We start from the raw sequence: 54,213 nt of genomic DNA, 5'->3' as shown, positions 1-54,213 counted from the left end.
TTGTTTGTGCGCCGTGCGTTCTCTTCTTCTTTCTTCTTTTCTTTTTTTTTTTTTTTCCCCCCTCCCCCCCCGCCCCTCCCCCCCCCCCCCCCCCCCCAAGTCCGCGTTCGGCCAGGGCCACAATGGCCACGCCGATCAGCGTCAGCGCAGCGCCCGTCAGGATCTGCGGGGTCAGGACGTCATCCATGAGGCCCCAGCCCACCAGCATTGAGACTACCGGCGTCGCCAGCAGATAGGGCGTCACCCGCCCGGCCTCTCGCCGCTGGACAAGCCAGAACACCAGCCCTGTGGCGACGACCGTGGACATCAGGGCGCTGAACGCCACCGCGCCCCAGGCCAGCGGGGGCGCTTCCTGCATGGCCGCCACCTGCCCGGTCTCGAACGTCAGGGAGCCCAGCAGCAGGACCGGGAAGGTGACCATGGCCAGCAAACCCTGCATCTTCATCGGCGAAACGGCCCGCGTCCGGCGCGCGATGACGGTTGTCAGGGCCCACGCCACGCTGGCCCCGACCCCGATCATGATGGCCGGAAGGTCCACGAAGGCATGGGCGTCCAGAACCATCCAGGCGATGCCGAAAAAGGCGATCAGCATGCCCAGCACCGCCGGCACGCTGATGCGTTCCCCCAGCAGCAGGAAGGCGAACAGCGCGGTCATGGGAATCCATAGTTGCAGGCTGACCGACAGGGGCGTGACGTCGTGGGCCATGGAGAAGCCCAGATAGATGAGGGCGAAATGGATCGGCCCGCCCAGCAAAACCAGCAGCGCCAGACTCTTTCCGTTCGGAAAAGGCGGACGCACGAACCAGGCCAGACACAGGGCCGCCAGGCCAAACCGCAGCGCCCCGGTCAGCAGCGGCGGCAAGCTCTCGGTTGAGATCTTCACAGCGGCGTTGTTGACGCCCCAGATCACCACAATGGCGACGATGGCCGCAATCTCGGCGGGAGCAAGGGCGGAACGGGACTGGGTCACGGGCTGCTCTTGCCACGAGGTCGCCAGTCGCGCGCCTCACAAATTATTTTCTTCCGCTACCGCCTGAGGTCGTCACGTCCTCACGCGCGTCCCCGGGTCCGGCTGAACCGCCCCGGGGACGAGCCGTGATGTCCTAGAAGGGGATGTCGTCGTTCAGGTCATAGCTTTCCTTGGGACCGGACGGCTTGTTGGCGCCGCCGGTGGAGAAGCCCGAGGAATAGCCGTCGTCGTCGCGCGGACCGGACCCGCCGCCCTCGCTGCGACCGCCCAGCATGGTCAGTTCGCCGCGGAATTTCTGCAGGACCACCTCGGTGGAGTATTTCTCCACGCCCTGCTGGTCGGTCCATTTGCGCGTCTGGAGCGAGCCTTCCACATAGATGGTGGAGCCCTTCTTGAGATAGTTCTCGACGACCCGCACGATATTCTCGTTGAAGATCACCACCCGGTGCCACTCGGTCTTTTCCTTGCGCTCTCCGGAGGCCTTGTCCCGCCATTGTTCGGATGTGGCCAGAGACAGGTTCGCGACCTTCTCGCCCGAGTTCAGGGTGCGGATTTCGGGATCACGTCCCAGATTGCCCACCAGAATGACCTTGTTGACGCTGCCCGCCATCACGCTTTTCCTTGTTCATTAAGGCCTCCCCGACCAGGCCGAAGCGCCCGGCCGGAAGCCATGTTCACATATTGTTCACGCCGTATGCGTGACGTCAATCCGCTGTTTCCGGCGCCGGCGTGCGCTGGATGGCGCCCGGTATGGCGAGGCGTCCGTCGCCCGTGCGCGCGAGGGCGAAAAAGCGTCCGCCCTCCAGCGTCTGGCCGAAATAGACCCCGGCCCGCTCGATGAAGATGAACTGTCCCTGATAGGCGCCGGCGATCTCCCGCGTCGATCCGCCCATCCGCAGGAAGTTCAGACGCATCTCTTCCAGACGCGCCGCGCAGAACTCGATGGATTCCACATCCTCGGCCAGCACATTGAAACGCACCTCCTCGCCGTCACGCACCACGTGATAGCAGACGCCCGGCCCTTGCGGCGCGCGAGTGCTGCTGGAGCAGGCCGCCAGACCGGCCACCGCCATGCAGACGACTGAAACGATCAGGCCTCTCATCAGCGAAGCCCCGGAAACTGACAGTTGCGGTCCTGTTCGGCCAGGGTCCGGAAGCGGCTGTTGTCCTGGGACTGCTCCACCCGGCGCGGCACCAGACGAAGGGTCAGGTCGCCCCAGCGGCCGTACTGGGCGTCGCCGGGCCGCACGCAGGTTCCTGCAAACAACGCCTGCACACAGGCGCCCTGACTCATGCCGGCCGACAGTTGGCGCCACTCGCCGCCCACGTGGCGCAGACAGGCGGCTCCCGTCTGCTGAACCGGCGGCGGTCCGGGGGTCGGGCTCACGGGGGTCGCTTCCGGCGGATTGACGCCCGCAAGCTCCGTCAGATCCAGCGGCGGCTCGTCCGGCGGCGGCGCGAACACCGCGGTCGGCGCGGCGGCCAGGGCGCCCGTCTCGTCCAGTCCCACATCCAGCGCCTCGGTGGCCACGCCGTTCTGGCGGGCGCAGTCGGCCAAAGTCGCCATGCCCACGAACTGTCCGTTGACGAAACAGCGCAACTCGCGCGTGGGCTCCAGATCCGGGGCCTCGGTCACATCCAGTTGCAGGCCCGCCCGGTCCTCGGGGGTCGTGGGGCCGTCATCGCCGCCGCGGCTGGTGAAGATCAGGGCGATGACCACGGCCGCAACCACGGCCAGCACGGCGCCAAGGGCCAGAATGATGCGGTTGTCGTTGGGCAACGCCATGAGCCTCTCGCGCGAGTAATCGGGGCAATAACCCCCGGCGCGGGCGCGACGTCAACCGCCAAGCGAAGGGGAAGGAGGGTTTTCCCCTATCGCCCCATCAGACGGTCCAGGGCGGCCTGATAATTGGCGATGCGGGCCGTCATATAGGCGGGCGCCTGCCCGACCGGCTTCTTGACGGCGTTCTGGGGCGACAGGTCCCGATAGGCGTCGCGTACGACCTTCATCGCGGCCAGCAGGGCCTCGCCGGCCTTGTTGGCCGCCTCTACGCCCGACAGGTTCAGATTGCCAGGCAGCTGGATGCCATAGGTCTTTCGGGTGTCGGCCCCGCTTGTCTTGCCCACGAAGCCAGGGCTCAGACCCAAGCCGGCCAGGGCGTCGCGCCCCGACTCGCCGGCCCTCAGAACGGCGCCCTCGCGCCCGTCGCGGGCCTGGATCGACAGGCGCTGGAAGCCGCCCATGGTCAGGGTCGTCTCCCCATCCTTGCCGCTCACCTCGCCGCCTTCGGAAGCAACCGTGACCCTCAGCTGCATATTGGACGCCTGCTCGATCTTCCGCGCCAGGGTCTGCAGCGTGTCCCGGGCCTCGATGGTGACGGCGCGGGATCGTCCATTGGAGTCCACCACATAGAAACGATCGCCGACCCGCAATGAGGTGGCGGCTGTCAGTTGCTTGGAGTCCCCCTGCGCGATCACGCCGGTAGGCAGCCCCAGTCGATCCAGAACGCTCGCTCCGCCTGAGGCCACGGCGATTGTGCCGGTCACGGCCTGGTCGCCCGCCCCTTTCCAGGTGCGGCTCCATTCCACCGCTCCGGTGTCCGGATCGATGCGCGACAGATAGGCCATCCGGGGGTCATCGGGCAGGCCGCCCAGCGGCCGGTCCGCCACGCCGGTGATCCAGACCTTGCCGTCATGGACCTTCACGTCCGCCACCGTATCGTCTCCGGCCCCGCCATGGAACGTCAGCCGGTCGCCCGCAGCGGCCAGGTCGCCGTCCATGGACAGGACAAAGGCGTCCGTGCCCCCGGAGTGTCCCGTATTCACCGCCGCCCCTGCGGCGAGCGCGTCGTTGCGCGTCGTACCCGCCACGATCACCCGCCCGTTCGACACCGCAATTCCGGCGATCTCGCCGGACATGGCGCCCAGATCACGCATGCCGAGCAGGGTCGGCTGGCCTGAGCCGTTCAACTCGTAGTGCCGGACCACCGCCCGGCCGTTCTCCACGCCGGCGGTATAAAGATTGTTCCCGTCCACGGCGATGGAAGCGACGGAGTCCTCGCCCGCCGTCCCGAACTGGGTGGTGAACTGCAGACCACCGGTGATCGGCGCGGTGGGATAGGCCTGGTGCTGGCTGAAGGCCTGAAGATAGCCGTCCCACCCGCCTTGAGCCGATGCCCCGATCATGGCCGACTGGGCTCGCCCGGCCACATAGACTGTGCCGTCCTGGCCGAAGGTGACCGCCGTGGCCTCGTCCGCAGCACTTGCGCCGCGGCGCTGGGTCCACTGCTCCTCGCCCTTGAGGTTGAAGACCGTGACGAAGCTGTCCGACAGGCCGCGGTTCGCGCCGGCGGCGCCGTTGTCCAGCGCCCCGGTCACCGATCCCGCCACCGCCACGCGGCCGTCCCCGGAAATCGCCAGGGCGTAGCCCGACGCCTGATCGGCGGCGCCCAGCGCCCGGCTGAACACCAGACGCCCCGCGGAATCGAACTTCATCAGGGCGACGTCGCTGGTTCCCTTGATGGGCTGGTTGCCCAGCCCCTCGGACAGGTCCGCCACCATCCAGACGTTTCCATCCGCGTCGGTTGCGGAGGCGCGAATGGCGCTGATGCCAGACGGCAGCCCGTCCTGGGCGAGACGACCGTCCACCCAGTGCGTTTCGCCGATCCCCGCGCCGCTGGGCACGGCGCCGTCGGTGAATTTCAACAGCTGGTTCCCGCTGCCCGTGCCCTGGGTCACATAGACCGCGTCAGCCGTATCAGGAGCCGAAAACTGCAACGTTTCCACCGAGGAACCGCGCACCAGCAGGGCCCATCGGTCGGGACCATTGGGCAGCGCCACGGTCTTGTCGCCGACCTTGATCGAGCGTTCCTCGGCGGGAATCATCTCCCGACCAATGCGGGCCTGAACCCCCGCGTCTTCCAGCTTGCCGTTGATGAAGCCGAGGACGTTGGTCAGGCTGCGGGTCTGCGCGCCCATCTCGTCCAGATCGATGTCGACCTGAACCGTCTGCTCCAGCTTCCCCACGGTGATCCGGAACTGCACCGCGCCCTGGAACGCCGCCACCGGGTCGGTCACGGCGCCCTCATGGATCACGCCGGTCAGGGACTTCGAGGTGTCCCGCGCCACCGCGGCCGTGCTCTTGGACAAGGACGAGGAGGTGCCCTGCACAAGGTTGAAGGCGTCAAAACCGGCCTGCGACAGCCACCCTGAAACCTCGTTCAACCCTGCCTCGAACCGCTTGTTCAGCAGGGACAGTTCCGTGCTCGCAACCCCCTTGGTCCCGGCCCGGTCCGCCATGGCGGCCAGCGACGCCAAGCCCTGATAGAGCGAGAAGAGCTTGCCGTAATCCGCCGAAGCGCCGGGCAGATCCAGTCGCGCGGCCTGACCGTCGATCAGGCTTCGGCCCGCCAGGGCGGCACGGAGAAGGTCGCTTTGCGCGGGCTGGCGCGTGGAATCCCAGGGCGGTGTCGGCTGGGTCTTGACCCGCGGCGCGCGTACGGCGCTCCCGCCGCCCAATGTGGTCGACTGTCCGAACAGACCTAGCAGATAGCTGTTGTCGATCATGGGACGCTCCGCCCCTATTTTTGCAGCAGCAGGGGTAAGAAATCCCTAAGCGGTCGGGATAATCGTCCTTAACCGCCGCGGAACAGGGACAGGATCACCTGCGGCGCCTGGTTGGCGATGGACAGGGCCTGCACGCCCAGCTGCTGCTGAACCTGCAAGGCCGTCAGCCGCGCGCTTTCCTTGGCCAGGTCAGCGTCCACCAGATTGCCGATGCCCGATTCCAGCGTATCCATAAGACGGGAGACGAAACCGTTGTGCGCCTCGATCTGCTTGGCCTGGGACCCCAGCGCGCCCAGGGCGGAGTTCACCTGGGAGATGGATGCGTTCAGGTCCGTCAGGGCGGCGGCCGCATCCGACATGGTCAGCAGGTTGGAGCTGAGGGTGAGGTCGATGACGCCTCCGCCCAGCGACAGGTTGCGCGTGCTCAGGGTCACGAAGGCGTCGGCCTCGGCGTTGGCCAGGAAGCGCACGCCGGCGCTCAGGGATCCGTCCAGCAGGTTGGCGCCGTCGAACTCGGCGTTCTGCACCGCCTGGCTGATGGACCGCAGCAGCGCCTGGAAGTCGTCGTTCAGAAGTTCCCGGGACTGCGTCTTGAGCGATTCGTCATTGGCGGCGACGACCTTCTCTTTCAACTGGTTCAGCAGGTCCGAAATGGTCTCGCCTGCCGAGAGCGCCACATCGGCCACGGAGGTGGCCCGGTCCAGGCTCATCTGAACAGCGCTCAGCGCGCCCATGTCGGCTCGCTGCCCCTGGGCGATCGCCCATACGGAGGCGTTGTCCTTTGCGCCCTGAACCTTGAGGCCGGTGTTCACCCTGCCCTGCACGGCTTCGAGCCGCTGGTTCGTCAGGTTCAGGTTCTGAAGCGCAATCAGAGCCGAGGTGTTGGTATGAACGCTGCTGGTCATTGGGTCTTCGTCCCCCGAGGATTTCTAGGGGGAAGCTATCGACCGAGTCGTGAGCGTATGGTTAACGCCCGCTAACCACATTCGCCGCCTCGACCTGGGGTCGGGCGGTTCCACTCTCCGGGACGCCGTGGGCCGATCAGGCCGTGGTGTCTATGACCGCGCCTGCGGTGTAGCTGGATCGGGCGCCCAGTTTCGCCACTTCCTCGCGGGGAAGCTGGCGGACGACCTCTCCGGTTTCGCGGTCCAGGATCTTGTAAATGAACGCCCCCTTGGCGGCGCCCTCCTCGATCACCAGCCGATACCGTGCAATGCGTTCGGCCTCCTGCGACTGGCTGGAATCCGAAAAATCTCCGCCTGCGGAAGACGACAGGGCGGCGACAGCGGGCAGCGCAACGCGGGTCACTTTGGCATTCGCATCCATCCCTCATTTCGCCGGTCGTCAGGCCGGCGCCTCCCGATTGGCGGGAAGACGGAGGGAGCGTCCGTGGACGCTCCCTCCCCGTTCCTGGATTAGCGGAACAGTCCCAGCAGCATGGAAGTGGAGGAGTTGGCGATCGACAGCGCCTGCACACCCAGCTGTTGCTTGGTCTGCAGAGCGGTGAGTCGGGCGCTCTCCTTGGCCAGGTCGGCGTCCACCAGATTGCCGACACCGGCTTCGAGGCTGTCCTGCAGCTTGCCCACGAAAGTCAGGTGGGTGCCCAGGGCCTTGGAGCTGGTGCCCATGCGGGCCAGGGCGGCCGACACGTTGGCGATGGAGGCGTCGACGGCGGCCAGGGCGTCAGTGGCGTCAGAGACGCTGCCGATGCCGTCGCCGGCGCCGAGGGTGACGATCGAGCCGCTGAGGCTCATGTCTTCACCGTCCACGTCGATGGTCGAGGTGCCATCGGCCGAGGCCAGGGCCTTGTAGCCGCCGGTCAGCGAACCATCCAGCAGGTTGGCGCCGTTGAACTTGGCGTTATCGATCACCGAGGTGATCTGGTCGCGGATCGATTCGAAATCCTCGTTCAGGGCGTCACGCGACGCGGTGGTCAGGGTTTCATCGGTGGCGGCCAGGGCCTTCTCCTTCATCTGCAGCAGAAGATCGGAGATGGATTCGCCGGCGGCCATGGCCACATCGACGGTCGACTGACCGCGTTGCAGGCTGTCCTTGACGGCATTCAGGGCGCCCATTTCGGCGCGCTGGTTCTGGGCGATGGCCCAGATGGCTCCATTGTCCTTGGCCGAATTGACCTTCATACCGGTGTTGATCCGGTTCTGGACGGTGTTCAGTTCGGAATTGGTTTTGGAGAGGTTCTGCAGGGCGATCATTGCGCCCACGTTCGTGTTAACGCTGTTCAGCGCCATGGCACGGTGTCCTTCTTTCAAGGTGTCCGACGTCATTTTGACAGCCGGGAGCATTTTGCTCAGACCAGTTGAAGCAAGGCGCGGGCCAGTTTGACCGTTTGATGAAACCGTCTAACTCAATGAAATAATGGCGTTATAGGTTGATTTACCACGCGGCGGGCCCGGCAGATTATGCCGCTTCCGGGTCCGGCCCTGCAGATATTGCCGCCGTCCCGGCAGAAATTGCCGATCGCCCGGGCGCCGCCGCGTCCTTCACCTCATCTCTTCCAGCGTCTCCACGAGCAGCCGCCTGACCAGGTCGCATTCGACCAGTTGGCGTCCCCTCGCAATGTAGGCGGCCTCCAGATCCGACCAGGTCGGCGATTCACCCAGGGTCGCGATCGGGCAAGGCTTCAACGCGAACGCCGGAGGGGGCGGCGGCTTCATCGGCGCAGGCGCCGGGCGCCAGGTCGCACAGGCGGCGGTCATGCTCACGCAGACGATCAGCGCGAGCGGAATCAAGCGGTATGGACGCATCAGGGGCGCTCCGGGCTTCAAGAAGGACAGGATCGGTAAGGTCTCGCAGGTCGATCACCTGCCGGTGGACGGTTTCGACGCGCCGCGCCTGTCGGGTCAGGAGCTCGATGTGAGCCCGCATGGCGTCCGCCTCGGCGGCCAGCCGATCGCGCTGATCGATCACCCGCTCCAGCCGGCGCGCGTCCGACCACGGCAGCCATGACCACAGCCGGTCCCACTGATGGGCGACGACGGACATCAGAACCAGGGCCGCCAGGACGGCCCCCGCCGCCTTGATCCAGCCGGTAGCCGACCTCGGGCCGGGAAACGTCCGGATCATGGCGTGACCTCCAGCATGCGGATCTCACTTGCGCTGATCATCTCCCGCCAGGTCCGGGGCAGGACGATGCAGCCGGAGGAGGCGTCCCCCGCCGCGTTATCGCCATGGATCTGGAAGGCGCTGCGGCCATGGGCGTCATGGCCGACGGGCGTCAGGTCCATGACGTGCGGTCCGGTCCTGGCGCTGCTGCGCGGCGGGCCGATGCGCCAGCGGCCGGCCGGAATGGGCCCGACGCCGCGCACAGCTTCCCTGGCGGGGTTGTTGCGCCCCTCCCCGCGCCCCGAATAGCCCCGGGCCATCCACCGGCCGTCCAGATAGAGCGCGCCCTCTGACTGGTCCCACGACCATCCCATGGGGCGGTGCGGCTTTGGAACGGGGTGACGGCTGCGGTACGCCTCGACCAGCGCGTCGAACGCGGCCTGCGACAGCGGTCCCCAGACCCCGTCCAGATCGCCGGAGTACAGGCCCAGGCTGCGCAGGATCCCCTGCAGCGCGCGCGTGTCCGGGGCCTTCATGACCGGCCTCGCCAGGCGGACAGTCCCGCCACGATGGCCTGCGCCGACGGCGCCACGATGTAGAGCGTCTCCCGCCAGGCGTCGCGCACGATCAGCGCCGTCGCCACCCACATCAGCTCGCGCGGCGCCTCCAGCCGCCAGACCAGAACCGCCAGCAACGCCAGCCCCGCGGTCGTCGTGGCGTAAGTGTAGAGGCGCCGCCAGCGCCAGTCGCCCTCGGGGGCCGGATGGATCGGATGCTCCTGCTCCATGTCAGCCCGCCCCGTTCAGGCAGGACGCGAGGGCGTCATGCAGCGCCGACATCTGGTGGGGCTCCAGGCCCTGCCCCAGCCAGGCCGCGGCCACCGTGCCGGCATGATAGCTGTTGAAGCGGCGCAGCAGCCCGGTATGCCCGTCGCCATATCCTGTGAACGCGCTGACCTGCGTGCTGAGCGGCAGTCCGTTATGGAAGCCGGTCACATGCGAGGCGTCGGTGCGACTGACGGCGAAATGGCCCCTCGCCGTCGGCGCGGCGCCGAAATTGGCCAGCGTCGTGGTCCCGACCCGCGCGCTGAAACCGCCCGTTGACGGATTGAGGGCCAGCGACAACGTCTCGGCCCCGGCCACAGGACCCAGCAGAAACTGGCCGGAACCGGGAGACGGGTTGGCGGCCAGCCACACGCCCGCCGCCAGCCAGGGGCCGCCGTCCGCCGCCGCCGCCGCGCTCAGCCCCGTGTCGAGCCAGGCCGAGGCGCCGTTGCCGACGTAGCCGGTCTTCGTCACGAAGGTCGAACCGTTCATGGGGACCAGGCCGTTCGACCCGGGCGCCTTCAGATTTATGCGCGCCGCCTGTTCATCGTGGCCCGCGGTCAGATAGAGCGCGCCCAGCCGCGCCCAGACCCCGGCGGCCTCCAGCGCGCTGATCAGGTCATCGATCCGGAACGTCCGCGCGCGAGCGGGCGGTGTTTCGAAGGTCGTCAGCACCTCCTGGGTCGCCGGCCGCAGCAGCGCGTCCATGACCGGAAAGGCCAGCCGGCCGGTCTGACGATCCACTCGCAAAGCCTCCCGCCAGGCTTCCCCGTCCGGCGACATCTTCAGCACCAGATCGTCGTCGCCGACCAGCCCGATCTCGGCCCGCCCCGACCAGCCCGACTGGAACAGCAGCGACAGCACCTTCGCGCCGCCCTCTTTGTTCAGCACATAGCGCAGATCGCCGGTGCCGCCCTCGCCTTCGGACCGCGCGGTCCAAAGGGCGCTGTCCAGCCTGGCGGCGAAGGCGTTGGTTTCATCCGAGGCCGTGCCGACGCCCAGCCCCTGCAGATTATCCAGTCGGTCAGGCGCGGCGCCCACATCCGTCCAGCCGTCGTCCCCGAGCACCAGAAGCCGCTGCTCATCGACTACAAAGGCGCGCAGACCGGGCGGCGGCGCGATCACCGTCCAGCCGCCCGCCTCGAACCGCGCCAGCCCGCCCGGCGCCATGGCCGACCAGACCGCGCCGGTCGCGCCCTTCGGCACTATATAAAGCGCGCCGTCGTCGGGCGCCGCCGGCTGAGCGGCCACGGACCGGCTGACCACCGCGCACTGGACCAGGGCGTCCAGCCGGGTCAGGGCCTCGTTCAGGGTCACATGTTTCTGCATCTGCCCGGCCTGCAGATAGGGCAGGTCCAGCCTCGCGCTGGACTGGGATTCGGCTGGGATCACGCTCGCGCCTCCTTGATGGGTCGTGAGTGTCAGTGTGCGGGCGCCGCGAACGCGTGCGGCGAAATCGGGCTCTCGCGAGCGCCCAACCCTTGTGCGTCAATGAAGTGGCCTCGAAAAATGCGGGATTATCACGCGCTGTTTCCGCCCGGCTTGACGGGCCGGGCGCCCACGGCCCATCACTCGCGCCGTGAAAAGCCTCAGCCCAGATTTCCCCGTCCCGTCCCTCGCCGACTGGCGCGCCCTCGCTGAAAAGGGCCTGAAAGGCGCGCCCTTCGAAACCCTGATCGGCCGCACCGCCGACGGTCTGGCGATCCAGCCGCTCTACGCCGCCGACCCGGAGCGCGCGGTCCTGCACGCCCGCCCGGGCCTGTCCGGCGACCGCGACCGCCCCTGGGATCTGCGCACTCTCGTCGACCATCCCGAGCCCGCCCGCGCCAACGCCCTGGCCCACGACGCCCTGACCAACGGCGCGGCCTCGCTGCTGCTGCGCCTCGATCCGTCGGGCGACACCGGCGTGGCCGTGGGCTCGCAGGACGATCTGGCCCGCGCCCTCGACGGGGTCCTGCTGGATCTGGCCCCCGTGGCGCTGGACGCAGGATTCATGGGCGCCGAGGCCGCCAACTGGCTGGCCGTGCTCGCCAAGGGCGCGCCCGAGGCGCCCCTCGCCTTCCATCTTGATCCGGTGTCCGCCTTCGCCCTTGAAGGCGCCAGCGCCGGTCCCGTCGCCGCCCATGTCAACGCCGCCGCCCAGGCCGGCGCCCGCCACGCCGGCGCCTATCCCCGGGCCACCCTGTTCCTCGCCTCAGGCCGCTTCGTGCACGAAGCGGGCGGGACCGAGGCCCAGGAGCTGGGCGTCATGGCCGCCGCCGTGGTGGCCTATCTGCGCGCGCTGGAGGCCGCCGGCGTCACCCCCACCGAGGGCTTGAAGCGCATCGTGCTGGGCCTGTCCGCCGACGCCCGCTATCCGGTGCAGATCGCCAAGCTGCGCGCCGCCCGCGCCCTCTGGGCCCGCATCGCCGGGGCCTGCGGTTCGGACGCACCCGCCGTGATCGAGCTCCGCTCCTCGGCCCGCATGCTGGCGGACCGGGGCGTGCACAACAATCTGCTGCGCCTGACCGCCGCCGCCTTCGCCGGGGCCGTGGGCGGCGCCCAGGCCGTCGTGCTCGACCCCTTCACCGCGCCTCTGGGCGGCGACAATGCCCTGGCCCGTCGTCAGGCCCGCAACACCCAGCTCATCCTCATGGAGGAAAGCCACCTGGGCCGCGTCGCCGACCCGGCGGGCGGCGCCTTCTTCTTCGAGCAGATGACCGACGATCTGGCCCGCGCGGGCTGGGCCCGCTTCCAGGCCATCGAAGCCGAAGGCGGCCTCGCCGCCGCCCTCATGTCCGGAGCCCTGTCCGACGAGGTGGCCACGGCCCGCGAGGCCCTGATCGCCGCAACCCGCGACGGCTCCGCCCCCATCCTCGGGGTCAGCCTCTATCCCGCTGACGAGGATCCCGTGGCCATCGACCCGCGCCCGTCCCATGCGGTCGCCGCGCCCGATGTGCGTCAGGCCGGCCCCGACGACGCCTGCACGCCCATCGCCCCCATCCGCCTGTCCGACCATGTGGAGGCGGCCCGATGAGCCTGCCCGACTTCACCACCCTGGCCTTCCACCAGACCGGAACGTCCGCCCCCGTCGACGGCGCCGGATGGCCCACGCCCGAAAAGATCACCGTCGATCCGGCTTATGGCCCCGACGCCCTCGAAGGGCTCGATTTCGTTCAGGGCCTGCCGGGCGTCGCGCCCTATCTGCGCGGCCCCTACCCGTCCATGTACGCCACCAACCCGTGGACCATCCGCCAGTACGCGGGCTTCTCCACGGCCGAGGCGTCCAACGCCTTCTACCGCCGCAATCTGGCGGCCGGTCAGAAGGGCCTGTCCATCGCCTTCGATCTGGCCACCCACCGGGGCTATGATTCCGATCATCCGCGGGTGGCGGGCGATGTGGGCATGGCGGGCGTCGCCATCGACTCCATCCTCGACATGCAGACCCTGTTCGACGGCATTCCGCTGGATCAGATGTCGGTGTCCATGACCATGAACGGCGCCGTCCTGCCGATCATGGCGCTCTACATCATCGCCGCCGAGGAACAGGGCGTCAGCCGGGACAAGCTGACCGGGACCATCCAGAACGACATCCTCAAGGAGTTCATGGTCCGCAACACCTACGTCTATCCGCCGGCCCCCTCCATGCGGATCATCTCGGACATCTTCGCCTACACCGCGCGCGAGATGCCGAAGTTCAACTCCATCTCCATTTCCGGCTATCACATGCAGGAAGCCGGAGCGACGGCGGACCTGGAGCTGGCCTACACCTTGGCCGATGGGGTCGAATACGCCCGCGCGGTCGTGGCCGCGGGCATGGATATCGACGCCTTCGCCCCGCGCCTCAGCTTCTTCTGGGCCATCGGCATGAACCACTTCATGGAGGTGGCCAAGATGCGCGCCGGGCGCCTGCTGTGGGCCTCGCTGATCCAGCGCGAGTTCGCGCCGAAATCGGCCAAGTCCCTGGCCCTGCGCGCCCACTGCCAGACCTCGGGCTGGAGCCTCGCGGCCCAGGACGTGTTCAACAATGTGGCCCGCACGGCGGTCGAGGCCATGGCCGCCGCCCACGGCGGAACCCAGAGCCTGCACACCAACAGCCTGGACGAAGCCCTGGCCCTGCCCACCGACTTCTCGGCCCGCATCGCCCGCAACACCCAGATCTTCCTGCAGCGCGAAACCGGCATGACCGACAGCGCCGACCTGTGGGGCGGCTCATACTATGTGGAGCGCCTGACCTACGACCTGGCCGCCCGCGCCCTGGCCCACATCGAGGAAGTGGAGACGCTCGGCGGCATGGCCAAGGCCATCGAGGCCGGCATCCCCAAGCTGCGCATCGAGGAAGCCGCCGCCCGCACCCAGGCCCGCATCGACACGGGCCAGCAGACCGTCGTCGGCGTGAACAAATACCTCTCCGACCTGGCCGACGACATTCCGGTGCTGAAGGTGGACAACGCCGACGTCCGCGCCCGCCAGATTGACAAGCTGAAACGCCTGCGCGCCGAGCGGGACGAGGCCGGCTGTCAGGCCGCGCTGGACGCCCTGAAGTCCGGCGCCGCCGGAAACGCCAACCTGCTGGAGCTGTGCGTCGACGCCGCCCGCGCCCGCGCCACCGTGGGCGAGATGTCCGACGCCATGGAGGCCGCCTTCGGCCGCCACGTGGCCGAGGTGAAGACGGTCAGGGGCGTCTACGCCGCCGAGGCCGGGGCCGATGCGAAACTGGCCCGCGCCCGCGGCATGGTCGCCGCCTTCGTGGAGAACGACGGCGGCCCGCCGCGCATTCTGGTGGCCAAGCTGGGTCAGGACGGCCACGACCGGGGCCAGAAGGTCATCGCCTCGGCCTATGGCGACATCGGCTTCGACGTGGACGCCGGGCCCCTGTTCCAGACCCCCGCCGAGGCCGCGAAACAGGCCGTCGACAACAATGTCCATGTGGTCGGCGCCTCATCGCTGGCGGCCGGACACCTGACCCTGGTGCCGGAGCTGAAGGCGGAACTGGAAAAGCTGGGCCGTCCCGACATCATGATCGTGGTCGGTGGCGTCATCCCGCCCGGCGACATCCCCGCCCTGATCGAAAGCGGCGCCGCGGCGGTCTATCCCCCCGGCACGGTGATCGCCGACTGCGCCATTGATCTGCTGGACAAACTCAACGCCCGCCTCGGCTACGCCCAGCCCCCCGCCGGGAAGCGCTGAACCCGCTTCACCCTCGTCATCGCCGGGCTTGTCCCGGCGATCCATACGCACGGTCGGGGCCGCCGAGCCACGCAACGCGCCGCCGCATTCCCGGCGCTCGATCCGTTAATTTTCAAGGGATTCCGTGCGCCCTGGCGCCTGTTTGCGCCCACCCCGCCAAGCCGCCGATATACTCCTGTCCAGCGAGAGGAATCAGCGCTGGACTGTGAGACTTCATTGCACTGTTTTTTCGATTCAGAGTCTCACCTGCCCAGCGGCACTCCCGAAACCGGATTTCGGACAATTCAGACACTGTTTTTCGAGTCTTGCACTCCAGTTGCACTGTTTTTCGCGTCGCGAGTCTCATGCGGGCGGCCAGGAAAAAACCTGGCCGCCCGATCAGAAAAGCAGCAAGTTCCGTGACTTACTGCGGCATCACCACCGTATCGATCACATGGATCACGCCGTTCGAGGCGTCCAGATCCGTGGCCGTCACCGTCGCCGTGCCGCCCGCGGCGTCGGTCAGGATGACGGAGCCGCCTTGCAGCGACGCGGTCAGTTCGGCGCCCTGCACGGTGGTCAGGACGGCGCTGCCGCCCCCCGCCTCGATGGCCGCCAGAACGTCGGCCGCTTTCAGCTCGCCGGCGACCACATGATAGGTCAGCACGGCGGTCAGGGTGGCGCGGTTGGCCGGCTGGACCAGGGTCTCCACGGTCCCGGCAGGCAGCTTGGCGAAGGCGTCATTGGTGGGCGCGAAAACGGTGAAGGGACCGTCGCCCGACAGGGTCTCGCCGAGGCCGGCGGCCTGGACGGCGGCGACCAGGGTGGTGTGATCCGGCGAGCCCACGGCCACATCGACGATGGTCTGGCTGGTCTGCGTCTGGGCGTGACCGCCGCCGTGATGGTCGAGAGCGACCGCAGGCGCAGCGGCGCCGGCGAGAATGGCGGCTGCGGCGACCTTGGTGATCAGATTTTTCATGATTTCGTCTCCTGAGTGCGACCGACTTGCTGTCAATCACATTCAGTTACGAAGCTCAGCCCCTCCAGGATGCTCGATCACTCTCAAACACGGCAATGATTATATTTATCATCGACATAAGATTATCTTGAAAAGTAGCGCGGGGAGACCGGCGGAAGGGCAGGTAAGGTCTCCCCGCGCATCGACGGGCCAGAGATTGGAGCAACGGAGACGAACCAGCCTCCGACGCCGCCGATAACCTCAGTTACGACGGCGCCGGGACCTTGGATGCAGGTATCAGAGCTGGCTGATTTCGCCCTGGGCCACCACCGGTCCATCCGGCTGGGCGGACGGGGTGTGGCCCGGCTCTTCCATGGACACGGCGACCGAGATCGCCTGCCCGGCCACCGAGGCCAGGGTCGGGTCCAGATTGTGCGTAGCGGGCTGGGTGGGGTGGAACGCGCCCACCAGTTGAACGCCGCCGTCCGGCTTGACCAGCCACAGGTGGGGCACCCGCGGATCGCCTTCCATCACGTCGGTGGGGGCCAGGAACAGATGCCCGGTGGCCGCGTCATAGGCCAGGGTCACCGCCGCCGCGCCGTTCTCCAGCGTCAGGGTCGCCACCCGGGTCACGCCGCCCTGGGGCGCGACCGGTGCGGGAACGGGGGCGGGCTGCGCCACCATCACCGCCAACGCGGCCACGCTAGCCGCCAGCAGCCCGGTGGAGCCGATGGCCCACCGCCGCCAGAACGCCACCCGGCCGTTGTCGTTCGCCGCCACGACGCCGAAGGCGCCCGCCGCAATGCGCACCCACAGGGCGTCGGACGGCCGCACAGGCGCGATCTCGTCCGCCAGTCGGGCCAGGTCCTCGTTCCAGCGCGTCACGCGCCGGGCGAACTCGGGATCACGCTGTTCCCGGTCGCGCGCGGTCGCTTCCTCCGCCTCGGGCAGGATCCGCAGGGCCAGTTCCCCGGCCAGCACGTCGTCGGCGTCCTTGTCGATGGTGTCGGTCATTGTTCCAGACACGCCCTCAGCTTGAGAAGCCCTCGCCGTATCCAGCTCTTCATGGTGCCCAGCGGCACGTCCTGACGCCGGGACAATTCGTCATAGGTCACGCCTTCAAAGAAAGCGGTCCGGATGGCGCCGCCAACCTTGTCGTCCAGCTCCTCCAGGCAGCCGTTCAGCCGCCGCGCCTCATCCGCGCTCTCGATCTGTTCCGACGCCAGGGGCGTGGCGTCCTCCACCTCGAAGGCGTCGTCCACCGGGCGGGTCTGCACCCGGGCGCCGGCCGCGCGCAGGCGGTCGATCGCGCGGTTGCGCGCGATGGTCACCAGCCATGTGATGGGGCTGGCGCGGGTGGCGTCAAAGGTTTCGGCCCTGCGCCAGACTGTCAGATAGGTGTCCTGCAAAACATCCTCGGCGAGCCCCCTGTCGCCCAAGATACGCAGGCATACCCCCAATAGTTTCGAGGAGGTCGCCTCATACACCCTCTGGAACGCGGCGCGGTCGCCCTGCCCCGTCTTGCCAAGCTCGATGGCCAGAGCCTCGCGCGTCATCACCGCTTCCATGCGTGTCCTCAGTGTTTCGTGGATTGTGACCGCGGGCTACGTCCGGTCAAGATCAGTCATGCAGATAGACGACCCTGCGTCGTCCCGCCGCGCGCATGTCGGCCAGATGTCGCACATGATCGCCGCTGGCCTTCGCCTCGCGCCCGTTGGCCTCCACCCAGTGGGTGGCCTCGATCTCCTTCTGGAGAGTGCGCCCTGCGAACTGGTGGCCGATGAAAAAGAAGTCCACCAGCGACCCCGCCAGAGGAATCTCCGTTACGGCCACGTCGAACACCAGATAGGCCGCCATCTTGGCCAGGGTCCGGGGCGAGGCTTTGGCCTGAAGGCCGCTTGTGAACAGCAGGATCGCGGCGCCGAGACTGTAGGCGCCGCCCACCAGGGGAATCCAGGTCAGCAGGCCATCCATGCCCACACCCCACGGCCCGATCTTGATCACCCTGTCGGAAAGCTTGCGTACCCCCTCGACACGGGACCAGACCTTCTCGATATCGTGGATGGTCCGTTTCGCCATGGGTCGCCCCTCCCTCGCCTGCGCGGCTCTTCGACCGCCTCTCACAAGCCACGCTTGAATGTTCATCAAACATCTTCAGTTGCAAAGCTCGATGAATTTGCTGGTGCAGGCGATCCTGGCGCTCGCCGCGCTCGGCCCTCTGGCCATCGCCCTGGCCGCCCTGTCGGGCATCGGCCACCGATGGGTGGACATTCTGGCCCAGTTTCCCGCGCCTGTTCTGCCGCTCACCCTGGCGGCGACTCTTGTCGTCCTGCTGCTGCGCCTGTGGGTTCCAGCCATGGCCGGCGCGGCGGCTTGCCTGCTTCTCGCGCTGGCGATCTGGCCGCAGGTCGCGCCCGGTGGTCCAGGTCCCGCCGCCGACAGCCCGGTGGTCCGCCTTTACGCCGCCAATCTCTACGCGATGAACGAGGATGTGGCCGCCATGCGCGCCTCCATCGAGGCCGCAGACGCCGACATTATTGTCCTTGTGGAGTTCGGCGAAGCCCCCAACGCGGCCATCGAGATGCTGCTCGCCGGCTACCCCCACCGCGAGGTCACCGAGCGCGTCGTCCGCAGCGAGGACGCCGTGCGCTCGGTCATCGCCTCCCGCTACCCCCTGTCGCGCCGGTCCACCGAAGGCAATGAGCGCCAGATGATCTCGGCGGTGGCGGACACCCCGCTGGGCACGATCCGCGTGGTCGGCGTCCACCTGACCCGCCCGTGGCCGTTTCAGTATCAGTGGGGACAGATCATCCAGACGCAGAATCTGTTGACTCACATCGACGGCGCGCTCGAACCCGTGGTTCTGGCCGGCGACTTCAACAGCGTAGCCACGGCGCGCATCGGCCGCATGCTGCGATCAGAAGGCGACTTGATCCATGCCTCCGGCTGGCCCGGCACCTGGCCTGCGGCTCTTCCCGGTCCACTGCGCATGACCATCGATCAGGTCTATCACACCGCTGACATCACCGTGGCGGAGCGCCGCCTCGGCGCGCCCACGGGCTCGGACCACCGCCCGGTCATCGTCGATCTGGCCCGCCCCGCCGGTTAGGTCCACCAGGCCTCGCCGCGCCCGCCCGGCTCGCCCAGCGCGATGGCGGTCCATTCGCAGACAGCCTGAGCCGCCGCCTGCGCGCTCTCCGGCGGATTGATCAGCACGACCGCGCAGCCGTTCATCGTCATGGGGTTGGTCAGCGGCCTCAAGCGCACCTCGGCCACCAGCGCCCGCTGCACCCCTGCATCCGTCAGCCGCCGCAGGAACCCGTCGAAGGTCTCCATATCCTTGATGGGCAGCCAGATCGCGATGACCGTCTCCGGATCCTGCTTCATCAGGGCGCCCGCCGTTTCTGCGCAGCGCACATAGTCGTCCGGCCGCTCGAACGGCGGATCGATCAGGACCAGCCGCCGCCTGTCTCCGCCGGTTAAGGCCTGCACCACCCCGTAGCCGTCAGCCTGCCGCGTCTCCACGCCATCCCGCCCCTTCAGCCGCTTCGCCAGCAGGTCATGCTCCTCGGGTCGCAGGTCACAGGCCACATAGAGGTCGCCTTTCCTCAGACTGTCGGCGATCAGCAGGGGGGAACCAGGATACCAGCGCACCGTCTCGCCGCCGCCGTTGCGGCTCGCCACGGCGGCCTTCAGCTCCGCCAGTTCATTCGGCAGGCGCGCCGCGCTCATCAGCCGGGCGATCCCCGCCTGCGCTTCCTTCGAGCGCACGGCGCCTTCGCCCAGATCGTACAGCCCGGAGCCTGCATGGGTGTCCACCACCAGCACGCGACGCTCGTGCCGCGCCATGCGGGCCAGCAGCCACAGCAACAGGCCGTGCTTGACCAGATCAGCGAAATTCCCGGCGTGATAGGCGTGACGATAGTTCATACGGCGGCTTCGCCTTCACGCCCCTCCACGTCAAGCGGAACCCTTCGCGCCGCCCGTGTGTTCGCGATTGGCCTGAACCGAGATCACCCGCCATGCCCGACGGCTCCGCCTTCATCGACCCGGACCAGATGCCCCAGGGCCTGACCTGGTGCGCCGACGACCAGCCGGGCCTGACCCGCGTTCGGCGCGGCAAGGGATTTTCCTATCACCGCGCGGACGGCGAAAGGGTCACCGACCCCCGAATTCTCGCCCGCATCAAGGCCCTGGCCATCCCGCCCGCCTGGACTGATGTGTGGATCTGCCCGCGCGCCCGGGGCCACATCCAGGCCACCGGTCGCGACGCCAAGGGGCGCAAGCAGTATCGTTATCACGCCGATTGGTCCGAGGGCCGCTCCGAGGCCAAGTTCCACCGCCTGACCGACTTCGCCCGCGCCCTGCCCCGCCTGCGCCGCCAGGTTGAGGAAGACCTGTCCCGACGGGGCCCCGGCCGCGAGAAAGCGGTCGCCACCACCGTCAGACTGCTGGAGATCACCCTGATCCGCATCGGCAATCGGGAATATGCGCGCCAGAACCGCAGCTTCGGCCTGACCACCCTGCACAAGCGCCATCTGGAAGTGGACGGCTCCGCCCTGGTCTTCGCCTTTCGCGGAAAGTCCGGCGTGGACCAGACTGTCTCCGTCCGCGACCGCCGTCTGGCCCGCATCCTCAAGGCGCTGCGCGATCTGCCGGGTCAGCACCTGTTCAAGTACCGCGACGCGGACGGCGATCTGGTCCCCGTCAGTTCTGATGACGTCAACGCCTACATCCGCAACGTCATGGGCGAGCATTTCTCGGCGAAGGACTTCCGCACATGGGCCGCGACGGTTTCCGCCGCCCGGGCTCTGCGCGAATGCGACGCCCCGGCCTCGAAAACCGAATCTAGACGTCAGTGCAATCAGTGCCTCAAGGCCGTCGCCGGCCTTCTGGGAAACACCCCGGCTGTGTGCCGCTCATCCTATGTGCATCCTGCGGTGTTTGATCTTCACGAAACTGGCGCTCTCAAGGACCTGCCCGGCCCGGACGCCAAGGCGTTCGAACCGCACCTCATCCGGGCGCTGGATGCTCATTCTGCGCGAACCGCATAGAATCGTTCGCATGACTTGCTAAAAGGCGCAGGGTTAGCACCCGCGCCATGGAGGGATGATTTGCGCCAACTGGCGAACAAGGTGGATCTGGGTGCAGCCTTTGACGCCTCTCCCAACGCCTATGTGCTGGTGACTCCGGATCTGGTGATCGCCGGCGCCAATGCGGCTTATCTCGAACTGGTCAACGCCCGCCGCGAGGCGATCGTCGGCCGACCGCTTTTCGAAGCCTTCGATTCCGGGCCGAGCGAAGACGCGCCAGAGAACGTAAGGCAGGTTCGGGACTCACTCGTCAACGCCGTCAAAACCGGTCAACGCGATCACCTGGCGATCGTACAGTTCTCGATTCCTTATGAAGACCCAACGGGCGCGTTGATCTACGAGGATCGCTACTGGAGCGCTACGCACACGCCCATCAAGGATGAAACAGGCAAGGTCGTTTTCGTCCTTCAGCACACCACCGACATCACCGAAATCGAAAGCTTGCGACAACAGCTCAGCGCGGTCACCGGCGCGCCCTCAACTGCGTTGGATGCGGCGCTCGGCGGCGGCGTCCTGGCCCGGGCCCAGCAGGTTCAGCAGAGCAATCGCAAGCTGGAAACGGAACGACGCAAACTGAACGACCTCTTCATGCAGGCGCCGGGATTCGTGGCTGTGCTGGGTGGGCCGGAACATGTTTTCGAGCTGGCCAATCCCGCCTATGGCCAGTTGATCGGCCACCGGGATGTCTTGGGCAAACGCGTGCGCGAAGCCCTGCCCGAGGTGGTGGATCAGGGTTTCATCGGCCTCCTGGACCACGTCTATACCACTGGCGAGACCTATGAAGGCCGCGACAGCCTGCTTCAGTTACAGCGCCGCAAAGGCGGCGATCTGGAAGACGTCTATCTGAACTTCATCTACCAGCCGATCCGCGGCGATGAGGGTCGCATCGTCGGCGTCTTCGTCCAGGGTCATGAGGTCACCGAAACGGTCAAGGCAGATCAGCGTCAGCGCCTGATGATCGACGAACTGAACCACCGGGTGAAGAACACCCTTGCTACGGTGCAGTCCATCGCCATGCAGACCGCACGGACCCACCAGGACCCGGCCAGCTTCGCCGAAACTTTCCAGTCGCGCTTGATGGCCCTGTCGCACACCCACAACCTCCTGACCCGCAGCCACTGGGAAGGCGCCGATCTGCGCGACGTTCTCCAGCATGAAACCCTCGCGCACGGGATCCATCGAGTGATCCTGAACGGCCCTCCGGTCGCCTTGCCCCCCGCCATGGCCGTGTCTCTGGGGATGATCTTCCACGAGCTGGCGACCAACGCCGCCAAATACGGCGCCCTCAGCACCGGTGACGGCCGGGTGTTCGTGGACTGGAGCGTTCAGGATCTCACAGATCGCAAGCTGGTGCTCCTTTGGCGCGAACAGGGCGGACCGGCGGTGAGCCAGCCTAGCAGACGGGGATTCGGCAGTCGCCTGATCGAAAGGAATGTCCGTCACGATCTGGCGGGCGATGCGAAACTCGTCTACGCAAGTGACGGCTTTAATGCGGAAATATCCATTCCGCTGGATCGGGGCGACGGGCATGAGTAACGCGTTGGAGGGCCGCAAGGTCCTGGTGGTCGAAGATGAGTCCCTCGTCGCCATGCTGCTGGAAACCATTCTCGAGGACATGGGCTGCATCCCCGTCGGTCCCGTCTCCACCGTGGATGAGGGCGTCGACAAGGCCCAGAACGAGCCCGGTCTGGACCTGGCGCTGCTGGACGTGAATGTGGCTGGCCGGCAGGTCTTTCCGGTGGCCGAGGCTCTGGCCCGCCGCGGCATCCCCATGGTGTTCTCGACCGGCTATGGCGAGGCCGGACTGCCGCCGGAATGGCGCGGCGTGCCCGCCATTCAGAAGCCCTTCAGCGAGGCCGCCGTTCGCGACGCCATGCTGGGCGCCCTCAACGTCGCCCGCGCCTGAGATCCTTCAGGATTTCCCGCGCCGCATTGTGCCCCGGCGCCCCGGTCACGCCGCCGCCCGGATGCGCGCCTGATCCACACAGATAGAGGCCGGGGACCGGCATGCGGTGATCGCCGTGTCCCAGCACCGGCCGCGCGCTGAACAGCTGGTCCAGACTCAGCCGTCCGTGGAAGATGTCCCCGCCCACAAGGCCGAACCGCCGCTCCAGATCCAGCGGCGTCAGCGACAGCCGCCCCACCACAGACGCCCGGAACCCGGGCGCCAGACGATCCACCTTATCGATCATCAGGTCGGCCACCTCGTCCCGGTGGTCATCCCACGACCGGCCGTCGGACAGCACCGGCGCCACATGCTGGCAGAACAGGCTGGCCACGTGCGCGCCCGCCGGCGCCAGACTGTGGTCCAGGGTCGAGGGGATCAGCATCTCCACGATCGGCGCCGTCGACCAGCCGTCCCGTCGCGCGTCCATGAAGGCCTGGTCCATGTAGGCAAGGCTGGGCGCGATAATGATCCCCGCCGTCAGGTGGTCGCTCCGCTCCGGCAGGCAGGTGAAGCGCGGCAGTTCCGACAGGGCCACGTTCATTCGGAAGGTCCCGGACCCGGACGCATAGGCGCCGATCCGCTCACGGAAGTCCGCCGGGACCACCGCCGGGTCCACCAGCCGCTCGAACAGCAGGCGCGGATGCAGGTTCGACACCACGGCCCGCCCACGGACGATCTCGCCCGCCTCCGTCACCGCCCCGACGGCCCGGCCCGTTTCGGTGAGCACCTCGGCCACAGGGCTGTCCAGGCGAATGTCCACGCCCTGTTCGGCGCACGCCGCCGCCATGGCCCGGGTGATCGCCCCCATGCCGCCGATGGCGTGGCCCCAGACGCCACGCTTGCCGTTCACCTCGCCGAACACATGGTGCAGCAGCACATAGGCCGAGCCCGGCGTGTAGGGACTGGCGTAGTTTCCCACCACGCTGTCGAAGCCGAACAGCGCCTTGACCGGATCGCTCTCGAACCAGCCATCCAGCCAGTCGCCCGCCGATTTGGTGAACAGGTCCAGCAGATCGCGCCGCGCCGTCGTATCCAGACCAGCGACCCGCCGCCCCACCGACGCGGCCTTCAGCATCTCCGGGATCGCCGCGGCCCAGCCGCCCTCCGCCACATTGGGCGGGGTGGTCAGGATCAGACCCCGCAACACATCCGCCACCGCCTCCAGCCGCCTCTCGTACTGGGGCAGCCGCTCCGCGTCCCGCGTGGAGAACTTCGCCACCTCGGCCTGGGTCCGCCCCTCCCCCGCCAGCAGATACTGGCTGTCGTCCAGCGGCAGGAAATTGCCCACCTTCCGCTCGACCACCCGCAGGCCGCGACCCGTCAGGCCCATGTCGGCGATGATTTTCGGGTTCAGCAGGCTGACCGTGTAGCTGGCGGTGGAGTTGCGGAAGCCCGGATGAAATTCCTCCGTCACCGCCGCGCCGCCCACCACGCCGCGCCGCTCCAGCACCGTCACCTTCAGCCCGGCCCGCGCCAGATAGAAGGCGCACACCAGTCCATTGTGTCCGCCGCCCAGGATGACGACGTCGGTGTCCGTCCGCATGCTCACGGGATCAGTCACACCCCGTCGAGGCGTCCGCCGCCACATAATCCCAGCGCATCTGCGGCTCGTCCTCGCCGTCCAGCCCCCGCACCGTCGCCGTCAGGCCCGTCTCGTGCCGCTCATAGACGATGATGTTGGGCCAGTCGTTGTCACGGTTCTCGAACACTGCGCCCTCCGGAACCTGATCAACCAGCACGAAGTGCACCGCCGCCCGGCCGCCCGGCATGGCCTGATAGACCGTCACACCGTCCCGCGTGACGATCCGAAGTTGCTCCCATTCGGCGATGCGCCCACCGCGCCGGGTTGTCGAATGGCCGAACAGCAGCCCGTCATCCGCCCGCGACCAGACCTCCACCGTCTCGCGCCCGTTCGCGCAGGCGCTCCAGCGGCCTTCCAGCCACGACAGGTCCACTGCGGCCTGTGGCGCGGGCGCGGGGCTGATCAGCGTCAGGGCCCCCAAAATGGCGATCAGCATGGCGTCATCCTCCCTCTCCCAAGGCGCGCGCTTTCGACCCGGCTGTCAATCCGGCCGGCCAGCCGCGTAGCGGCGATGCAGCAGCGGCGCGCCCAGCCAGTAGCAAAGCTCCCCCGGCCGATTGATGTCCCACACCGCCAGGTCCGCCGCCTTGCCCACCTCCAGCGTGCCGATGCGATCCGCCATGCCCAGCGCCTTCGCCGCATGCCGCGTGGCGCCGGCCAGAGCCTCCTCGGGCGTCAGGCGGAACTGCACGCAGGCCAGGGTCATGGCCGCCAGCAGGGACGCCACAGGCGAGGTGCCGGGGTTGCAGTCCGTGGCCACCGCCATGCTCACCCCATGGCCGCGCAAGGCCTCGATGGGCGGCGGTGTCTCTTCCCGCAGCATCAGGAAGGCGCCGGGCAGCAGCACGGCTGCGACCCCCGCCCTGGCCATGGCCGCGATGCCGGCCTCGTCGGCATATTCGATGTGGTCCGCCGACAGGGCCCCGTATCGCGCCGCCAGCGCCGCCCCGCCGCCGTTGGACAGCTGATCCGCGTGCAGCTTGACCGGCAGGCCCAGCGCCCTGGCCTTGTCGAACAGCCGCCCCACCTCCTCGGTGGAGAAGGCGATGGGCTCGCAATAGGCGTCCACCGCGTCCACCAGCCCCTCGGCGTGGGCGGCGGGCAGGATCTCGTCCACCGCCAGATCCACATAGGCGGCGCGGTCCTCGCGAAACTCCGGCGGCACGGCGTGCAGGCCCAGATAGCTGGTCGCCACCCGCACCCCGCCCTCTGCGCCCACCCGCCGGGCGGCGCGCAGCATCTTCAGCTCGCTGTCCCGGTCCAGCCCATAGCCGGACTTGATCTCCACGGTGGTGACGCCCGAGGCCTTCAGCCCGGCCAGCCGCTTCAGCGCCGAGGCGACCAGATCGTCCTCCGACGCTTCGCGCGTCATGCGCACGCTGGAGACGATGCCCCCGCCCGCCCGGGCGATCTCCTCATAGGTGGCGCCGCCCAGCCGCTGCTCGAACTCGCCGGACCGGTCGCCGCCGAACACCAGATGGGTGTGGCAGTCGATCAACCCCGGCGTGACCCAGCGCCCGTCCAATCGATCGGTCTCGGCTGCATCATGAGGCGGCAGGTCCGTCCGCGCCCCGACCCACGCGATGTCCCCGTCCCGGATCAGGATCGCCCCGTCCTCGACGGCCCCATAGGCTTCGCCATCATCAACCATGGTGGCGAGGCGGCAATCGGTGATGAGGCGGTCGGCGCGGATCATCGGGCCTGCACGCCGGCCAGGATTTCGCAGAACCAGCGGCCCGCCGTCAGGCTCCCCAGATCGCCCAGCTCCAGCGAGGGATCGTATTCGGTCAGGTCTACGGCCCGCACCTTCGGATGGGCGGCGATCACCCGGGCGGCGTCGAAGAAGGCCTGCGCCGACACTCCACCCGGCCGGGCGCCGGGGCTGGCGGGCCACTGGCTGCGATCGATCACATCGATGTCGAAATCCACATGGATGACGTCGCAAAGCCCCGACAGCCGCTCCAGCTCCTGCGCCACGACAACGGCCAGTCCCTGATCACGGCACTCGCGCGCCGTGCGCACCGAGATGCCCGCGGCCATGGCCTTTTCGTGGGCGCGGCGGGTGTTGGCGAAGGGGGCCAGACCCACCTGGCTGATGCGGCGTCCGTCCAGCCCGTCGTCCAGCAGCGCCTGGATCGGATTTCCGTTGGTCAGGCCCTGATCCGTGTCGCGCAGGTCGAAGTGGGCGTCGAGGGTCAGCACCCCCACGCGCTCCAGCCCCAAGGCGTGGGCCGCTGGCCGGGTGATGGCGTTGTTGCCCCCGATCAGGATCGTCAGGGCCCGGTGCGCCTGCGCCGCCATCGCGTCGCGCACCGGCTCGAAGGCGTCGGCCGGGGAGACGGCCTTCAGCGGCACATCCCCCGCATCATGGACCCGCACGTCCAGCTCGACCTCCGTCTCCAGATCATACGCAGACAGGCGCGGCAGCACGGCGCGCAGGGCTTTTGGCCCGAGGTCACAGCGACCCGGAGTCAGCGACCGCTCGTTAAGCGGCGCCCCGATCAGGGCCACGGGCGCGTCGGGGTGGTCGCCGAGCAGGTCGGCCACGGACCGCCAGGAAAGCGCCTCTGAGTCTTTCGTCGTCATGGTCGGAGAGCGTAGAGAGACAGCCATGACGACTCAACAGAACAACCGCCCCAATAAGAGAGTGGTCCGTAGCCCCCACGGGCCGGACAAGACGGCGAAGACCTGGGCCGCCGAGGCCGCCCTGCGCATGCTGATGAACAATCTGGACCCCGAGGTGGCCGAGCGGCCCGAGGATCTCGTGGTCTATGGCGGCATCGGCAAGGCGGCGCGCGACTGGCCGTCCTTCGACCGCATCGTCGACCAGCTGACACGGCTGGAGCCGGACGAGACCCTGCTGGTGCAGTCGGGCAAGCCCGTGGGCGTGTTCCGCACCCATGAAGACGCGCCCCGCGTGCTGATCGCCAACTCCAATCTGGTGCCCCGATGGGCCACGTGGGAGCACTTCAACGCGCTCGATCGCAAGGGCCTGATGATGTACGGCCAGATGACCGCCGGGTCCTGGATCTACATCGGCACCCAGGGGATCGTTCAGGGCACCTACGAGACCTTCATGGAGGCGGGCCGCCAGCACTACGGCGGCGACTGGTCGGGCAAGTGGATCCTGACCGCAGGCCTCGGCGGCATGGGCGGGGCCCAGCCTCTGGCGGCCACCATGGCGGGCGCGTCGTGCCTGGCCATCGAGTGCCAGGCCAGCCGCATCGAGATGCGCCTACGCACCCGCTATCTGGACGTGGCGGCCGATACCCTTGATGAGGCGCTGGAGCTTCTGAACCAATCCATCAAGGACAAAAAGCCTCAATCAATCGGGTTGTTGGGCAATGCAGCGGATGTTTTGCCTGAATTGATCCGCCGCGGCGTGCGGCCCGATCTGGTCACCGACCAGACCAGCGCCCATGATCCGGTCAACGGCTATCTGCCCTCCGGCTGGAGCGCCGCCGAGTGGGAGGCGAAGCGCCAGACCGACCCCGCCGCCGTCGAAAAAGCCGCCCGCGCGTCCATGGCGGTGCATGTGCAGGCCATGCTGGATTTCCATGGCCAGGGCGTACCCACCACGGACTACGGCAACAACATCCGTCAGGTGGCCTTCGACGAGGGCGTGACCGACGCCTTCGCCTTTCCGGGCTTCGTGCCCGCCTATATTCGCCCCCTGTTCTGCCGGGGGATCGGGCCGTTCCGCTGGGCGGCGCTGTCGGGAAACCCCGAGGACATCCGTAAGACCGACGCGGCCATGAAGCGCCTATTCCCGGACAACGCCGGGCTGCACCGCTGGCTGGACATGGCGGGCGAGCGCATCGCCTTCCAGGGCTTGCCGGCGCGCATCTGCTGGATCGGCCTCGGCGACCGGCACCGGGCGGGGCTGATGTTCAACGAGATGGTGGCGTCGGGCGAACTGTCGGCCCCCATCGTCATCGGACGGGACCATCTGGACTCCGGATCGGTGGCCAGCCCCAATCGCGAGACGGAATCAATGATGGACGGCTCCGACGCCGTGTCGGACTGGCCCCTGCTGAACGCCTTGCTGAACACGGCCTCGGGCGCCTCGTGGGTGTCGCTGCACCATGGCGGCGGGGTGGGCATGGGATACTCCCAGCACTCCGGCGTGGTCATCGTCGCCGACGGCACGCCCGAGGCGGCGAAGCGACTGGAGCGGGTCCTGTGGAACGACCCGGCCACCGGCGTCATGCGCCACGCCGACGCGGGGTATGACATCGCCCGGGACGCCGCGCGCGAGCACGGCCTGAACCTGCCCTCGCTGGAGGCCGCCCGATGAGCATCACCATCGGCGCCGACCGCCTGACGCTGGATCAGTTGCGCACCCTGGCCACAGAACACACGCCCATGGCCATCGCCCCCGCGGCCCTCGACCTGCTGGATCAAGGCGCGGCCACGGTGTCGGACATCGTGGAGAGCGGCCGCACGGTTTACGGGGTCAACACCGGCTTCGGCCTGCTGGCCAACACCCGCATCGACGACGCGGATCTGGAGACCCTGCAGAAGAACCTGGTCCTGTCCCACGCCTGCGGCGTCGGCGCGGCGCTGGCCCACCAGACCGTGCGCCTGATCATGGCGCTGAAGGTCGCGTCCCTGACGCGCGGCGTCTCGGGCGTGCGGCGACAGACGGTGCAGTTGCTGGCCGAGATGCTGAACCGGGGGCTGGTCCCCCTGATCCCGGCCAAGGGGTCGGTTGGCGCCTCGGGCGATCTGGCCCCTCTCGCCCATCTGGCCGCCGCCATGATCGGCGAACCGCGCCAGAAGGTCTGGTTCGAGGACGCGTGGGAGCCGGCGAACGTCGCGCTGGAAAAGGCGGGCCTGCAGCCCGTGGTCCTCGCCGCCAAGGAAGGCCTGGCCCTGCTGAACGGCACCCAGTGCTCCACAGCGCTGGCGCTGGTGGGTCTGTTCCGCGCCGAAACCCTGTTCCGCTCGGCGCTGGTCACGGGCGCCATGTCCACTGACGCGTTGAAGGGCTCCGACGCCCCGTTCGACGCCCGCATCCACGACCTGCGCGGTCAGCCGGGCCAGATGGACACAGCCGCCGCCCTGCGGGCCCTGATGGCCGACAGTCCCATCCGCGACAGCCACCGCGATGACTGCCTGAAGGTGCAGGACCCCTACTCGTTCCGCTGCCAGCCCCAGGTCATGGGCGCCATCCTCGACGTCATGCGCGCCGTGGCCCGCACCCTGGTCATCGAGGCCAACGCCGCCACCGACAATCCGCTGGTCTTCCCCGAAACGGGCGACGTGCTGTCAGGCGGCAATTTCCACGCCGAGCCGGTGGCCTTCGCCGCCGACCAGCTGGCCCTGTGCATCGCCGAGATCGGCAGCCTGTCCGAACGCCGGGTGGCCATACTGATCGACCCCAAAATGAGCGGCCTGCCCGCCTTCCTGACCAGCGACCCGGGCCTGAACTCGGGCTTCATGATCGCCCAGGTCACGGCCGCCGCCCTGGCCTCCGAGAATAAGATGCTGGCCCACCCGGCGGTGGTGGACACCATTCCCACCTCGGCCGGTCAAGAGGACCATGTCTCCATGGCCACCCACGGTGCGCGGCGGCTGGGCGACATGGCCGACAACGTCGCCAACATCCTTGCGGTGGAACTGCTGGCCGCCGCCGAGGGGATGGAGCACCATCGCCCGCTGAAGTCCTCGCCGCCGCTGGAACAGGCGCTGGACCAGTTGCGCACTGTGGCCACGGCCATCCCCACGGATCGGTATTTCGCCGACCATATCCAGTCCGCCGCCGAGGTCATCGAGCGCGGCGGACTGGCGTTCCTCTGCCCGGACGATGTGGCGCTGGGCTGACCCTACTCCCGGCGCTCGATGCTGATGACGTAGGCGCCCGTGGAGTTGGGCGCATAGCTGTTGGCCCGCAGGGTGTACCAGCCCGTCTCGTCGATCTCGTGCTCGATCAGGGAATTGGTGTCCGACAGCCCGTCGTCATCCGAGGCCAGCAGCACGAAGTCCTCGGCCAGCCCGCGGCCCAGGGCCAGGAAGGCGTCAAACTCGTTGGACACCATGGTGATGCGCAGCCGTTCCCCCGCACGCGCCTGGAATCGATAGTCGTCGTAGAAACTGGCGTCCCCGGCGGCCATGCTGTCGGTATCATCAAGACGGCCGCGCACGGTGGCCCCGATCATCAGACTGCCGGCCACCGGCGCAGGACCGCGATCAGTCAGTTCCAGCGCATAGAGCCCGCGTCCGCTTCTGCCCAGCGGTCGCGCCCGCACGATGTAATCGCCCGTCTCCGGAATGGTGAAGTTCAGGCGCGAGTTCAGCCCCTCGCCCAGGCCGTCGTCGTCATAGGCCAGGGCGACGAACTCACCCTCGGCTGATCCGATTTCCAGGTAGGAGTCGAAATCGCCCGACCGCATGACGATCTGGACGCGCTGATCTTCCTGGCCCCTGAACCGATAGGCGTCGAAGCGACCGCCGGATGAGTCCTGCGCGCTGCTGTCGCTGATCTCGCCCTGCACCGATCGACCGAAGGCCAGGGGCGCGGGCTCGGGGTCCGGCTCGACTTCAGTGACGTCCAGAGTGTAGGCGCCCGTGCTCCCCCCGCTGAACGATCGGGCGCGAAGCTCGTAGTCTCCCGACTCGGCGAAGGTGTGGACCAGACGCGAGTTCAGACCTTCCCCGCCATCATCGTCATAGGCGATACCCTCAAATCCGCCATCGACCATCTGGCCCAGATCCAGGTAGGTGTCGAAGTCTTCCGACGCCATGGCGAAGGCCACTCGCTGCCCCGCCCGGGCCCGGAAGCTGTAGCCTGCGTAGAAATTGCCGTTGTCATCCTCCGTGGCGTCGGGGCCAATCTCGGCTGAGATGGAGTCGCCGACGGCGATGGGCCGCACGGGACCCGGCGCGGGCGCGTCGCCCAGGGACAGGACATAGGACCCCGCGCCCCCCGAATGCAGGGCGGCGGCGCGAATTACATAGTCGCCCCTCGCCGGAGCCGTGAAATTGAGCCGGGAATTCAGGGTCCCGTCACCCGAATCGTCATTCAGGGCGAGTTGCTCAAAACCCGAACCCGTGCCCCGGCCGACATAGACGATGGGATCAAAATCCTCGGACGCGAGACGGATCTGGAACCGCTCGTTCGCCTGGGCGGCGAAGACATAGACGTCATAGAGTTCGTCATCCGGCAGTTGCGGATCACCCTGCTCCAATTCGCCCCTGACTTCAGCGCCGCGCGCGATGCGGGTGGCCGCCGGTTCCGGTGGCGACGGGGCCCGCTCGGTCAGCGTCAACTGGTAGGCGCCCGCCGCTGTCGGGCTGAAACCACGCACCCGGACACGATAGGTACCGTCCATGTCCGGGGCGAAGCGCAGCAGGGCGTGCGGGTACCCGCCGCTGTCGTCGTCACTGGCCAGGGGCGTCAGATCCGCGTGCTCCCCCTCGCGATAGACCGAGAGGTAGGAGTCGAAATCATCGGACGTAAGACTGATATCCAGCCGGTGGGTCGGCCCGGCGCGGATAAGGTAGTCGTCGTACAGATGGTCTTCCTCGGACCATGACCCCACCGGGCCGTACGCGTCACCTTGCTCCAGCATGCCCGTGACGGGCTGACCCGCCGTCAGCCAGGGCGCGTCCTGGGCCATCGACGGGGCAGCCGCCATGACCAGGGCCAGTGCGCTCGCGCAGGCGAGGCGGATGCGGATGGACGGCATGAGTGAATCCCCGTTGAGTTCCCGCTGATCATAGACGCAGAACCGCTACGCCTGTAAATCGCCCCGCGCACACGATTTCTCACGAGGACGATCATGGCCGAAGCGAAACGCATCGACGGCAAGGCTTTCGCTGACCTGCTGGTGGGCCGGATCACCCTCGCGGTGGCTGATCTGCAGACCCGCCACGGCCTCAAGCCCGGTCTGGCGGTGGTCATCGTGGGCGAAGACCCGGCCAGCCAGATCTATGTAAGGAACAAGGGCGAAAGGACGCAGGCCGCCGGCATGCGCTCGAACACCCACCGCCTGCCCGCCGAAACCTCGCAGGATCAGTTGCTGGACCTGATATCGGACCTGAACGCCGATCCAGGCATCCATGGCATTCTGGTGCAGTTGCCCCTGCCCGATCATATCGATTCCGCCGCCGTCCTGGGGGCCATCGACCCGGACAAGGATGTGGACGGCTTTCATGTGGTCAATGCGGGTCGGCTTGCCGTGGGCCTTCCGGGGCTGGTTCCCTGCACCCCGCTGGGCAGCGTCATGCTGCTTAAGGATCAGCTGGGTGACCTGACGGGTCTGAATGCTGTCATCGTCGGGCGCTCCAACATCGTGGGGAAACCCATGGCCCAGTTGCTGCTGGCCGAAAGCTGCACCGTCACTGTGGCCCACTCGCGCACCCGCGACCTGCCAGCCCTTTGCCGCACCGCAGACATTCTGGTGGCCGCCGTGGGCAGGCCGGAGATGATCAAGGGCGACTGGATCAAGGCGGGCGCCACGGTGATCGACGTGGGCATCAACCGCGTACCTTCTTCAGATCCCGAAAAAGCCGTCCAGGGCAAGACTCGCCTGGTGGGTGACGTGGCCTTCGCCGAGGCTCTGGATGTCGCCGGCGCCATCACCCCGGTCCCCGGCGGGGTCGGGCCCATGACGATCGCCTGCCTGCTGATGAACACCTGGACGGCCGCCTGCCGCGCCGCCGGGCTGGACCCTGCCCTTCCTGATGCTTGAACTGCTCTCATCGGCGGGGAATAGTCTTCCAAGGCAGGCGGGAGATTCCATGATGACCCTGAAGCGTTCCCGGGTGGGCGTGATTATCGCCCTGGCCATGATCCCGGCATTGGCCGGATGCGGCGTCAACGCCATCCCCACCAAGGAAGAGCGGGCGCGCGCCGCCTGGGGCGATGTGCAGAGCCAGTATCAGCGCCGCGCCGATCTGGTGCCCAATTTGGTGGCCACGGTCCAGGCGTCGGCGGTGCAGGAGCGCACGGTGCTGAATGAGGTGATCGAGGCCCGCGCCCGTGCCACTTCGGTCAATGTCAGCCCCGACGACGCCGCCGCCATGCAGGCGTTCCAGGCCTCCCAGTCCGAACTTGCCGGCGCCCTGTCTCGCCTGCTGATGGTGGTCGAGGCCTATCCGGAGCTGCAGTCCAACCGCAATTTCCTCGAACTGCAGTCCCAGCTTGAAGGCGCCGAGAACCGCATCGCCATCGCCCGGCGCGACTACAATGAGGCTGTGCGCGACTACAACACAGAACTGCGCACCTTCCCCGGCGTGGTCTGGGCCAGCACCCTCCACGGAGGTTCCGAACCCATGCAGCCCTTCGAGGCGACTGAAGCGGCGCAGACCGCACCCGAGGTGAACTTCAATCTGGACGCGCCGCCTGCCGCCGCCAGCCAGACCGCGCCCGGCCGGTGAGCCTGCGTCCGCGCCTCTGGATCATAGCGCTGACGGCGGTCTGGCTGGCCGCCATGCCCGCCCTGTCCCAGACCTTTCCGACCCTGAGCGGTCGGGTCGTGGACGAGGCGCGTCTTCTCTCGGCCGATCGCGAGGCGGCCCTCAGCGCGCAACTGGAAGCGCTGGAGGCCGAGACCACCCATCAACTGGTGGTCGTGACGGTGAACAGCCTTCAGGGGTATCCCATCGAGGATTACGGTTACCGGCTGGGCCGGGCCTGGGGCATCGGACAAGGTGAAAACGACAATGGCGTGCTGCTCATCGTAGCGCCCAATGAGCGCAAGGTGAGGATCGAGGTGGGATACGGGCTCGAGCCCATCCTGACCGACGCCCTGTCGGCCCGGATTATCCACGAGGACATGCTGCCGGCGTTCCGACAGGCGGGATTCGAACGCGGAATCACACAGGGCGTCGACGCGTTGATCACCCAGATGACCCTTGAGGAAAGCGAGGCGCTCGCGCGGGCGGACTCCGCAGGGCGGCCCGAACCGGGCATGATCTGGGGGGTGCTGATCCTCATCGGCGTCTTCCTGTTGCTGGGCGGCGTCGGGGCGGTGTCCGCAGCCCGGGCCCCGGGGCGGCGCGGACGGCGGCGCGCGGACGGACTCACCCCCATCCTGATCTGGGCCGCCACCGAGGCCGCGCGCAGCCGCACGAGCGGGCGGTCGGGCGGAGGTTTCACCAGCGGGGGCGGATTCAGCGGCGGGGGCGGCAGCTTCGGCGGCGGCGGCGCCTCGGGAGGATGGTGAGATGAAGTTCGGCCGGGAGGAGCACGCCCGTATCACCGCCGCCATCCGCGAAGCGGAAAGATCGACCTCGGGGGAAATCTTCTGCGTCTTCGCCCACCGGGTTTCCCAGCACGCGGACGTGGTCATCGCCTGGGCCGCAGGCCTGGCCCTGGTCTTGCCGGTCCTCATGATCCCGTTCGGATTCAACCCGGCCTGGCTGCCGGGCTTTTCCGCCGGATGGACGGCCGCCCATCTGGCGGCCACGGAGATCACCGTCGCCCTGACCCTGGCGGCCTATGCGGCCTTTCAGTTGTTAGTCTTCGCCTTTGTCTGTCTCATCGGGTGCATTCCCGACGTGCGGCGATGGATGACGCCCCGTACCCTGCGCGCGAGCCGGTGCCGCCGCGCGGCCATGAACCAGTTCCTGGCGCACGGCCTGCACGTCACCGAAAATCGCACTGGAGTGCTGATCTTCGCCAGTGCGTTCGATCATCACGTGGAAATCATCGCCGACAAGGCCATCCATGACGTGGTCGACTCCGGCGTGTGGATGGACGCGGTGGCGGCGCTGGCCCGCCACCTAGGGGATGATCGCGCCGCCGAGGGCTATGAAGCCGCCATCGCCCTCTGCGGACAGGTTCTCAGCGGGCATTTCCCGGCAACCTCCAGCGACCGGAACGAGCTTCCCGACCGGCTTGTGGAAATCTGATACAATTCGGGCCGCTTTTGGGGCTCAAAAGCTTCATCCCATCGCTCTATGGTTCCGCGTTCATGGCCCGACTTCTCACCTACAATGTGCACCGTTGCGTCGGCGTGGACCGGCAGCTGGACGTCGGCCGCATCGCCGGCGTCATCGCGGAGCTGGATCCGGACATCGTCTGCCTGCAGGAACTGGACGTAGGCCGCGCCCGCACCGGGGGCGTGGACCAGGCCCACGCCATCGCCGAACGGCTGAACATGAGCTTCCAGTTCCACCCCGCCATGCGGGTGGAGAAGGAGCTGTACGGGGACGCCATCCTGACCCGTTTGCCCGAGACCCTGGTGCGCGCCGACGCCCTGCCGACCCTGGCCGGTCTCAAGGGGCTGGAGCCGCGCGGGGCCCTGTGGAGTCTGATCCAGGTGGACGGGGTCGAGATCAATGTCATGAACACCCACCTGGGCCTGATCCCGCGCGAACAGCGCCTTCAGGCCGCCGCCCTGATGGGCCGTGACTGGATCGGGTCCCCCAGGCTGGAGGGTCCGGTGATCCTGACCGGAGACTTCAACGCCACGTCCATCACGCGCCCCTATCAGCTCTTCACCCGACGTCTGGACGACGCCCAGCGCCGCCTGGGGCTCAGGCCGAGCCTGAAGACTTTTCCCTCAGGATTTCCCGCCATTCGTATCGACCACTGCTTCGTCAGCGAGGACATCCGGGTCACGGGCGCGCGGACGGGGACCTCACCCCTGGCGCGCATGGCGTCGGATCACCTGCCGCTGGTGATCGACTTCGAGGTCTCCGCCGCGGCCGCCTCCAGCCATGCCTGACGACCCCGCCGCCGCCTCAGCCAGGGCCACCATGCGTCATAGGAGCCGTGGGGGTCGCCTAGTTGCCATTCGGCCATGAACCGGTCGAAGCGGGTCGGCGGCTCCACGCCCAGTTGAAATACGCGGCCATCGCCCAGCGACAGAATGGTCTGGCCCACGGACGGCGACAGAGCTTCGGCGGCGCCATAGGCTTCAACCTCGACTCCCATGAAATGGGAAATGAGTCGCTGCCGCAGCCGCTGCACGAAGGCGCGCCCCTCGTCCGTGTCGGCCACCGTGGCCACGTCACATTCGGTGTCCAGGCCCTGCGAGCGGTTGTTGAGATTGGTCGAACCAATGCGCAGGAACTCATCATCAATGATCGTCACCTTGGAATGGACGATGATGCGCTGCCCCTCCTCCGTCCGGGGGCAGAATGCGGTGAAGCGGTTCTCATGGTCCGCCGCATTCAGCCGCATCAAAATCTCGGCACGGGCCGTGTCCATGGTCAGACGATCGAACCAGCTGGGGCTCTCGGTGGTGGACATCAGAACGATCTCCGGTCCGCCTGGTTCGGTCAGCCGCTCGATCAGTGCCCGGGCGATGACCGGCGAGGTGAAATACTGGTTCTCCAGGTAGATCAGCCTCTTCGCCCGGCGAATGGCGTCCAGATGAAGGGCCAGATTCTCCGTCACCTCGGCGCGTCGACCCCAGGCCGGATCGGTGCGGGCCACGCCCACCTCGACGTCAGTGAGGTCGGGTTCAACGCCCTCGGGCCAGGGATCGAGCCCTTCCTGCTGAATAGGCAGGACCGCTTCCCGCGTGGCGCGAAACCAGCGGCGCCGCGCCAGATCGCCCAGCGTCCTGGCCGCCGGCCCGTCCACCACGCACATGACCTCGTGTCGGGGCGGGGCGATGGCCCCCGACGGCATGCATCGTCGCGGATCGCCATCCAGATGCTCAACCGAGTCCCATCGGTCCGTGGCGATGTCGCCGCCGCCGCAGAACGCCACAGCGTCATCAATCACTACCACCTTCTGGTGGTGGCAAGCGCCCAGAGGCCCGGGGCTGTCCAGGCGGAAGTCCGCGGTTCGCCGCCGGAACCACCGCTGGGCCCGCTGCGGAAAGAAGCCTTGCGACGCCGCGATGAGCAGCGGCGATTTCCAGATCAGCAGGCGGATATCCAGATCCGGGTTCTGCTTGATCATCATGCGGATCTGATGGCCGATCTCGGCCTGGCGATCCCCGGGCCGGGTCTCGGGGTTCAGCCGGGTGCGGGGATCGAACTGCCAGCCCAGCACCACGATGGAGCGCCTGGCCTTGCTCAGCGCCGAGGACAGGGCGTCAAAATAGGCGGCGTTCTCCACCAGCACTGAAAACCGGTTTGCGCGCTCCACTCGCCAGCACGTCTCGCCCGGCTTCAGCCATGTATCCTTTTGAGTCATACCCGCCCTGATTATCGCGGTGTCGTGACGATTTTCCCGGCGCCGCCCGCGCTTCCTAGACGCTCCAGTCCGCGCAGAGTTCCGTCAAGCCCGGCGAATATGGCAAAGGTTGCGGCCAAGCTCCCTTTGAGGCTATAATACATGAAGCAAGACAGGGGAGAGATCGGCGATGCAGGCGCTGATCCAGATCATCGTCGGCCTGGTGGCCGCCATCGCCGCGACGGCGCTGGCGCAATTCGGCGTGGATCTGAACGTGCCTCGTGCCGCCGACCGTGAAGTGCGGCGCGTGGCCGACTGCCCCGAGCCGGTCGCCGATCTGAGCGCCGGTCCTCCAGCCCGGAACTGCTGACTCAAAGCGACGGATACGTCGAATCCTCCGTCCCCGGGGCGATGTCGCCTTTGCGCGGCGGTCATGAGTCGCTAGTTTCACCCTTCGCGCGAAACTGAACGCGTCCGGCGATGCGCGCTGCCGGACCACGAGGCCTGTTCATGACCAAACGCAGCCGGCTGTCGACCAAACCGGAAGCCCAGGCGGACGCCCCGCCAGAGGCGGTCGAGGCCGGGCCCGGCGTGACGTCGAGTCCGCGCACGCCATCCGAGCGACCGATGTCGGAGCGTCAGCGACGCCGTCTGGCCGAGCAGGAACGCAAGGCCCGCGAGGCCGAGGACGAGGAACAGCGCCTCGCCCGCGAAGCCGAGGAAGCCGCCGTGGCGGCCGCCATGGCCGACATCCGCGCCCAGATGAGCGAAGAGACGCCGCAACCGCCCGCAACTCTGGAGGAGACGCCCCCGCCCCCGGCCGTGACCGGCCTGCCAACTGTGCAGGTGGCGCCGGCCGGCAGCCGTCACGCCTATCTGATCGCCGCCCTGGCGGTGGTGCTGTGGATCGGCGGCGTCGCCGCCTGGGCCGCGTTCCAGACCGGAGCAGGCTTCCGCGGCCTTGAGCCTATCCAGATCGCCATCTACGCCTTGCTGGCCTTGGCCCCCGCCGGCCTGGCCATCCTTCTGGCGCAGGCGGTCCGCCAAGGAGCCCTGCTTTCGGCAGAAACCAGACGGGCCCGCGCCCTCGCTGACGCCATGATCGCCCCCACCGCCCTCGCCGCCCAACAGACGGGCGTCATGGTCACCGCCCTGCGCGGCGATATCGATCAGGCCACCCTGGCGGTCGAACGCGCCCGCACCGAGTTGGCTACCCTGCGTCAGGCCCTTGGCGAAGAAACCGAGCGCCTGACCGAGGCGGCGGAAACCGCCCAGCGCTCGGCCCGTCGCCTGTCCGAGCAACTGAGCGGCGAGCGGACCAGCCTGCAGGCCCTGTCCAGCGAACTTGAGAAGCAGGCCGCCGGAGTCGTGGACGCAGTGGAGCGACAGTCCCGCATGGTTGTGGACGCCTCCGACCTGGCCCAGACCCAACTCCGCGAGGCCGAAGCCGCCCTGGCCGCGCGCGCCGCAGACATGGCCGCCGCCGCCGGAGAGGCGCAGGACGCCGCCCGCCTGGCCGCAGACGATCTGTCGCGCCAGACCCTGCGGCTGGAGAACGCCGGCTCCGGCGTCGCCGAACAAATCCAGTCGGTCGAGGAAGGCTTGAGCCAGCAGCGCGCTGCACTCGTCACCGCCGCCTACGCCCTGCGCACCGATCAGGAGGATTTCTCGGCCCAGGTCGAGAGCCAGCGCGCTCAATTGATCGAAACCCTGTCCGCGGCGCGATCCGCAGAGGGCGAATTGTCCGAGACCTCCTCGCGCAGCGTCGACGTGTTGCGGGATCTGGTGGAGGCGGCCGCCGACCAGTTCCGCGCGCTCAGCGAATTGTCGAGCCGTGAGGCCGAAGCCTTCGACGGGGCCACCCGCAAGGCGCTGGATCGCTTCGAGGCCCTGGCCGCCGACGCCCGGGACACCGTGGCCGAAGAGGCGCGCCGGGCGATGGAAGCGCTCAACGCCGTGGCCGCGGAGTCCCGCGCCGCCGCCGCCGAGGCCGCCGACCAGGCCCAGGCCCGCGCCGACATCCTTGGCGAGGCGCTCTACGCCGCCGCGCAGAAAGCGGACCACGCCGCCGACAGCCGCATTGAGGGGGCCCGCCGCATCGTGGATGAAACCTCGTCCCTGGTCGATGAGGCCGGCCAGAAGGCCGTGGAAAGGCTGGAACTGACCGTCGAGAAGCTGAACGTGGTCATGGGCCAGGTGGACGACGCCATGGGCGAGTTGGACGCCCGCGCCGCCCGCATGCCGGAAGAAGCCCGCAGTCGCATCGACGAGGTGCGCGCCACGGTTGAGGAGGGCCTGAAGGCGCTGAGCCAGGCCTCGCGCAAGGCCGCAGAGGACACCGAGGCCCTGGACGCGGCCTTTCAGGAGCGTGTCAAACGCAACTACGACATGCTGTCCGAGGCGGTGCGGCTCATGGGCGTCGTCTCCGGCGACTCGCCCGTGGCCGCCCAGCGCCGCCGCGAATCCCTCGCGGACAAGGCGCCGGAGACCAAAAAATCCCCCCCCGACGGTCCGGCTCAGCCCGAGAGGGAAGACGATTCATCAGGGGGGTTCGGCCTGCGGGGCCGGCTGAAGCTGGAACCGGCGGCGCCGGCGCCAAAAGCCGAGGGCGACGGCAGGCGCAGTCTCAGCTGGAAGGACCTGATCGAGAATGAGGGCCAGGAGCCGCCGCTGACTCTGGAAACTCCCGTGGCCGATGATGAATCTCTGGGAGAAAGCATCACCGAGGCCATTCGCCGCATGGGCGTTGACCCCAACGCCCTGCTGCCGCGCTCCCGCGTGGAGGAGGCGGCGGCCGCCTTCCAGGATGGGGAGCCTGACCGCGCGCGCCATATCGTGCGTCGCATCGCTCCGGCGGCGGTGCGCAGCGTATCGCGCCGCGTCCTCAGTGACGCCGACCTGAAGGCCGACGCCGAGCGCTATGTCCGCCAGATGGCCCGCCAACTGGCCCAGGCCGCGCGAGAAGACTCCGAGGGCTACGCCGTGCTCTCGCGCCTCGCCACAGGCCCGGGACGGACCTTCCTTCTACTGGACGCTGCGGTGGGCGACCTGGCGTAGAATTCATTACCCTTTAAAGCTGGCGCCGGATTGCCCCCACCGAGGCATCGGACCTAATATCCCGCGACATCGCTTGGCTATGGGGGCGGCGATGATCTCACTTTATGTCGCAGCGCGGCTTGCGTGCGTCCCCCGGCGACTGATCTGGAGATCATCCATGCGTTCCGCGCTTTCCCGTTTGCTCATCGGCGCTTCCGCTGTCGCCCTGCTGTCTTCGGCCGCCCTGCCCGCCGTCGCGCTACAACAACCGGAAGCCGCCGCCGTCGCCTCGGCCACGGCCCCCGGCTGGCCCCAGGCGACCAGCGACGTGCCCGCCGATCCGAACGTCCGCTTCGGGCGACTGCCAAACGGCATGCGCTACGCCATCATGCGCAACGCCACTCCGCCCCAGCAGGCCGCCCTGCGCCTGAATTTCGATGTGGGCTCTTTGGCTGAGGACGAAGATCAGCAGGGTCTGGCCCACTTCCTGGAACACATGGCGTTCAACGGCTCCACCAACATTCCCGAGGGCGAGATGACCCGGCGGCTGGAGCGGCTGGGCCTGTCATTCGGCGGCGACACCAACGCCTTCACCAGCTTCGACCAGACCGCCTATCTGCTGAACCTGCCCAACACGTCAGACGAGGTGGTGGACACCAGCCTGATGGTGATGCGCGAAACCGCCAGCGAGCTGCTGTTCGACGCCGACGCCGTGGACCGCGAGCGCGGGGTCATCGTCGGCGAGGAACGCACCCGCAACACGCCCCAGCTGCGCGCCACCCGGGCCCTGCTCCAATTCGTTGCGCCCGGCCAGCGCCTGGCCAACCGCCTGCCCATCGGCGATCTGGACATCATCCGCACCGCGCCCCGCGATCGCTTCGTCGATTTCTACCGCGCCTATTACCGGCCGGAGCGCGCCACCGTTATCGCGGTCGGCGATTTCGACGTGGACGTGATGGAGGCGAAAATCCGCGACAGGTTCGCGGACTGGACCAACGACTATCCGGCCGGCTCCGATCCGGTCATCGGAGAGTTGCAGCCCCGCGAGGCCGAGACCTACATCCATATCGAGCCGGGCGCCCAGTCCAGCGCCCAGCTGATCTGGACCCAGGCGCCCGACCAGCGTCCTGACAGCCTGGAGACCCGGCGTGAAGGCGTCCTGCGCAATCTGGGCCTGGCGGTCCTGAACCGGCGCATGAGCGAGCTGTCGCGATCCTCCAACCCGCCCTTCCTCGGCGGCGGCGGCGGTCATCAGGAGCTGTTCGGCGCCATGGACATCGGCCTGGTGGTGGCCAGTTTCGAGACCGGCGCCTGGCAACCGGCCATTGAGGCCGCCGAGCAGGAACAGCGCCGTCTGGTCCAGCACGGCGTCAGCGAGGCCGAGTTGCAGCGGGAGGTCACCGAAATCCGCACGGCCCTGGAGAACGCCGCCGCCGGCGCCGCTACGCGCCAGACCCCGGCCCTGGCCGGCGCCCTGCTGAACGCGGTCAACAACGAGGACGTCTTCACCAACCCGGCCACCAACCTGGCCATCTTCAACGCCGTGGTCGAGAGCATGACCGTGGCGGACGTCAACGCCATCCTGCGTGCGACCTTCGACGGCAACGGCCCCCTGGCCCTGATCACCACCCCCCAGCCCATCGAGGGCGGCGCGGCCGTGGTGACCGCTGCGCTCGAGGCGTCCCAGCTGATTTCGGTGGAAGCTCCTGCCGCCACGGACGCCATGGAATGGCCCTACACCGACTTCGGAACGCCCGCCGCGCCGTCCGACCAGTCCGTGCTTGATGACCTGGGGACGACCCTGGTCACCTTCCCCAACGGGGTGCGGCTGACGGTCAAGCCGACCGACTTCAGTGACGAACAGATTCTGGTCTCGGTGCGCGCCGGCGGCGGTGATCTGGACCTGCCTTCCGATCGCATGACGCCCCTGTGGGCCATTGACCCGGTGCTCAGTGAAGGCGGCCTGGGCCAACTGACGCGCACCCAGATCGAGCAAGTCCTCAGTGGAGACGTGGTGAGCATCAGCGCGGGCGCGGGCCAGGACGCCTTTACCCTCTCGGGCGCCACCCGTCCCGCAGACTTCCAGACCCAGTTACAGCTTCTGGCGGCCTATTTCACCGACGCCGCCTGGCGGCCGGAACCGTTTCAGCGGATGCAGGGCATGATGGGCCAGTATCTGGACCAGTTGCGGGCCACCCCCGGCGGGGCCTTCGCGCTCGAAGGCTCGGGTCTCGTGGCCAACGGCGACAAGCGCTTCAGCTTCCCCACCGCCGAAGAGATCGCCGGCGGCTCGATTGAGGAAATGCGCGAGCTGTTCACCCGATCCACCAGCGCCGGACCGATCGAGGTTCTGGTGGTCGGCGATGTGACGGTGGAGGACGCAATCGCTGCGGTCGGCGCCACCTTCGGCGCCCTGCCGACCCGTTCGGCTGAGCCCCAGCGTCCGGGGTCGGCCCTGACCGTGGCGTTCCCCGCGCCTGTTTCCGAGCCCGTCCGCCTGTCGCACACGGGTCAGGCCGGTCAGGCGCTGGGCTATGTGGCCTGGCCGACCACCGACTCGATCGGTGATCGCCGCGACGCCCGTATCGCCAGCCTGATGGCCCAGGTGCTGCAACTGCGCGTCACCGACGAACTGCGCGAAAATCAGGGCGTGGCCTATTCGCCGCGGGCAGGGTCCACTTCCTCGACCGTCTTCCCGGACTACGGCTATGCCTTCATCCAGATCGAGACGCCGCCCGAGGCCCTGGGCGGCTTCTTCGAGACCGCCGACGAGATCGCGGCCGGCCTGCGCGACGCGCCGGTGGACGATGACGAACTGAACCGCGCACGCCTGTCGGTGGTGGAGTCGATCCGCAGGGCCCGAAACACCAACCCTTACTGGCTGAACGCCCTGGACGGCTTCCATGACGATCCCGACAAGATCGCGGCCGTTCGTACGGTTGTGGACGAGCTGGAATCAATCACGCCCGAGGAAATCCAGCGAGCGGCCCAGGCCTATCTCCGGCCCGACCGCGCCTGGCGCGCCACGGTCACGGCCGAGGCGGCGGCGGAGTAGGTTGACGAAAAACGGCCCCGGTCGGTGACCGGGGCCGTCAAGTCGCACTCAGGAAGGCGTCGATAAAATCGACTGTCCCATCATGATCCAGCCCGCATGACGCGGCGCTGAACAGCGGGTTCAGAACACCCGGCCGCCCACGCCCCCGTCCAGGGTGATGGCGGAGTTGATGACTTCCCCATAGGATTCCTCGATCACCTCCTCGCGCCAGGCGGTGTAGGTCTCCTCCCGGTACAGCGTCAGGATCTTGAGGCCCGCGCCATAGCGGCGCAGCAGCGACCGTTCGTTGCAGTCCCGCTCGGGACGCTGCGGGCGACATTCGACCATGCCCCGGGAATGCCACAGGGCCTCGCCCGCGCGACATTGCAGTGTCTCGCCGCCGTCAAAGCTGACGTCGTCCAGGTATTCGGCGATGGTCGCCTGAAGGCGCGTACCCGCCAGGCACCGGTATAGTTCGCCCTCATAGCTCTCCAGCACGTCCCGGCCGGGGCGCACCTGGGCGGCGGGGTGGGGCACGGAGCGCGTATCGATGCACACGGCCTGGATCACCACCCGGCGCATCGAACGGCGCGTCTCGGTGTAGGGCACGCGGATCGTCCGGCTCATGGCCATGCCGCCGACGTTCAGACCCTGGATGGTGGTGGGATAGGGCTGGTCGACCTGAAAATAGGCCCCGCCTCCCCCGCCGACCACGATGGTCGTTCCGGCGCGGGCCGAGGCGCCGGCGCGGGCCGAGGCGTTGGCGTTCACATTGACGTTCACATTGACGTTGCCGCCACCGCCGCAGCAAGGGGGCGGCGCGGGGGGCTGACAGCAGGCCGGAGGCGGCGGAGGCGGCGGAGGGGGCGGCGGCGGCGCACAGCACGGCGGCGGAGGCGGCGGACAGGCTGTGGGGCCGCATTGGGCCGCCGCCTTGTCGGCCAGGCCGACCACAAACAGACCCGCAAGGGCCGGCATCCAGTGTCTGATCCGCAACCGCATGGGCCGGGCTCCCGCATTCAAACCTTGCACGGCTCTGCAAGACGCAGGCCGGTTAAGATTGCCATACAGACAGCAAACCCTTGCGTTTCCGTTGCCATCGGGCCGCCTCGGGGCGGCCCGAGCCTTGCGAAGGCGGCCACGATGACAGATTCCGTGTTTCATTCCGGCATTCAGCGGCTTGTGGACGCGTGGACCGCCCTGCCCGGCGCGGCGCGCATTCCCGATCGCGCCGCCTTCGACCCCAATGCGCTGGGTCGCCTTCTGCCGCAGGTGTTCATCGCCGAGCGACGGGACGAGGGACTCGTGTTTCGTCTCGCTGGGGGCTGGATCGAGCGCGCCCACGGCCGTCCGCTCAAGGGCGCATACCTGCTGGAGGTGTGGCGCCGCGAGAGCCGCCTGATGGTTCACCGCGGCCTGGCCCAGGCGTTCCGCGAGGGCCGCCCCATGATCTTCAGCGCCGACATGGAGATTGAGGACGGCGCCCTGCTCCCCATCGAGATCGTGGCCGCCCCCCTGCGTGGCCCCGCCGGTGTTCCCGACCGCCTGCTGGGCCTGTATCAGCCGCTCGGCGCCGAGGCGGACGAGGCCAGAGGCGTCCAGGGCCTGATCGTGCGCGCCATGACCCCCGCCACGACGCCGGCCGCCCGCCGCGCCGCCCTCACCCTGGCCGCCGTGGACGGAAGGCGGATCGCCTGAGGGCTGTGCTCAGATGGCCCGGCGGAGAACGCCCGCCTCCCTATTCGGGAAGCGTCCTCGCCACACGCAGGCCCTTCCAATTTGTCCTGCTGTTCGGCCAGCCATAGGAGCGCTGGGCGGAACGCAGCTGGTCCGGGCCACTGTTCCAGGCGCCCCCCCGGGCGACACGGTCGGGACAATCATCGCTCGTGCGAGCCGAGCCGTCAGTGGGCGCGTCTTCATAGCTGTCGGAGTAACAATCCTCGACCAGCTCCAACACATTGCCGTGCATGTCATGAAGGCCAAAGGCGTTGGGCAGCTTGCGTCCAACGGGATGCGTGTTGCCGTAGGGGCGGAAGCGGTCGCGGCTGTACCAGGCATGGTCATCCAGCCGGCTGACATCATCGCCAAAGCTGTAATCGGCGTCCGAGCCGGCCCTTGCGGCGTATTCCCATTCCGCCTCGCTCGGCAGGCGGTAGCGGTCCGCACGGTTCGTGAAGCCCGTCCTGTGGTTCAACCAGTCCACATAGGCTTGCGCATCATGCCATGAGACACATGTCACCGGATGATCGCCTGATTGCTCGAACCCGGGGGACAGCCAGGTCGTTCCGGGCATCGCGCGCACTTGACCGCTGAACCACCTCAGGCAGACCTCGTCCGGGCTCCAGCCGGTCTCTTCCGCGAAGGCGCTGAACTCATCCACGCTCACTTCGTAGCGGCCGACGGCCAGACGATATCCGATCTGAACCATGCGTTGGGGGCCTTCATCACCAAGTCCCCTGTGCTCCGACGCCGGCGAGCCCATTGTGAAACGCCCCGGGGGCAGAACCACCATCTCCGGGCCCTGGCCAGGCCCGGAGATGAACGGGTCGCGGAATACGTCGCCTGTCCGGTTCTGCGCCTTGGCCATATCGGCCAGAGCGAGCGCGCCGAGGGCGCACAGGAGCATGGGCCACGGCTTCAACCCTGCTGGTAATTGAACGTTGACTGTCATGGCGCCAGACCCCCAAACATTCCCCTTGATCAGGGGTATCGCCCCGGCTCTACGGCCTGATCGACCAAAGGTATCCATTTCGATGGAAAACCAAAGTCGCAAATCGACGCTCGGCGGAAAGACCTCATTTTTCTTTCACACGCTGCCCCTTTCCACTTCACTGGCGCATGGAGAACCACCAGAAACAGCCGCTCCCTGCACTCCACTTGCACCGTTTTTCGATCACACAGTCTGATCCAGCCGGGTCAGGCCCTGCGCGTAGCGCTTCCAGTTCTGCACATAGTGCTCGGCCGACATCTTCAGCATCTCGATCTGGGACGCCTCCAGCGTGCGGATCACCTTGCCCGGAGCCCCGACCACCAGCGAGTTGTCGGGAATCTCCTTGCCCTCGGTGATGATCGCCCCCGCGCCGATGATGCAATTCCTGCCGATCTTCGCACGGTTCAGCACCACAGCATTGATGCCGATGAGGCTGTTGTCGCCGATGTCGCAACCGTGCAGCATCACCTTGTGCCCCACCGTCACGCCGCGCCCGATGGTTAGCGGCACGCCCACGTCGTTGTGGAGCACGCTCCCGTCCTGGATGTTGCTGTCCGGCCCGATGGTGATGGGCTCGTTGTCGCCTCGGACCACCGCGTTCCACCAGATGCTGGCGCCGGGGTGAAGAATCACGTCTCCTATGACCGTTGCATTCGGCGCGATCCAGTATTCGCCCTCTGGCGGGAGCTGCGGTTGTTTTGCGTCAAGACTGTAAACAGTCATCAGAACCCCTCGTAACTATTATCTTTTTCAGCGCTTTAAGTGTTTGGAAACCACGTTAGCATCAAAGTTGTTCAGCGATTCGAGATCGTCCTGGCGACATTCGAATCCGTAGCCGGATCAAGCCCGGTCCGGCCAGACACGAGGACGCTTGCGTGTCGCGTTTCGTTCGGCGGCGGGATTTCCCGCCGGGAGCCATGCCCCCGACCGGCCACGACGGCGCCCTGCGTCTGTTCTCCTCCCCAACGCTCTCGTTCGAGGCGGGTCCCTTTCGGGTCTCGCCTTTTTTCATGCCTCGGAGGCTACCATGACCAAGCGTTCCGCCCTCAAGCGCCAATCCCGTGACGCCGGCCGGGAGGGCGTATTCGATACACGCCAGTTTTCCGAGGACTCCAAGGTGCGGCGTCTTCCGACGCAGACCGGCTGGTCGCCCTATCCATCCAACGACGACCGCGACCAGTCCTACATGAAGACCCTCAAGCCCAAGTCGGACGGCCAGGCCGAGCTGATGGAGGCCATCGACACCCACAATCTGGCCCTGGCCCTCGGGCCGGCAGGCACCGGCAAGACCTATCTGGCCGTGGCCAAGGCGGTCGAGGCGCTGGAGGCGGGCAAGGTCGGCCGCATCGTCCTGTCCCGACCCGCGGTCGAGGCCGGCGAATCCATCGGCTATCTGCCCGGCGACATGGAGGACAAGCTGGCCCCCTATCTGCGCCCCCTCTACGACGCCCTGTCGGACCGCCTCAGCATGAAGCGGGTCAAGGCGCTGATGGCCGAGGGCCTCATCGAGATCGCGCCGGTGGGCTACATGCGCGGCCGCACCCTGAACAACGCTTTCATCGTGGTGGACGAGGCCCAGAACTGCACCTACGTCCAGCTCAAGATGCTGCTGACCCGGCTGGGCTGGCACTCCACCATGGTGGTCACCGGCGACCCGCAGCAGTCCGACCTGCTGCCCTCCCTGTCCGGCCTGTCCGATATCGCGGAACGCTTGGAGCCCGTCTCCGGCATCGCCGTGGTCCGCCTCGCCGAACAGGACATCGTCCGACACCCGCTGGTGGCCAGCATGATCGGCGTTTTGTGATCTAGCTGCGGCCGACCTCTGCCAGGTCGTCCCTGCGGGCGGGACCGTCAAGGTCCAGCACTTCGCCGGTCTCGCCCGCACCGGCCGGCGGCCCTTTGCGCGCATCCATCCAGTCGGCCACCCTGAACACGAACGGATTGACCGCGATCGAGATCAGCGCTCCGGCCAGGATCAGGTCCTGGGTCTCGCGGCTCATGGCTCCCAGATAAACGCTCAGCGACGCCAGGATGAAGGTGAACTCGCCCACCTGCGCCAGGCTGGCGGCGACCGTGAAGCTGACATGGCGGTTGACCCGGAACAGGGTGGTGATGGCCAGGGCCGCCATGGACTTGCCCACCAGCACGATCATCAGCACGCCGAATACCGCCAGCGGCTCGCGCACCACGATGCCCGGGTCGAACAGCATCCCTACCGAGACGAAGAACAGCACCGCGAAGGCGTCGCGCAGGGGCAGCGCCCGCTCCGCCGCATTGTGCCCCAGCGGCGTGCCGTTCAGCACCAGTCCGGCCACGAAGGCGCCCAGGGCGAACGAGGCGCCGAACACCGCATAGGCCAGCCAGGCGATGCCCAGGGCGATGGCCAGAACCCCGAGGGTGAACAGTTCTCGCGACTTGGTGTGGGCGATGCGGACCAGCACCCACGGCAGCACCCGCCCGCCGACCAGAAACATCAGGCCGACGAACACGGCCACCTTCAGCAGGGTCCAGCCGATGGACAGTCCCAGGGTCGCCGGGTCCGCCGCCTGCCCGCCGGGCAGCACCAGCAGCGGCAGCATGACCAGGGCGATGACGATGACCAGATCCTCGACGATCAGCCAGCCAATGGCGACGCGGCCCACCTCGGTCTTGATCTGCTGGCGCTCCTCCAGCGCCCGCAGCAGCACCACGGTGGACGCCACCGACAGGGAGAAGCCCAGCAACAGGGCCTCGCCGTCGCCCATGCCAAGCAGTCGCCCCAGCGCCCAGCCCAGCACCGTAGCCGCGGAAATCTGGGCCAAGGCGCCCGGCACGGCGACCCTGCGCACCTTCATCAGGTCGCGGGGCGAGAAATGCAGCCCTACCCCGAACATCAGCAGGATGACCCCGATCTCGGCCAGCTGGGGCGCCAGCTCCATGTCGGCCACATAGCCCGGGGTGAACGGCCCGATCAGCACGCCCGCCAGAAGATATCCCACAAGCGGCGACAGCCTCAGCCGGTTGGCGATCATGCCGAACACGAACGCCAGCACGAAGCCACCGACAAGGGTGACGATCAGGCTGTCGGCGTGCGGCATCCGCCCTCCGTCTCAATGGGGTGTCCCATCTAACTGCGGCGACGCTTGTCCAAGTGCAAGAGCGACGGAGGGGACGAAGCGGGAATTGCGCGCTCCGGCCCAGCGTCGTGGTCAGGCCCGCGCCTTTGCGGTCGCCGCGTCTACGCCCAGCGCCGTGAGGGCCGCAGCGGCGATGTGCTCGGCGTTCAGACCGGCCTGGGCGTACATGGCCTCGGGCTTGTCCTGATCCTGGAACACGTCGGGCAGATACAGGGTGCGGACCTTCAGTCCGGCGTCCAGCGCGCCCTTCGCGGCCAGCATCTGCAGCACGAAGCCGCCGAAGCCGCCCATGGCGCCTTCCTCGACCGTGATCAGGGCCTCGTGCTCGCGGGCCAGACGCAGGATCATGTCTTCATCCAGCGGCTTGGCGAAGCGGGCGTCGGCCACGGTGGCGGACACGCCCCGCGCCGCCAGCGCCTCGGCCGCCTTGAGCGATTCCTGCAGCCGGGTGCCCAGCGACAGGATCGCCACCGTCGTGCCCTCACGCACGATGCGGCCCTTGCCGATGACCAGCGGCGCGGACAGTTCGGGAATTTCCACGCCTACCCCATCGCCGCGCGGGTAGCGGAAGGCCGAGGGGCGGTCGTCGATCTCGAGACTGGTGGCGATCATGGCGGCCAGTTCGGCCTCGTCCGACGGCGCCATCAGGACCATGCCCGGCAAGGCGCCCATGTAGCCGATGTCGAACGAGCCGGCGTGGGTCGGCCCGTCGGCGCCCACCAGACCAGCCCGGTCCATGGCGAATCGCACCGGCAGCGACTGGATCGCCACATCGTGCACCACCTGGTCGTAGCCGCGCTGAAGGAAGGTGGAATAGATGGCGCAGAACGGCTTCATGCCGTCCGCCGCCAGACCCGCCGCAAAGGTGACCGCATGCTGTTCGGCGATGCCCACGTCAAAGGTTCGGTCGGGGAAGGCCTGGCCGAAAAGGTCGATCCCCGTGCCCCCCGGCATGGCGGCGGTGATGGCGACGATGGACGGGTCGCGTTCGGCCCGCTTGATCAGCTCGGTCCCGAACACCTTGGTGTAGCTGGGCGCGTTGGAGACGGACTTGGACTGCTTGCCGGACACCACGTCGAACTTGACCACCCCGTGGTACTTGTCGGCGCTGTTCTCGGCCGGGCCGTAGCCCTTGCCCTTCTGGGTCACCACGTGGACCAGCACCGGGCGGTCGGTGATGGCCGCAGCGTTCTTCAGCACCGGCACCAGCACGTCCATATCGTGCCCGTCGATGGGGCCGACATAGTAGAAGCCCAACTCCTCGAAGAAGGTGCCGCCCGTGACCATGCCCCGGGTGTACTCCTCGGCCTTGCGCGCGGCGTCGCGGAACGGGCGCGGCAGGTGCTCGGCCATCTTCTTTCCGAAGCGGCGCATGTTCTGATAGGCGCCGCCGGAGACCAGCTTGGCCAGATAGGCGCTCATCCCGCCCACCGGCGGGGCGATGGACATGTCGTTGTCGTTCAGGATGACCGTCAGCTGACCGGTGGTCTCAGCCGCGTTGTTCATGGCCTCATAGGCCATGCCGGCGGACATGGAGCCGTCGCCGATGACCGCCACCACCTTGTTGCCGGATTTCTTCTGGTCCCGCGCCGCCGCAAAACCCAGGGCTGCCGAGATGGAGGTGGACGCGTGCGCCGCGCCGAACGGGTCGTAGTCGCTCTCGGCCCGCTTGGTGAAGCCCGACAGGCCGCCGCCCTGACGCAGGGTCCGGATACGGTCGCGCCGGCCGGTCAGTATCTTGTGCGGATAGCACTGGTGCCCCACGTCCCAGATCAGGATGTCCTTGGGCGTCTCGAACACATGGTGCAGGGCCACGGTCAGTTCGACCACGCCCAGGCCCGCGCCCAGGTGCCCGCCGGTCACGGACACGGCGTCGATGGTCTCGGTTCGCACCTCGTCGGCCAGCTGTCGTAACTGGGCGACGCTGAAACCACGGGTGTCTGCGGGAAGGGCGACGGTGTCGAGAAGCGGGGTGTCCGGCATAAGCCCTTCTAGTCCGTGATCGGCAAAGACGCGATAGCCGCTGTGGCCGCATGGACATCAAAGCACGGCAAATGGTTCGGTTCAGCCCTTCAACCGGGCCGCATGAAAGGCCACGTGATCGTCGATGAAACTGGCCATGAAGAAATAGGAGTGGTCATAGCCCGGCTGCATCCGCACCGTGAGCTTCTGGCCCGCCTTGTCGGCCGCGGCCTTCAGCAACTCCGGCTTGAGCTGATCGGTCAGGAATTGGTCGCTGTCGCCCTGATCCACCAGAATGTCGTCATACACCCCCGCCGCCGCGCCGGACTCCATCAGCAGGGCCGCGTCGTGCTTCTCCCACTCGGCCCGGTCGTCGCCCAGATAGGCGGTGAAGGCCTTTTCGCCCCACGCACACCGGGTCGGCGAGGCGATGGGGGCGAAGGCCGAGACGCTCTGGAACAGTTCGGGATGGCGCAGAGCCAGGGTCAGGGCCCCGTGCCCGCCCATGGAGTGGCCGAAGATAGAGCGGGTCCGGCTGGTGGGAAATTCCGCGTCGATCAAGGCGATCAACTCGTCGGTGACATAGCTCTCCATGCGGAAATGCGGCGCCCACGGCGCCTGGGTCGCGTCCACATAAAACCCGGCCCCCTGCCCCAGATCATAGGCGTCGTCGTCCGCCACCCCGTCGCCGCGAGGCGAGGTGTCGGGCGCCACGATGATCACCCCGTGCTCCGCCGCCGCCCGGTAGGCCCCGGCCTTGGCCGTGAAATTGTCCTCGGTGCAGGTCAGGCCGGACAGCCAGATCAGCACCGGAAACGGCCCCTTTCCATCGCCATTGGGCCCCGGCGGCGTGAACACCGACAGGGTCATGGGCGTGCCGGTGGTCGCGCTGTCATGGCGGCAGTAGCGCAGCGTGCCGCCGTGGACGATGTGGGTCTTGGTGGTTTGCAGGGTCATGCCGCTTTATCGCCCATGCGGGAGCTTCGTGCACCCCATCCGGGCGTCGAACTTCGTGGGACCGCCCTGATTTTCAGTCGGTGGTCACTGGCCGCAGGCAGCCGCGGCTTCGTCAGCCATACGATCAGCGATGGCTTCATCGACAGGCCCCATCAGGGTTTCTCTACCCAAACTGTGCCCACGGTCGTCGTGAGACACGAAGGTCGCCTGGCCGGGCGCCAGAACTCCCTCGGCGGCGGCGCGCTGGCGGTTCTCGCGTACCTGGGAGTCGATCTGGCCGTAGTGAAGAATCATGGGCGTCGACCAGCGGGCGAGGCGCGCCGCTATGGGCTGGTCGTCGGTGAACCAGGTCTTCCACCACCCATAACTGAAGGCAGCCATCGACGCGCTCGGATAGGGGAGGTCATCCGCAATGGCCAGGCTGCGCGTGCGTTCCGCTTCATAAAGCGCCGACTGGTTGGCCTCCAGCAACTCCAGGTCTGCGGCGGTCCAGGCGCCCTGGGGATGCAGAAAGGGGTCCAGCCGTTCGAATACGGCCGATGGTGTGCGGGTCCAGTGGGCGCGGACCTCCTCATTGGTAATGCGCCCGTCGCCGTCCTCGTCCATCATCCTGAGCGAATCCGCGTCCCGGCCCGACATCTGCCAGCGCAGGGCGCTCAACTTGCTTTCCATCGGCGCGCCCATGCCGATGATCAGATCCGGCGCCGCCATGCCAGCGTCGGCCCGGCCGGCCAGATGCACAACGCCTTCCGAATGCACGAAGTAGACGACGCACCGCGCGTTCAGACCGTCCGCCGAGCGCGCCCAGGCGTCCACCGCGCCCACATCGGCGCTGAGCGATTCCGCCGTGATCCCGGGGTAGGCTTCCGGATCCAGCATCTCGGCCGGGGGCGCGCCGTGACGGACGCCCCGTCGATCGAACCGTACGGCGACCATGCCCCGCTCGGCGAACCGCGCGCCGAGGTCGGCGAACAGCCGGTCTCGCGGCGTGCCCGTCCGACCCAGGGCCACGTCCCGGTCAAAAGCCCCGGTGCCGGCTACCAGGATCACGACGCCTTGCGCTTCGCCCTGGGGCATATCCGTCTGGCCGTGAATCACATGGCCGTCTGGCGTGGAGATGGCGAACACGTGCTCGGGCGCCTGTGCGGCGCCCGCATGAAGAACGGTGACAGCGGCAAGGAGCGTCAGCATCGAAACCTCCGACTTTCGATGCTGACGCTATGGTGCAAGGCATGCCCTGCCAAGCGACTTCATTTCGGCCTGTGCATGGCGCAGATCTTGTTGCCGGAAGGGTCGCGCAGATAGGCCAGCACCAGCTTCCCGAAAGCGCCGTTGCGTTCGCCGGGCGGGTCCTCAATGGCCTTGCCGCCCGCCGCCACGCCCGCGTCGTGGAAGGCCTGGACCATCTCGGGGGTTTTCGCATGAAAACCGATGGTGCCGCCGTTGGCGTGGCAGGCGGGCTCGCCGTCGATGGGCTTGCCGATGGCGAAGGCGCCCCGCTCCGTGCGCCACCAGAACCGCCCCTTGGGGTCGGGTCCCTGAGCCGCCGGAATGCCCAGCGCGCCGAGCGCCGCGTCATAGAATTGGCGCGACGCCTCGATGTCGTTCGCCCCGACGGTGATGTGCGTGAACATGATGCTCTCCCCTGCGCCAGTTTGGCGACCTTATTCCTCCGGCTGAATCAGCCGTTGGCCTCGATTTAGAGCGGCCTGAACCGCCACAGCCTGAGCCTCGGAATACTCGCCGCGAACAAGACGGAAACGGAATTGTCCCTCAACGATCTCAAGCACTCCGATAACGCCTTCGGCCCCGATATTCATGGGGACGCCCAAATCCACGACAACGCGAAAATCGTTGTCCGTAAAAACTAACGAGTCACGACGGCAAGCAATCGATTGGACGTCATCAAACCCGTCTGGAAAGGCTAGCGGCGCACGAGCGTTGGCGACCGAGTAGCCCGGAGCGGGCTGGTGCGTGTAGCCGCTGCCTCCGGGGTGCGGAATGATTACGGAGCACTGTTCAGAAATACCCTGGGAGGCCGCGATCAGTAGAGCGAGAACAACGACCATCAGAACACCACCACCGACCGAATGCTCTTGCCCTCGTGCATCAGGTCGAAGGCCTTGTTGATGTCTTCCAGCGGCAGGGTGTGGGTGATCATCGGA

At 67.7% G+C, this 54,213-nt stretch carries 51 protein-coding genes (1 of these 51 running past the window's edge); 18 read left to right on the top strand and 33 right to left on the bottom strand.

Translation table 11 applies throughout. The annotated features are described in order from the left end of the window. The 12 genes from ACK4FB_RS02850 to ACK4FB_RS02795 all read right to left on the bottom strand — a co-directional run. On the bottom strand, positions 1-970 hold a 970-nt coding region (locus ACK4FB_RS02850), incomplete at its 3' end, for a DMT family transporter (protein ID WP_409747625.1). 133 nt (positions 971-1,103) lie between these two features. Then, complete coding sequence (gene ssb, locus ACK4FB_RS02845) at positions 1,104-1,580, bottom strand: single-stranded DNA-binding protein (RefSeq protein ID WP_409747623.1); 477 nt, start codon at positions 1,578-1,580, stop codon at positions 1,104-1,106. Between the two features lie 94 nt (positions 1,581-1,674). After that, positions 1,675-2,073 (bottom strand): hypothetical protein, encoded by a 399-nt coding sequence (locus ACK4FB_RS02840; RefSeq protein ID WP_409747621.1) that lies wholly within the window; start codon positions 2,071-2,073, stop codon positions 1,675-1,677. Continuing rightward, a complete protein-coding gene (locus tag ACK4FB_RS02835) occupies positions 2,073-2,756 on the bottom strand; it encodes a hypothetical protein (RefSeq protein ID WP_409747619.1) in 684 nt (227 codons plus the stop codon). The genes ACK4FB_RS02840 and ACK4FB_RS02835 overlap by 1 nt, the downstream gene beginning before the upstream one ends. An 86-nt stretch (positions 2,757-2,842) precedes the next feature. Beyond that, positions 2,843-5,536: a transcriptional regulator gene (locus ACK4FB_RS02830; protein WP_409747617.1), complete on the bottom strand. Its 2,694-nt coding sequence runs from the start codon at positions 5,534-5,536 to the stop codon at positions 2,843-2,845. 68 nt (positions 5,537-5,604) lie between these two features. Then, entirely contained in the window at positions 5,605-6,441 is an 837-nt protein-coding gene (locus ACK4FB_RS02825; protein ID WP_409747616.1) for a flagellin, read from the bottom strand. A 136-nt stretch (positions 6,442-6,577) separates the two neighbouring features. Further along, positions 6,578-6,844, bottom strand: a complete 267-nt coding sequence (locus tag ACK4FB_RS02820) for a flagellar protein FlaG (protein WP_409747614.1) — start codon at positions 6,842-6,844, stop codon at positions 6,578-6,580. Positions 6,845-6,951: 107 nt separating this feature from the next. Beyond that, entirely contained in the window at positions 6,952-7,785 is an 834-nt protein-coding gene (locus ACK4FB_RS02815; protein WP_409747612.1) for a flagellin, read from the bottom strand. A gap of 364 nt (positions 7,786-8,149) precedes the next feature. Further along, a complete protein-coding gene (locus ACK4FB_RS02810) occupies positions 8,150-8,620 on the bottom strand; it encodes a hypothetical protein (protein ID WP_409747610.1) in 471 nt (156 codons plus the stop codon). After that, positions 8,617-9,135 carry a tlde1 domain-containing protein gene (locus ACK4FB_RS02805; RefSeq protein WP_409747608.1) on the bottom strand — a complete coding sequence of 173 codons (519 nt, stop codon included), beginning with the start codon at positions 9,133-9,135 and terminating at the stop codon, positions 8,617-8,619. Before ACK4FB_RS02805 ends, ACK4FB_RS02810 begins: the two co-directional genes overlap by 4 nt. Then, complete coding sequence (locus tag ACK4FB_RS02800; protein ID WP_409747606.1) at positions 9,132-9,386, bottom strand: hypothetical protein; 255 nt, start codon at positions 9,384-9,386, stop codon at positions 9,132-9,134. Before ACK4FB_RS02800 ends, ACK4FB_RS02805 begins: the two co-directional genes overlap by 4 nt. Before the next feature lies 1 nt (position 9,387). Beyond that, on the bottom strand, positions 9,388-10,815 hold the full coding sequence (locus ACK4FB_RS02795; RefSeq protein WP_409747604.1) for a DUF2793 domain-containing protein: 1,428 nt from the start codon (positions 10,813-10,815) through the stop codon (positions 9,388-9,390). Positions 10,816-11,002: 187 nt separating this feature from the next. Between ACK4FB_RS02795 and ACK4FB_RS02790 the strand changes: the two genes are divergently transcribed. Both ACK4FB_RS02790 and scpA read left to right on the top strand, forming a co-directional pair. Next, positions 11,003-12,439 (top strand): methylmalonyl-CoA mutase family protein, encoded by a 1,437-nt coding sequence (locus tag ACK4FB_RS02790; protein ID WP_409747603.1) that lies wholly within the window; start codon positions 11,003-11,005, stop codon positions 12,437-12,439. Further along, positions 12,436-14,592: a methylmalonyl-CoA mutase gene (scpA, locus tag ACK4FB_RS02785; protein ID WP_409747601.1), complete on the top strand. Its 2,157-nt coding sequence runs from the start codon at positions 12,436-12,438 to the stop codon at positions 14,590-14,592. The genes ACK4FB_RS02790 and scpA overlap by 4 nt, the downstream gene beginning before the upstream one ends. 403 nt (positions 14,593-14,995) lie before the next feature. Here the strand turns inward: scpA and ACK4FB_RS02780 are convergent, their stop codons facing one another. From ACK4FB_RS02780 to ACK4FB_RS02765, 4 genes are all read right to left on the bottom strand, one after another. Then, a complete protein-coding gene (locus ACK4FB_RS02780; RefSeq protein WP_409747599.1) occupies positions 14,996-15,550 on the bottom strand; it encodes a fasciclin domain-containing protein in 555 nt (184 codons plus the stop codon). 276 nt (positions 15,551-15,826) lie between these two features. Continuing rightward, a complete protein-coding gene (locus tag ACK4FB_RS02775; RefSeq protein ID WP_409747597.1) occupies positions 15,827-16,543 on the bottom strand; it encodes an anti-sigma factor domain-containing protein in 717 nt (238 codons plus the stop codon). After that, positions 16,540-17,085, bottom strand: coding sequence for a sigma-70 family RNA polymerase sigma factor (locus ACK4FB_RS02770; protein WP_409747595.1), 546 nt, complete (start codon positions 17,083-17,085; stop codon positions 16,540-16,542). The genes ACK4FB_RS02775 and ACK4FB_RS02770 overlap by 4 nt, the downstream gene beginning before the upstream one ends. Before the next feature lie 64 nt (positions 17,086-17,149). After that, positions 17,150-17,608, bottom strand: coding sequence for a DUF4112 domain-containing protein (locus ACK4FB_RS02765; RefSeq protein WP_409747593.1), 459 nt, complete (start codon positions 17,606-17,608; stop codon positions 17,150-17,152). A gap of 58 nt (positions 17,609-17,666) precedes the next feature. On the opposite strand from ACK4FB_RS02765, the gene ACK4FB_RS02760 reads away from it, so the two are divergent. Then, positions 17,667-18,638, top strand: a complete 972-nt coding sequence (locus ACK4FB_RS02760; protein ID WP_409747591.1) for an endonuclease/exonuclease/phosphatase family protein — start codon at positions 17,667-17,669, stop codon at positions 18,636-18,638. On the opposite strand, the gene rlmJ is transcribed toward ACK4FB_RS02760, so the two are convergent. Continuing rightward, complete coding sequence (rlmJ, locus tag ACK4FB_RS02755) at positions 18,635-19,459, bottom strand: 23S rRNA (adenine(2030)-N(6))-methyltransferase RlmJ (RefSeq protein WP_409747589.1); 825 nt, start codon at positions 19,457-19,459, stop codon at positions 18,635-18,637. The two genes, ACK4FB_RS02760 and rlmJ, sit on opposite strands and share 4 nt — an antisense overlap. Positions 19,460-19,551: 92 nt before the next feature. Between rlmJ and ACK4FB_RS02750 the strand changes: the two genes are divergently transcribed. From ACK4FB_RS02750 to ACK4FB_RS02740, 3 genes are read left to right on the top strand one after another with little or no spacing between them, the layout of a single operon-like run. Next, complete coding sequence (locus tag ACK4FB_RS02750) at positions 19,552-20,583, top strand: DNA topoisomerase IB (RefSeq protein ID WP_409747587.1); 1,032 nt, start codon at positions 19,552-19,554, stop codon at positions 20,581-20,583. Positions 20,584-20,598: 15 nt separating this feature from the next. Next, positions 20,599-22,158, top strand: a complete 1,560-nt coding sequence (locus tag ACK4FB_RS02745) for a sensor histidine kinase (protein WP_409747585.1) — start codon at positions 20,599-20,601, stop codon at positions 22,156-22,158. Then, the gene (locus ACK4FB_RS02740; RefSeq protein WP_409747583.1) at positions 22,151-22,528 is read left to right on the top strand and encodes a response regulator; all 378 of its coding nucleotides are present in this window, start codon (positions 22,151-22,153) and stop codon (positions 22,526-22,528) included. Before ACK4FB_RS02745 ends, ACK4FB_RS02740 begins: the two co-directional genes overlap by 8 nt. Here ACK4FB_RS02740 and ACK4FB_RS02735 read toward each other — a convergent pair. Genes ACK4FB_RS02735 through ACK4FB_RS02720 form a run of 4 tightly spaced genes read right to left on the bottom strand, consistent with a single transcriptional unit; the run spans position 22,509 to position 26,699 of the window. After that, a complete protein-coding gene (locus ACK4FB_RS02735; protein WP_409747581.1) occupies positions 22,509-24,113 on the bottom strand; it encodes a phytoene desaturase family protein in 1,605 nt (534 codons plus the stop codon). The two genes, ACK4FB_RS02740 and ACK4FB_RS02735, sit on opposite strands and share 20 nt — an antisense overlap. A gap of 10 nt (positions 24,114-24,123) precedes the next feature. Continuing rightward, positions 24,124-24,588: a DUF6265 family protein gene (locus tag ACK4FB_RS02730; protein ID WP_409747579.1), complete on the bottom strand. Its 465-nt coding sequence runs from the start codon at positions 24,586-24,588 to the stop codon at positions 24,124-24,126. Positions 24,589-24,633: 45 nt separating this feature from the next. Next, the gene (hutI, locus tag ACK4FB_RS02725; RefSeq protein ID WP_409747651.1) at positions 24,634-25,845 is read right to left on the bottom strand and encodes an imidazolonepropionase; all 1,212 of its coding nucleotides are present in this window, start codon (positions 25,843-25,845) and stop codon (positions 24,634-24,636) included. Further along, positions 25,845-26,699 (bottom strand): agmatinase family protein, encoded by an 855-nt coding sequence (locus ACK4FB_RS02720; protein WP_409747577.1) that lies wholly within the window; start codon positions 26,697-26,699, stop codon positions 25,845-25,847. The genes hutI and ACK4FB_RS02720 overlap by 1 nt, the downstream gene beginning before the upstream one ends. Positions 26,700-26,763: 64 nt before the next feature. Between ACK4FB_RS02720 and hutU the strand changes: the two genes are divergently transcribed. Both hutU and hutH read left to right on the top strand, forming a co-directional pair. Further along, positions 26,764-28,449, top strand: a complete 1,686-nt coding sequence (hutU, locus tag ACK4FB_RS02715) for a urocanate hydratase (protein ID WP_409747575.1) — start codon at positions 26,764-26,766, stop codon at positions 28,447-28,449. Beyond that, positions 28,446-29,978, top strand: coding sequence for a histidine ammonia-lyase (gene hutH / locus ACK4FB_RS02710; RefSeq protein ID WP_409747573.1), 1,533 nt, complete (start codon positions 28,446-28,448; stop codon positions 29,976-29,978). The genes hutU and hutH overlap by 4 nt, the downstream gene beginning before the upstream one ends. A 2-nt stretch (positions 29,979-29,980) precedes the next feature. On the opposite strand, the gene ACK4FB_RS02705 is transcribed toward hutH, so the two are convergent. Continuing rightward, complete coding sequence (locus ACK4FB_RS02705; protein ID WP_409747571.1) at positions 29,981-31,843, bottom strand: PPC domain-containing protein; 1,863 nt, start codon at positions 31,841-31,843, stop codon at positions 29,981-29,983. Positions 31,844-31,936: 93 nt separating this feature from the next. Between ACK4FB_RS02705 and folD the strand changes: the two genes are divergently transcribed. The 5 genes from folD to ACK4FB_RS02680 all read left to right on the top strand — a co-directional run bounded on the left by folD (position 31,937) and on the right by ACK4FB_RS02680 (position 35,830). Then, the gene (gene folD, locus ACK4FB_RS02700) at positions 31,937-32,848 is read left to right on the top strand and encodes a bifunctional methylenetetrahydrofolate dehydrogenase/methenyltetrahydrofolate cyclohydrolase FolD (RefSeq protein ID WP_409747569.1); all 912 of its coding nucleotides are present in this window, start codon (positions 31,937-31,939) and stop codon (positions 32,846-32,848) included. Positions 32,849-32,897: 49 nt separating this feature from the next. Beyond that, complete coding sequence (locus ACK4FB_RS02695) at positions 32,898-33,536, top strand: LemA family protein (RefSeq protein WP_409747567.1); 639 nt, start codon at positions 32,898-32,900, stop codon at positions 33,534-33,536. Continuing rightward, positions 33,533-34,324 (top strand): TPM domain-containing protein, encoded by a 792-nt coding sequence (locus ACK4FB_RS02690; protein WP_409747565.1) that lies wholly within the window; start codon positions 33,533-33,535, stop codon positions 34,322-34,324. The genes ACK4FB_RS02695 and ACK4FB_RS02690 overlap by 4 nt, the downstream gene beginning before the upstream one ends. Before the next feature lies 1 nt (position 34,325). After that, on the top strand, positions 34,326-35,012 hold the full coding sequence (locus ACK4FB_RS02685) for a TPM domain-containing protein (RefSeq protein WP_409747563.1): 687 nt from the start codon (positions 34,326-34,328) through the stop codon (positions 35,010-35,012). Between the two features lie 62 nt (positions 35,013-35,074). Further along, positions 35,075-35,830, top strand: coding sequence for an endonuclease/exonuclease/phosphatase family protein (locus tag ACK4FB_RS02680; protein ID WP_409747561.1), 756 nt, complete (start codon positions 35,075-35,077; stop codon positions 35,828-35,830). Here the strand turns inward: ACK4FB_RS02680 and ACK4FB_RS02675 are convergent. Continuing rightward, on the bottom strand, positions 35,770-37,254 hold the full coding sequence (locus ACK4FB_RS02675) for a phospholipase D-like domain-containing protein (RefSeq protein ID WP_409747559.1): 1,485 nt from the start codon (positions 37,252-37,254) through the stop codon (positions 35,770-35,772). The genes ACK4FB_RS02680 and ACK4FB_RS02675 overlap by 61 nt on opposite strands. 169 nt (positions 37,255-37,423) lie before the next feature. Here ACK4FB_RS02675 and ACK4FB_RS02670 point away from each other — a divergent pair, with 169 nt between their 5' ends. The 3 genes from ACK4FB_RS02670 (at position 37,424) to ACK4FB_RS02660 (ending at position 43,324) form a co-directional block, all read left to right on the top strand. Next, positions 37,424-37,603: a hypothetical protein gene (locus ACK4FB_RS02670; RefSeq protein WP_409747557.1), complete on the top strand. Its 180-nt coding sequence runs from the start codon at positions 37,424-37,426 to the stop codon at positions 37,601-37,603. A gap of 140 nt (positions 37,604-37,743) precedes the next feature. Continuing rightward, on the top strand, positions 37,744-40,290 hold the full coding sequence (locus ACK4FB_RS02665) for a tipN (RefSeq protein WP_409747555.1): 2,547 nt from the start codon (positions 37,744-37,746) through the stop codon (positions 40,288-40,290). Positions 40,291-40,447: 157 nt separating this feature from the next. Then, positions 40,448-43,324, top strand: a complete 2,877-nt coding sequence (locus ACK4FB_RS02660; protein WP_409747553.1) for a M16 family metallopeptidase — start codon at positions 40,448-40,450, stop codon at positions 43,322-43,324. 120 nt (positions 43,325-43,444) lie between these two features. Here the strand turns inward: ACK4FB_RS02660 and ACK4FB_RS02655 are convergent, their stop codons facing one another. Continuing rightward, positions 43,445-44,086, bottom strand: coding sequence for a hypothetical protein (locus ACK4FB_RS02655; protein WP_409747551.1), 642 nt, complete (start codon positions 44,084-44,086; stop codon positions 43,445-43,447). 360 nt (positions 44,087-44,446) lie between these two features. On the opposite strand from ACK4FB_RS02655, the gene ACK4FB_RS02650 reads away from it, so the two are divergent. Further along, positions 44,447-45,001 carry a PAS domain-containing protein gene (locus ACK4FB_RS02650; protein ID WP_409747549.1) on the top strand — a complete coding sequence of 185 codons (555 nt, stop codon included), beginning with the start codon at positions 44,447-44,449 and terminating at the stop codon, positions 44,999-45,001. 40 nt (positions 45,002-45,041) lie between these two features. On the opposite strand, the gene ACK4FB_RS02645 is transcribed toward ACK4FB_RS02650, so the two are convergent. Then, positions 45,042-45,890, bottom strand: a complete 849-nt coding sequence (locus ACK4FB_RS02645; RefSeq protein ID WP_409747547.1) for a formylglycine-generating enzyme family protein — start codon at positions 45,888-45,890, stop codon at positions 45,042-45,044. A gap of 306 nt (positions 45,891-46,196) precedes the next feature. Beyond that, positions 46,197-46,736: a gamma carbonic anhydrase family protein gene (locus ACK4FB_RS02640; protein WP_409747545.1), complete on the bottom strand. Its 540-nt coding sequence runs from the start codon at positions 46,734-46,736 to the stop codon at positions 46,197-46,199. A gap of 304 nt (positions 46,737-47,040) precedes the next feature. Between ACK4FB_RS02640 and ACK4FB_RS02635 the strand changes: the two genes are divergently transcribed. Further along, on the top strand, positions 47,041-47,817 hold the full coding sequence (locus ACK4FB_RS02635; protein WP_409747543.1) for a PhoH family protein: 777 nt from the start codon (positions 47,041-47,043) through the stop codon (positions 47,815-47,817). Position 47,818: 1 nt separating this feature from the next. On the opposite strand, the gene ACK4FB_RS02630 is transcribed toward ACK4FB_RS02635, so the two are convergent. From ACK4FB_RS02630 to ACK4FB_RS02600, 7 genes are all read right to left on the bottom strand, one after another. Next, complete coding sequence (locus ACK4FB_RS02630; RefSeq protein ID WP_409747541.1) at positions 47,819-49,090, bottom strand: cation:proton antiporter; 1,272 nt, start codon at positions 49,088-49,090, stop codon at positions 47,819-47,821. A gap of 111 nt (positions 49,091-49,201) precedes the next feature. Continuing rightward, complete coding sequence (dxs, locus tag ACK4FB_RS02625; RefSeq protein ID WP_409747539.1) at positions 49,202-51,112, bottom strand: 1-deoxy-D-xylulose-5-phosphate synthase; 1,911 nt, start codon at positions 51,110-51,112, stop codon at positions 49,202-49,204. Positions 51,113-51,193: 81 nt separating this feature from the next. Continuing rightward, complete coding sequence (gene fghA, locus ACK4FB_RS02620) at positions 51,194-52,048, bottom strand: S-formylglutathione hydrolase (protein ID WP_409747537.1); 855 nt, start codon at positions 52,046-52,048, stop codon at positions 51,194-51,196. Positions 52,049-52,132: 84 nt separating this feature from the next. Continuing rightward, positions 52,133-53,239: a hypothetical protein gene (locus tag ACK4FB_RS02615; RefSeq protein WP_409747535.1), complete on the bottom strand. Its 1,107-nt coding sequence runs from the start codon at positions 53,237-53,239 to the stop codon at positions 52,133-52,135. Between the two features lie 59 nt (positions 53,240-53,298). After that, a complete protein-coding gene (locus ACK4FB_RS02610; protein ID WP_409747533.1) occupies positions 53,299-53,682 on the bottom strand; it encodes a VOC family protein in 384 nt (127 codons plus the stop codon). Positions 53,683-53,712: 30 nt separating this feature from the next. Beyond that, positions 53,713-54,117 carry a hypothetical protein gene (locus tag ACK4FB_RS02605; protein ID WP_409747531.1) on the bottom strand — a complete coding sequence of 135 codons (405 nt, stop codon included), beginning with the start codon at positions 54,115-54,117 and terminating at the stop codon, positions 53,713-53,715. Continuing rightward, positions 54,117-54,213, bottom strand: partial view of an S-(hydroxymethyl)glutathione dehydrogenase/class III alcohol dehydrogenase gene (locus tag ACK4FB_RS02600; RefSeq protein ID WP_409747530.1) — the 3' portion only. It continues 1,010 nt past the right edge of the window; 97 of the gene's 1,107 nt are visible here — the last part of the coding sequence; the start codon falls outside the window, past its right edge; it ends in the stop codon at positions 54,117-54,119. The genes ACK4FB_RS02605 and ACK4FB_RS02600 overlap by 1 nt, the downstream gene beginning before the upstream one ends.

Origin of the sequence: Brevundimonas sp., assembly GCF_046299535.1 — a bacterium.
Lineage (GTDB): Bacteria > Pseudomonadota > Alphaproteobacteria > Caulobacterales > Caulobacteraceae > Brevundimonas.
Note: the sequence above shows the minus strand (reverse complement) of the source record. Positions and strands in the feature narration are given on the sequence as shown.

Coding starts and splice junctions, on each gene's coding strand:
- ssb (WP_409747623.1), bottom strand. CDS start 1,580: ATGGCGGGCAGCGTCAACAAGGTCATTCTGGTGGGCAATCTGGGACGT.
- ACK4FB_RS02605 (WP_409747531.1), bottom strand. CDS start 54,117: ATGGTCGTTGTTCTCGCTCTACTGATCGCGGCCTCCCAGGGTATTTCT.
- ACK4FB_RS02750 (WP_409747587.1), top strand. CDS start 19,552: ATGCCCGACGGCTCCGCCTTCATCGACCCGGACCAGATGCCCCAGGGC.
- ACK4FB_RS02775 (WP_409747597.1), bottom strand. CDS start 16,543: ATGACCGACACCATCGACAAGGACGCCGACGACGTGCTGGCCGGGGAA.
- hutU (WP_409747575.1), top strand. CDS start 26,764: ATGACGACTCAACAGAACAACCGCCCCAATAAGAGAGTGGTCCGTAGC.
- fghA (WP_409747537.1), bottom strand. CDS start 52,048: ATGACCCTGCAAACCACCAAGACCCACATCGTCCACGGCGGCACGCTG.
- ACK4FB_RS02650 (WP_409747549.1), top strand. CDS start 44,447: ATGACAGATTCCGTGTTTCATTCCGGCATTCAGCGGCTTGTGGACGCG.
- ACK4FB_RS02670 (WP_409747557.1), top strand. CDS start 37,424: ATGCAGGCGCTGATCCAGATCATCGTCGGCCTGGTGGCCGCCATCGCC.
- ACK4FB_RS02640 (WP_409747545.1), bottom strand. CDS start 46,736: ATGACTGTTTACAGTCTTGACGCAAAACAACCGCAGCTCCCGCCAGAG.
- ACK4FB_RS02830 (WP_409747617.1), bottom strand. CDS start 5,536: ATGATCGACAACAGCTATCTGCTAGGTCTGTTCGGACAGTCGACCACA.
- ACK4FB_RS02815 (WP_409747612.1), bottom strand. CDS start 7,785: ATGGCGCTGAACAGCGTTAACACGAACGTGGGCGCAATGATCGCCCTG.
- ACK4FB_RS02705 (WP_409747571.1), bottom strand. CDS start 31,843: ATGCCGTCCATCCGCATCCGCCTCGCCTGCGCGAGCGCACTGGCCCTG.
- ACK4FB_RS02780 (WP_409747599.1), bottom strand. CDS start 15,550: ATGAAAAATCTGATCACCAAGGTCGCCGCAGCCGCCATTCTCGCCGGC.
- ACK4FB_RS02765 (WP_409747593.1), bottom strand. CDS start 17,608: ATGGCGAAACGGACCATCCACGATATCGAGAAGGTCTGGTCCCGTGTC.
- ACK4FB_RS02610 (WP_409747533.1), bottom strand. CDS start 53,682: ATGTTCACGCACATCACCGTCGGGGCGAACGACATCGAGGCGTCGCGC.
- ACK4FB_RS02645 (WP_409747547.1), bottom strand. CDS start 45,890: ATGGCCAAGGCGCAGAACCGGACAGGCGACGTATTCCGCGACCCGTTC.
- ACK4FB_RS02695 (WP_409747567.1), top strand. CDS start 32,898: ATGATGACCCTGAAGCGTTCCCGGGTGGGCGTGATTATCGCCCTGGCC.
- ACK4FB_RS02800 (WP_409747606.1), bottom strand. CDS start 9,386: ATGGAGCAGGAGCATCCGATCCATCCGGCCCCCGAGGGCGACTGGCGC.
- ACK4FB_RS02665 (WP_409747555.1), top strand. CDS start 37,744: ATGACCAAACGCAGCCGGCTGTCGACCAAACCGGAAGCCCAGGCGGAC.
- hutH (WP_409747573.1), top strand. CDS start 28,446: ATGAGCATCACCATCGGCGCCGACCGCCTGACGCTGGATCAGTTGCGC.
- ACK4FB_RS02760 (WP_409747591.1), top strand. CDS start 17,667: ATGTTCATCAAACATCTTCAGTTGCAAAGCTCGATGAATTTGCTGGTG.
- ACK4FB_RS02770 (WP_409747595.1), bottom strand. CDS start 17,085: ATGACGCGCGAGGCTCTGGCCATCGAGCTTGGCAAGACGGGGCAGGGC.
- folD (WP_409747569.1), top strand. CDS start 31,937: ATGGCCGAAGCGAAACGCATCGACGGCAAGGCTTTCGCTGACCTGCTG.
- ACK4FB_RS02675 (WP_409747559.1), bottom strand. CDS start 37,254: ATGACTCAAAAGGATACATGGCTGAAGCCGGGCGAGACGTGCTGGCGA.
- ACK4FB_RS02840 (WP_409747621.1), bottom strand. CDS start 2,073: ATGAGAGGCCTGATCGTTTCAGTCGTCTGCATGGCGGTGGCCGGTCTG.
- ACK4FB_RS02740 (WP_409747583.1), top strand. CDS start 22,151: ATGAGTAACGCGTTGGAGGGCCGCAAGGTCCTGGTGGTCGAAGATGAG.
- ACK4FB_RS02810 (WP_409747610.1), bottom strand. CDS start 8,620: ATGATCCGGACGTTTCCCGGCCCGAGGTCGGCTACCGGCTGGATCAAG.
- rlmJ (WP_409747589.1), bottom strand. CDS start 19,459: ATGAACTATCGTCACGCCTATCACGCCGGGAATTTCGCTGATCTGGTC.
- ACK4FB_RS02630 (WP_409747541.1), bottom strand. CDS start 49,090: ATGCCGCACGCCGACAGCCTGATCGTCACCCTTGTCGGTGGCTTCGTG.
- ACK4FB_RS02730 (WP_409747579.1), bottom strand. CDS start 24,588: ATGCTGATCGCCATTTTGGGGGCCCTGACGCTGATCAGCCCCGCGCCC.
- dxs (WP_409747539.1), bottom strand. CDS start 51,112: ATGCCGGACACCCCGCTTCTCGACACCGTCGCCCTTCCCGCAGACACC.
- ACK4FB_RS02735 (WP_409747581.1), bottom strand. CDS start 24,113: ATGCGGACGGACACCGACGTCGTCATCCTGGGCGGCGGACACAATGGA.
- ACK4FB_RS02680 (WP_409747561.1), top strand. CDS start 35,075: ATGGCCCGACTTCTCACCTACAATGTGCACCGTTGCGTCGGCGTGGAC.
- ACK4FB_RS02825 (WP_409747616.1), bottom strand. CDS start 6,441: ATGACCAGCAGCGTTCATACCAACACCTCGGCTCTGATTGCGCTTCAG.
- ACK4FB_RS02615 (WP_409747535.1), bottom strand. CDS start 53,239: ATGCTGACGCTCCTTGCCGCTGTCACCGTTCTTCATGCGGGCGCCGCA.
- ACK4FB_RS02685 (WP_409747563.1), top strand. CDS start 34,326: ATGAAGTTCGGCCGGGAGGAGCACGCCCGTATCACCGCCGCCATCCGC.
- ACK4FB_RS02805 (WP_409747608.1), bottom strand. CDS start 9,135: ATGAAGGCCCCGGACACGCGCGCGCTGCAGGGGATCCTGCGCAGCCTG.
- ACK4FB_RS02635 (WP_409747543.1), top strand. CDS start 47,041: ATGACCAAGCGTTCCGCCCTCAAGCGCCAATCCCGTGACGCCGGCCGG.
- scpA (WP_409747601.1), top strand. CDS start 12,436: ATGAGCCTGCCCGACTTCACCACCCTGGCCTTCCACCAGACCGGAACG.
- ACK4FB_RS02835 (WP_409747619.1), bottom strand. CDS start 2,756: ATGGCGTTGCCCAACGACAACCGCATCATTCTGGCCCTTGGCGCCGTG.
- ACK4FB_RS02660 (WP_409747553.1), top strand. CDS start 40,448: ATGCGTTCCGCGCTTTCCCGTTTGCTCATCGGCGCTTCCGCTGTCGCC.